Annotated in this window: 42 protein-coding genes (1 of these 42 cut by a window edge); 27 read left to right on the plus strand and 15 right to left on the minus strand. The window is 68.0% G+C overall.

Features of this window, described 5'->3' with window-relative positions; genetic code table 11:
• On the minus strand, positions 1 to 228 hold the 5' end (the start) of the coding sequence (locus ACHWVH_RS14260) for a LysR family transcriptional regulator (RefSeq protein WP_295928829.1). Its footprint begins 660 nt before the window's first position; the window shows 228 of its 888 coding nt (coding positions 1-228); its start codon is at positions 226 to 228; its stop codon lies off the left edge, out of view.
• Between the two features lie 91 nt (positions 229 to 319).
• Here ACHWVH_RS14260 and ACHWVH_RS14265 point away from each other — a divergent pair, with 91 nt between their 5' ends.
• Positions 320 to 1,309, plus strand: coding sequence for an NAD-dependent epimerase/dehydratase family protein (locus ACHWVH_RS14265; RefSeq protein ID WP_394687429.1), 990 nt, complete (start codon positions 320 to 322; stop codon positions 1,307 to 1,309).
• A gap of 273 nt (positions 1,310 to 1,582) precedes the next feature.
• Here ACHWVH_RS14265 and hemB read toward each other — a convergent pair whose 3' ends face one another.
• Together hemB and ACHWVH_RS14275 are read right to left on the minus strand one after the other, a co-directional pair.
• Positions 1,583 to 2,575 carry a porphobilinogen synthase gene (gene hemB, locus ACHWVH_RS14270; RefSeq protein ID WP_152181559.1) on the minus strand — a complete coding sequence of 331 codons (993 nt, stop codon included), beginning with the start codon at positions 2,573 to 2,575 and terminating at the stop codon, positions 1,583 to 1,585.
• A gap of 207 nt (positions 2,576 to 2,782) precedes the next feature.
• Positions 2,783 to 3,031 (minus strand): hypothetical protein, encoded by a 249-nt coding sequence (locus tag ACHWVH_RS14275; protein ID WP_010340624.1) that lies wholly within the window; start codon positions 3,029 to 3,031, stop codon positions 2,783 to 2,785.
• A gap of 172 nt (positions 3,032 to 3,203) precedes the next feature.
• On the opposite strand from ACHWVH_RS14275, the gene ACHWVH_RS14280 reads away from it, so the two are divergent.
• Together ACHWVH_RS14280 and ACHWVH_RS14285 are read left to right on the plus strand one after the other, a co-directional pair.
• Positions 3,204 to 3,668, plus strand: a complete 465-nt coding sequence (locus tag ACHWVH_RS14280; RefSeq protein ID WP_017908506.1) for a hypothetical protein — start codon at positions 3,204 to 3,206, stop codon at positions 3,666 to 3,668.
• Positions 3,669 to 3,943: 275 nt separating this feature from the next.
• A complete protein-coding gene (locus ACHWVH_RS14285) occupies positions 3,944 to 4,297 on the plus strand; it encodes a hypothetical protein (protein WP_295928823.1) in 354 nt (117 codons plus the stop codon).
• 39 nt (positions 4,298 to 4,336) lie between these two features.
• Here ACHWVH_RS14285 and ACHWVH_RS14290 read toward each other — a convergent pair whose 3' ends face one another.
• From ACHWVH_RS14290 to ACHWVH_RS14305, 4 genes are all read right to left on the minus strand, one after another.
• A complete protein-coding gene (locus tag ACHWVH_RS14290; protein ID WP_394687430.1) occupies positions 4,337 to 6,142 on the minus strand; it encodes a DUF885 domain-containing protein in 1,806 nt (601 codons plus the stop codon).
• Between the two features lie 244 nt (positions 6,143 to 6,386).
• Positions 6,387 to 6,971 (minus strand): cytochrome c oxidase assembly factor Coa1 family protein, encoded by a 585-nt coding sequence (locus ACHWVH_RS14295; protein ID WP_152181555.1) that lies wholly within the window; start codon positions 6,969 to 6,971, stop codon positions 6,387 to 6,389.
• A gap of 52 nt (positions 6,972 to 7,023) precedes the next feature.
• Positions 7,024 to 9,255, minus strand: a complete 2,232-nt coding sequence (locus ACHWVH_RS14300) for a DPP IV N-terminal domain-containing protein (protein WP_394687431.1) — start codon at positions 9,253 to 9,255, stop codon at positions 7,024 to 7,026.
• Between the two features lie 70 nt (positions 9,256 to 9,325).
• Positions 9,326 to 10,015, minus strand: a complete 690-nt coding sequence (locus tag ACHWVH_RS14305) for a glutathione binding-like protein (RefSeq protein ID WP_043094212.1) — start codon at positions 10,013 to 10,015, stop codon at positions 9,326 to 9,328.
• A 113-nt stretch (positions 10,016 to 10,128) separates the two neighbouring features.
• Here ACHWVH_RS14305 and ACHWVH_RS14310 point away from each other — a divergent pair, with 113 nt between their 5' ends.
• Positions 10,129 to 10,737 (plus strand): TIGR00645 family protein, encoded by a 609-nt coding sequence (locus ACHWVH_RS14310; RefSeq protein ID WP_017908501.1) that lies wholly within the window; start codon positions 10,129 to 10,131, stop codon positions 10,735 to 10,737.
• A gap of 171 nt (positions 10,738 to 10,908) precedes the next feature.
• Positions 10,909 to 11,919, plus strand: a complete 1,011-nt coding sequence (locus ACHWVH_RS14315) for an energy transducer TonB (protein WP_295928817.1) — start codon at positions 10,909 to 10,911, stop codon at positions 11,917 to 11,919.
• 95 nt (positions 11,920 to 12,014) lie between these two features.
• On the opposite strand, the gene ACHWVH_RS14320 is transcribed toward ACHWVH_RS14315, so the two are convergent.
• The 7 genes from ACHWVH_RS14320 to ACHWVH_RS14350 all read right to left on the minus strand — a co-directional run bounded on the left by ACHWVH_RS14320 (position 12,015) and on the right by ACHWVH_RS14350 (position 18,893).
• Positions 12,015 to 12,923, minus strand: a complete 909-nt coding sequence (locus ACHWVH_RS14320; RefSeq protein ID WP_295928815.1) for a CPBP family intramembrane glutamic endopeptidase — start codon at positions 12,921 to 12,923, stop codon at positions 12,015 to 12,017.
• 173 nt (positions 12,924 to 13,096) lie between these two features.
• Complete coding sequence (locus ACHWVH_RS14325; RefSeq protein WP_048491277.1) at positions 13,097 to 14,278, minus strand: ABC transporter permease; 1,182 nt, start codon at positions 14,276 to 14,278, stop codon at positions 13,097 to 13,099.
• Complete coding sequence (locus tag ACHWVH_RS14330) at positions 14,275 to 15,021, minus strand: ATP-binding cassette domain-containing protein (RefSeq protein WP_295928810.1); 747 nt, start codon at positions 15,019 to 15,021, stop codon at positions 14,275 to 14,277. Before ACHWVH_RS14330 ends, ACHWVH_RS14325 begins: the two co-directional genes overlap by 4 nt.
• Before the next feature lie 31 nt (positions 15,022 to 15,052).
• Positions 15,053 to 16,567: an alpha/beta hydrolase gene (locus ACHWVH_RS14335; protein ID WP_152240045.1), complete on the minus strand. Its 1,515-nt coding sequence runs from the start codon at positions 16,565 to 16,567 to the stop codon at positions 15,053 to 15,055.
• 90 nt (positions 16,568 to 16,657) lie between these two features.
• The gene (locus ACHWVH_RS14340; RefSeq protein ID WP_010340539.1) at positions 16,658 to 16,858 is read right to left on the minus strand and encodes a helix-turn-helix transcriptional regulator; all 201 of its coding nucleotides are present in this window, start codon (positions 16,856 to 16,858) and stop codon (positions 16,658 to 16,660) included.
• The gene (locus ACHWVH_RS14345) at positions 16,855 to 17,433 is read right to left on the minus strand and encodes a hypothetical protein (RefSeq protein ID WP_043095454.1); all 579 of its coding nucleotides are present in this window, start codon (positions 17,431 to 17,433) and stop codon (positions 16,855 to 16,857) included. Before ACHWVH_RS14345 ends, ACHWVH_RS14340 begins: the two co-directional genes overlap by 4 nt.
• Before the next feature lie 749 nt (positions 17,434 to 18,182).
• Positions 18,183 to 18,893, minus strand: coding sequence for an FAD-binding oxidoreductase (locus ACHWVH_RS14350; RefSeq protein ID WP_394687438.1), 711 nt, complete (start codon positions 18,891 to 18,893; stop codon positions 18,183 to 18,185).
• A 137-nt stretch (positions 18,894 to 19,030) separates the two neighbouring features.
• On the opposite strand from ACHWVH_RS14350, the gene ACHWVH_RS14355 reads away from it, so the two are divergent.
• The 19 genes from ACHWVH_RS14355 (at position 19,031) to ACHWVH_RS14445 (ending at position 36,606) form a co-directional block, all read left to right on the plus strand.
• Entirely contained in the window at positions 19,031 to 20,032 is a 1,002-nt protein-coding gene (locus tag ACHWVH_RS14355) for an ABC transporter ATP-binding protein (protein ID WP_267116592.1), read from the plus strand.
• Between the two features lie 19 nt (positions 20,033 to 20,051).
• Positions 20,052 to 20,867, plus strand: a complete 816-nt coding sequence (locus tag ACHWVH_RS14360; RefSeq protein ID WP_010340543.1) for an ABC transporter permease — start codon at positions 20,052 to 20,054, stop codon at positions 20,865 to 20,867.
• Positions 20,868 to 21,549: 682 nt separating this feature from the next.
• On the plus strand, positions 21,550 to 21,828 hold the full coding sequence (locus ACHWVH_RS14365; protein ID WP_017907702.1) for a hypothetical protein: 279 nt from the start codon (positions 21,550 to 21,552) through the stop codon (positions 21,826 to 21,828).
• 163 nt (positions 21,829 to 21,991) lie between these two features.
• A complete protein-coding gene (locus ACHWVH_RS14370) occupies positions 21,992 to 23,500 on the plus strand; it encodes a pilus assembly protein TadG-related protein (RefSeq protein ID WP_394687432.1) in 1,509 nt (502 codons plus the stop codon).
• Entirely contained in the window at positions 23,497 to 24,294 is a 798-nt protein-coding gene (locus ACHWVH_RS14375; RefSeq protein WP_295928805.1) for a hypothetical protein, read from the plus strand. The genes ACHWVH_RS14370 and ACHWVH_RS14375 overlap by 4 nt, the downstream gene beginning before the upstream one ends.
• A gap of 11 nt (positions 24,295 to 24,305) precedes the next feature.
• The gene (locus ACHWVH_RS14380) at positions 24,306 to 25,136 is read left to right on the plus strand and encodes a TadE family protein (protein ID WP_394687433.1); all 831 of its coding nucleotides are present in this window, start codon (positions 24,306 to 24,308) and stop codon (positions 25,134 to 25,136) included.
• Positions 25,133 to 25,825: a hypothetical protein gene (locus tag ACHWVH_RS14385; RefSeq protein ID WP_295928803.1), complete on the plus strand. Its 693-nt coding sequence runs from the start codon at positions 25,133 to 25,135 to the stop codon at positions 25,823 to 25,825. Before ACHWVH_RS14380 ends, ACHWVH_RS14385 begins: the two co-directional genes overlap by 4 nt.
• The gene (locus ACHWVH_RS14390) at positions 25,822 to 26,016 is read left to right on the plus strand and encodes a hypothetical protein (protein WP_017907707.1); all 195 of its coding nucleotides are present in this window, start codon (positions 25,822 to 25,824) and stop codon (positions 26,014 to 26,016) included. The genes ACHWVH_RS14385 and ACHWVH_RS14390 overlap by 4 nt, the downstream gene beginning before the upstream one ends.
• Positions 26,017 to 26,058: 42 nt before the next feature.
• On the plus strand, positions 26,059 to 26,901 hold the full coding sequence (cpaB, locus tag ACHWVH_RS14395; protein ID WP_160961176.1) for a Flp pilus assembly protein CpaB: 843 nt from the start codon (positions 26,059 to 26,061) through the stop codon (positions 26,899 to 26,901).
• A gap of 221 nt (positions 26,902 to 27,122) precedes the next feature.
• The gene (locus ACHWVH_RS14400; RefSeq protein ID WP_295843388.1) at positions 27,123 to 28,502 is read left to right on the plus strand and encodes a type II and III secretion system protein family protein; all 1,380 of its coding nucleotides are present in this window, start codon (positions 27,123 to 27,125) and stop codon (positions 28,500 to 28,502) included.
• Between the two features lie 30 nt (positions 28,503 to 28,532).
• On the plus strand, positions 28,533 to 30,257 hold the full coding sequence (locus ACHWVH_RS14405; protein ID WP_295928791.1) for an ATPase, T2SS/T4P/T4SS family: 1,725 nt from the start codon (positions 28,533 to 28,535) through the stop codon (positions 30,255 to 30,257).
• A complete protein-coding gene (locus ACHWVH_RS14410; RefSeq protein ID WP_017907711.1) occupies positions 30,257 to 31,105 on the plus strand; it encodes a type II secretion system F family protein in 849 nt (282 codons plus the stop codon). Before ACHWVH_RS14405 ends, ACHWVH_RS14410 begins: the two co-directional genes overlap by 1 nt.
• A complete protein-coding gene (locus ACHWVH_RS14415) occupies positions 31,102 to 31,992 on the plus strand; it encodes a type II secretion system F family protein (RefSeq protein ID WP_019795943.1) in 891 nt (296 codons plus the stop codon). The genes ACHWVH_RS14410 and ACHWVH_RS14415 overlap by 4 nt, the downstream gene beginning before the upstream one ends.
• The gene (locus ACHWVH_RS14420; RefSeq protein ID WP_295928787.1) at positions 31,989 to 32,375 is read left to right on the plus strand and encodes a DUF192 domain-containing protein; all 387 of its coding nucleotides are present in this window, start codon (positions 31,989 to 31,991) and stop codon (positions 32,373 to 32,375) included. Before ACHWVH_RS14415 ends, ACHWVH_RS14420 begins: the two co-directional genes overlap by 4 nt.
• The gene (locus tag ACHWVH_RS14425) at positions 32,372 to 33,040 is read left to right on the plus strand and encodes a TadE family protein (protein ID WP_153751789.1); all 669 of its coding nucleotides are present in this window, start codon (positions 32,372 to 32,374) and stop codon (positions 33,038 to 33,040) included. The genes ACHWVH_RS14420 and ACHWVH_RS14425 overlap by 4 nt, the downstream gene beginning before the upstream one ends.
• Positions 33,040 to 33,648 carry a hypothetical protein gene (locus tag ACHWVH_RS14430; RefSeq protein ID WP_295928784.1) on the plus strand — a complete coding sequence of 203 codons (609 nt, stop codon included), beginning with the start codon at positions 33,040 to 33,042 and terminating at the stop codon, positions 33,646 to 33,648. The genes ACHWVH_RS14425 and ACHWVH_RS14430 overlap by 1 nt, the downstream gene beginning before the upstream one ends.
• A 153-nt stretch (positions 33,649 to 33,801) precedes the next feature.
• Positions 33,802 to 34,809, plus strand: coding sequence for an OmpA family protein (locus ACHWVH_RS14435; protein WP_394687439.1), 1,008 nt, complete (start codon positions 33,802 to 33,804; stop codon positions 34,807 to 34,809).
• A gap of 167 nt (positions 34,810 to 34,976) precedes the next feature.
• A complete protein-coding gene (gene panE / locus ACHWVH_RS14440) occupies positions 34,977 to 35,921 on the plus strand; it encodes a 2-dehydropantoate 2-reductase (protein WP_267121765.1) in 945 nt (314 codons plus the stop codon).
• 181 nt (positions 35,922 to 36,102) lie between these two features.
• Positions 36,103 to 36,606 carry a hypothetical protein gene (locus tag ACHWVH_RS14445; RefSeq protein WP_017914907.1) on the plus strand — a complete coding sequence of 168 codons (504 nt, stop codon included), beginning with the start codon at positions 36,103 to 36,105 and terminating at the stop codon, positions 36,604 to 36,606.
• Between the two features lie 332 nt (positions 36,607 to 36,938).
• Here the strand turns inward: ACHWVH_RS14445 and ACHWVH_RS14450 are convergent, their stop codons facing one another.
• Positions 36,939 to 37,736: a TatD family hydrolase gene (locus ACHWVH_RS14450; RefSeq protein WP_394687434.1), complete on the minus strand. Its 798-nt coding sequence runs from the start codon at positions 37,734 to 37,736 to the stop codon at positions 36,939 to 36,941.
• Positions 37,737 to 37,833: 97 nt separating this feature from the next.
• Between ACHWVH_RS14450 and hrpB the strand changes: the two genes are divergently transcribed.
• The 3 genes from hrpB (at position 37,834) to ACHWVH_RS14465 (ending at position 42,137) form a co-directional block, all read left to right on the plus strand.
• Positions 37,834 to 40,482 (plus strand): ATP-dependent helicase HrpB, encoded by a 2,649-nt coding sequence (gene hrpB / locus ACHWVH_RS14455; RefSeq protein WP_394687435.1) that lies wholly within the window; start codon positions 37,834 to 37,836, stop codon positions 40,480 to 40,482.
• Between the two features lie 225 nt (positions 40,483 to 40,707).
• A complete protein-coding gene (locus ACHWVH_RS14460) occupies positions 40,708 to 41,604 on the plus strand; it encodes a hypothetical protein (RefSeq protein ID WP_394687436.1) in 897 nt (298 codons plus the stop codon).
• Positions 41,605 to 41,726: 122 nt separating this feature from the next.
• Positions 41,727 to 42,137 carry a hypothetical protein gene (locus ACHWVH_RS14465; RefSeq protein WP_295942712.1) on the plus strand — a complete coding sequence of 137 codons (411 nt, stop codon included), beginning with the start codon at positions 41,727 to 41,729 and terminating at the stop codon, positions 42,135 to 42,137.
• Positions 42,138 to 42,319: the final 182 nt, after the last annotated feature.

A 42,319-nucleotide genomic window follows, 5' to 3' on the forward strand; every position in this document is an offset into this window, starting at 1 on the left:
GCCCATCGCCTGCGCATGCCCGCGCAAGGCCAGGGCGGCATCGGTGGGCAGCAGGCCGGTCTGCGAGCGCACGAACAGCGGCACCGCCAGCGCCTGTTCCAGCGCCGCCACGTGACGGCCGACCGTGGGCTGGGTCAGCCCCAGCGCGCGTGCCGCCGCCGACAACGAGCCCTCCTCCAGCACCGCCAGGAAGGAGCGGTAGAGTTCCCAGCCGATCGTATTGTCCATACAGAAATGTATAGCTGGTCGGCGTTCTTCGCCAATTTTCTTCTGCGGCACCCGCACCGAGACTGAGCGCCGACCCCGACGGAGCGCTGCCATGTCCTCTTCTTCTTCCACGGCCCTGGTGCTGGGCGCCAGCGGCGGCATCGGCGGCGAACTGGCGCGGCAGTTGCGCGACGCCGGCTGGCAGGTGCGCGCCCTGCAGCGCGGCCTCGCCCACCCCAGCGCGGAGCGCGACGGCATCCACTGGCTCCGCGGCGATGCGCTGCAACGGGCGGACGTGCTACAGGCGGCCCGGGGCTGCGCGGTGATCGTGCATGCGGTGAACCCGCCTGGCTACCGGCGCTGGTCGGAGCTGGTGCTGCCGATGATCGACAACACCGTGGCCGCAGCGATCGCCGAGCGTGCCACCGTGGTCCTGCCGGGCACGGTCTACAACTACGGCCCGGACGCCTATCCGGCGCCGGACGAAGACGCGCCGCAGGCCCCGGTCACGCGCAAGGGCGCGATCCGGGTGGAACTGGAGCGGCGCCTGCAGGCCGCGACCGCACGAGGCGCGCGCGCCATCGTGGTGCGCGCTGGCGACTTCTTCGGCCCGCGCGTGGGCAACAGCTGGTTCGCGCAGGGGCTGGTGCGCCCAGGACGGCCGGTCACGACGGTGACCCTGCCGGGCGACCCGGGCGTGGGCCACCAGTGGGCCTATGTGCCGGACGTGGCGCGGACCATGCTGGCGCTGCTGCAGCGGCGCGAGCGTCTGCCGGCGTTCGCCCGCCTGCACATGGACGGGCACTGGGACGCCGACGGCACACAGATGGCCGCCGCGATCGCGCGGGTGGCGCAGCGCCTTGGCCTGGCGCCGCCGCGCACGCGCCGCTTTCCGTGGCCGCTGCTGACCCTGGCCCAGCCGTTCTGGCCGCTGGCGCGCGAACTGCACGAGATGCGCCCGCTGTGGCGGCACCCGCTGCGCATGCGCAATGCGCGGCTGCTGGAAGTGCTCGGCGAAGAACCGCATACGCCGCTGGACGTGGCGGTGGAGGCGACGCTGCAGGGGCTGGGCTGTCTGCCGGCGGCGACACCATCGACATGACGCCGATGTATACGTAGGCGCGGCTGACGCCGCGCCTACGAAGATCCACGCAAATGGATCGCAAGATCGCCGCCTGTACAGGAGCGACTTCAGGGCACCTCGAATGACGCATCATTGCCGCGGCTCGGCATGATGTGCTGTCTCGATGGCAGGAGTGGCTTGAACCGCTCCTCCCAATGGCCTTCGCCGTTGCTGGAGGTGCCCTTCAGTCGCGACAGGGCCTTCCCGAGAACGGCGTCGCAACGGAGGCGCCTCCAACAAGCGGACGCCGGCTCAGCGCGCCTCGCGCAGCCAGCGCGCCACCTGCGGCGCGAAGTAGGTCAGCACGCCGTCGGCGCCGGCGCGCTTGAACGCCATCAGCGACTCCAGCACGCAGGCGCGCTCGTCCAGCCAGCCGTTGCCGATCGCCGCCTTGAGCATCGCGTACTCGCCGCTGACCTGGTAGGCGAAGGTGGGCACGCGGAATTCGTCCTTCACCCGCCGCACCACGTCCAGGTAGGGCATGCCGGGCTTGACCATCACCATGTCCGCACCTTCTTCCAGGTCCAGCGCGATCTCGCGCAGGGCCTCGTCGCCGTTGGCCGGGTCCATCTGGTAGGTGGTCTTGTCGGCCTTGCCGAGGTTGCCGGCGCTGCCCACCGCCTCGCGGAATGGGCCGTAGAACGCCGAGGCGTACTTGGCCGAGTAGGCCATGATGCGCACGTGCAGATGTTCGTCGGCATCCAGCGCGCGGCGGATCGCGCCGATGCGTCCGTCCATCATGTCCGAGGGCGAGACGATGTCCACGCCGGCCTGCGCATGCGACAGCGATTGCCGCACCAGCGCCTCGACGGTGATGTCGTTGAGCACGTAGCCGCGGTCGTCGATGATGCCGTCCTGGCCGTGGCTGGTGTACGGATCCAGCGCCACGTCGGTCATCACGCCCAGCTCCGGGAAGCGCATCTTCAGCGCGCGCACCGCGCGTTGCGCCAGGCCGTCCGGGTTCCAGGCCTCGGCCGCGTCCAGCGACTTGCCGGCCGGGTCGATCACCGGGAACAGGTCGATCACCGGGATGCCCAGTTCCAGCGCGGCCTCGGCCTCTTTCAGCAGTTCTTCGATCGACAGCCGCTCCACGCCCGGCATGGACGCGATCGGGGTGCGCCCGGGCACGTCGTGCACGAACACCGGCCAGATCAGGTCGTCGACGGTGAGGGTGTGTTCGCGCATCAGGCGGCGCGAAAAGGCATCGCGGCGCATGCGCCGGGGGCGATAGTGGGGATGGGCCACGTGCAGGCTCCTGGGTGGGCGGATGTTGGGAGGCCGCGCCAGTCGCGCGGCCGATGCCGCCAGGCACCGCAGGCCGCGCCGCCGGCACCGGCGTGAACGCAGGGCGGCCCGTGCGCAGGCCGCCGTCGGCTGGGCATGTTACTCCCGCCGGCGCGGTGCGCAGCGCGACATGCTGCAACACAGCATGCCGGTCGCCCGGCACGCAGGTCAGATCACCCCGCCGCCCAGGCTCAACCGGATCACCCCGACCACGATCACCAGCGCATTGAGCATCAGGCCGGTCTTGGCGCGGCCGCGGTTGGGCGCCGCGGTGAACAGCAGCCCGATCGCGGCGATCAGCGCGCCGACCGCGGCGAACGGGATCAGGAACCAGTTGCCCCAGCCGAGCAGCGGGATGAAGGCCAGGATCATCCACAGCAACGCCACGATGCCCCACAGCAGACTGATCAGGCCCATGCCGGCCTCCGTGCGAATGCGAGCCTGCACCATAGCGCGCGGCGAACGCCAGGCAACCCAACTCTTGGCACGGGGATCACGGCGGCCCTGCGAGGGTGCGACAGCGGCGGGTTCGGCACGATTCACCCGGCCCGCCTATGATCGCGTGAGATCCGAACACGGGGGTAAGGCCATGAACATCCGACCGCTGTTGCCGCTGGCGCTGCTGCTGGCCCTGGCCGGCTGCGCCAGTTCCTCGAAGGTCATGGTCGGCGCGGCGCGCCCGCCGATCGACCCGGCACTGGTGCAGATCTACTCCGCGCCGCCGCCGGGGGCGGTGGATATCGCCCAGCTCGAAGCCTCCAGCGCGGCCGGCTTCGGCACCCAGGGCCAGACCGACGCGGCGGTGGACCGGCTCAAGCGCGACGCGGCCAAGCTCGGCGCCAACGGCGTGGTGCTGATGGGCGTGGGCTCGCAGCGCTCCGGCGGCGGCCTGTCGGTCGGCGCGGGCAGCTACGGCGGCCACGTCGGCGGCGGCCTGGGCATCGGCATCCCCACCACGCAGAAGCGTGCCGCCGGCATGGCGATCTGGGTGCCGCCGGGGGCGCAGGCGCCAGCGGCAGCTGGACCGCAGCCTGCGCCGCCCCCCGCTCGCTGAATCGAGTCAGGTCGGTCGGCAACCGCTGACCTGCCCTGTCGATGCGCCGGCTCTGGCACATGCACCGCTCCCCCGAAACGAATCGTCCGGGTCCCCCGGGCCAGCAGATTGGCCCGGCAGCGAGCACCCTCCGCCGCTGAAACCCTTGCTAAGCTATTTGCAGGCAGAATCGACTGGACCCCTTCAAGGGTGCGGGTTCGGGATGCCGCTCGCCACGTAGCGACACGTTTGGTCCGAACGTCTGGGATGGACCGCTTTCGACAGAGGGAAGTGCGATGAAACAGTGGATATGGATTCTGGTTGCGTTCCTGGGATTTCAGGGCGTCGCGGGCGCACAGCAGGTCTATGAGGATCTGTCTTGCCGTTCCAACGATCCGTTCGTGTTCTGTACGCAGGGCTGCAAATCGCCCAACAGACATTGGAGACCCGTAGGTGCCGGCAGCGGATGGGCACCGGTTCCACCCTACTGCCCCTACCCCACGGTCGTCGGCACCAAATACTGCAAAGGGTGGTCCGTCATTGCGTACAACGCATGGTGGGAGCGCCAGCGCATCTGCCAGGTAGGCGGCGGCAAGGCCAGCGATTGGACGGGACGGCAGCGGCCGGAAAACGACCCAATCACTCACTGATGGCGGCGTGCAGCCGCCAACGGTGCATCCCGGCAGCGCTCATTTGCGCTGCGACGGCACGAACTCCTCGTCCACCGCCGCGGCCAGTTGGTCCGGGGGCAACAGCCCCTGGTCCAGCAGGAAGTTGTTGAACTTCAGGCGGTCGAACCTGGCGCCCAGCGCCAGTTCGGTGCGCATGCGCAGTTCCAGGATGCGGCTGTAGCCGTAGAAGTAGCTGCCGGCCTGGCCGGGCGCGCGCACCATGTAGCGGTCCAGTTCCTGCCGCGCCATCGCCGGCGACAGGCCGACGTCGTTCTCCAGCACCAGCCGCGCCCGCTCGCGGTCGATCAGGCCGAGATTGAGCATCGGGTCGAGCATGGCACGCGCTGCGCGCAGCAGGCGGAACTGCAAGGCGATCAACTGTCCGTCCAGCGGCTCGTACGGCACCATCTCGGCCTCGGCGTACAGCGCCCAGCCTTCGACGTTGACCGAGTTGAACGCGAACAGGCTGCGCGCCAGCGACACGCCGCGCTCGACCATGGCGGTGAACTGCAGTTCGTGGCCGGGCCGGCCCTCGTGCGCGCTCAGCGTCCATGCCGCGGCACCGAAGTTGAAGTCGTCGTAGTGCTCGCCCTTGCCGGCGCTGTCCGGATTGCCCAGCGGCAGCACGAAGGTGCCCTGCTCGCCGGTGTTGCCGACCAGCGGCGCCGGGCGGAAATGCGGCGCCGGTTGCGCGGCGCTTTCCGCCGGCGAGCCCAGGCGCATCTGCATCGGCCGCTGCGGCACGTCGACGATGCGCTGCTGGCGGATGATCGGATCGATGCGGTCGATGACGCTGCGGTAGTGGGCTTCGAGCTTGTCGTCGGCAATGGTGTCGCGCTTGAGCGCGCGCAGCACCGTGCGGTAGTCGCGGGCATCGTCGCCGCGCAGGCCCTTGGCCGCGGCCACCTGCGGCGCCAGCTGCTGCATCGCCGCGCGGGTTTCCATGAATTCCAGCTGCGCGCGCTGCATCAGCACCTGCGGTGCGATGTCGATGCCGACCTGCTTGAGCTGGAACGCATACAGCTCGGGCGGCAGGCGCGCATCCTCGCGCGCCTGCGGCAGCACCACCGTGCGGGTCCAGGTGGCGTAGTCCTGGAACTGCTTGTCCAGCGCCGCCAGCGCCGCATCCGCGCCGGTGATCTTGTACTCGGCGAACAGCGCGCGAATGCCCTTGGCGTAGGTGTCGACGTTGCTCAAGGCCTGCTCGACCTCGCGCCTGGTCGGCTGCAGGAGGTTGCCGTCGGCGCGCTTTTCTTCGTAGCGTTGCCGCGCCAGCATCAGGATCGAGGTGCTGCCCGGCGCCAGGCCGACGTAGCGCTGCAGCCGTAGCAGCGCCTTGGCGCGGCGCGCCGCCGGCACCTGCTCGGACAACAGGTTGTTGATGCCGCCGAACACGTGCTGCGGCGCGTCGGTCCATGGCAGCAAGAAACGCTCATTGAGCGTGCTGCCCTCGATGGACTGGTCGGCGGCGTGGATCAGGATCGCCAGATCCTGGCGCACGTTCGGATCGCGCTCCACCTGCAGTTTTTCCTGCAGCGTGCGGCGCGCGGCAGCGGTCGCCTCGCGGAAACGCCGCGCGTTGTCGGGCCCGAAATCGGAGACCTGGTCGTCGAATCCCGGCACGCCGAAGAAGCTCACTTCCTCGGCCTGGAACGGCGCCTGCGCCTGCAGCAGGATCTGCGCGAACGCATTGCTGCGCTCCACCCAGGCCGGCGCGCGCGTGGCGGATGCGGCCGCCGGTGCGGCCGCCGCGTCCATCGCCGAAAACGGCAAGGGCGTCGCCAGTGCCAGGGTCAGGGCGATGGCGAGGACACGTGGCTTCATGGCACAGCTCCGACAGAATGATGTCAGGACCGTACGCGGCGCGTGCCGGCTCGGCCATCTGCCGGAGGTCATGGCCGCCGCCACGCCGCGGTGCAGCATGTGGGTTAAGAGACCACGCCGCCGCGGTCGCGCACATGCTGTGCCGGCAGCAGAGCGCATGATTGCAGGACATGGGCGGTGCGATCGCGCCCTACCCAAGGCGGCCCCACCGCACCACGCGGCGCGGCAGATCGTTCGCCGCTGCTTACTTCGTCGCGTCGGCCTCGGCCGGCGTGGCACTGTCGTCGACGTCTGTGGCGGGCACCGGCGGCGCCTCGACCGCCATCCCGTCCGCCTCTTCGTCCTCGTCCTCGGCGTCCTGCCCGAGCGCATCGAGCAGCGGGATCGCTTCACCCGCATCCGGCAACACCTGCAAGGTGGTGTAGTGCCACTCGCCCGCATGGCGCTCGGCTTCGATGTACAGGGTGCCGTTGGCGCGGCTGCCGTGCAGCGACACGCTGAGCTCGGCATTGCCACTGCCGCCGCCGCTGCTGTTGAAGCTGCCGCTGGGCATGATGCCGTCCTTGATCGGCGCGCCCAGCGCAGCCGCCACGCGCGGGTCGTGTTGCGCGGCCATCACACCGACCCGGTACGGCTCGGACGACTTGGTGACGCGCGCGATGCCGAGCACGAACACCGCGATCGACGCCAGCAGCAGGGCGCCGAGCACCAGCACGATCAGCGGCACCGCCCACTTCCAGTGCCGTGCCCACCAGCCGCGCTTGGCCGGTGGCAGCGCCGTGGTGGAGGTGGGACCGGGCGTGCCGGGCAGCGGTGGCGGACTCGACATGACGTCACTCCTTGTCGTGCGGAAGCGGGAAGGTGGAAGCGGAACGGCGCACTCAGGGCTTGAGGCAGCGCGCCAGGAAGGCTTCGGTGGTGCGATAGCGGTGCAGCGCGTTGCTGCCGGACAGGCCGTGCTTGGCGCCCGGATAGGTCATCAGCTCGAACAGCTTGCCGCGCTTCTGCAGTTCGCTCATCAGCGAGGTGGAATTGGTGAACAGCACGTTGTCGTCGGCCATGCCGTGCAGCAGCAGCAGTTGCGAGGTCAGCCCGTCCAGGTGCGCGGCCACGCGGCTGTCGCGGTAGCCATCGGGATTGGCCTTGGGCAGGTTCATGTAGCGCTCGGTGTAGTGGCTGTCATACAGACCCCAGTCGGTCACCGGCGCGCCGGCGGCGCCGCAGGCATAGGCCTCGCTGTGCTTGGCCAGCAGCATCAGGGTCATGTAGCCGCCGTTGGACCAGCCGTACACGCCGATACGCGCCGCATCCACCCACGGCTGCGCCTTCAGCCAGGCCACGCCGCGCAACTGGTCGTCCACTTCCACGGTGCCCTGGTGCTGGTACAGCGCACCACCGAAATCGCGGCCGCGGCGCGGCGTGCCGCGGTTGTCCAGCGAGAACACCACATAGCCGTGCTGCGCCAGGTACTGGTCGAACAGCGCATCGCCGCGGCCGGGCCAGCCGTCGACCACGGTCTGCGCGGCCGGACCGCCGTACACATAGACCACCACCGGGTAGCGCTTGCCCGGGTCGAACCCGTCCGGCTTCATCAGCCGGTAGTGCAACTGGGTCTTGCCATCGGCGGCGGTCAGGGTGCCGAACTCGACCGGACGCTGCGCGGCGCGGTAGGCCGCATACGGGTGTTGCGGATCGGCCAGGTCGTTGACCAGCAGGGTGGCGATCTTTTCGCCAGTGGCGCGGAACAGCTCGATCTGCGGCGGCGTGGTGGTGTTGGACCAGCTGTCGACATACACGCTGGCGTTCTTGGCGAAGCTGGCGGCATGCGTGCCATTGGGCTTGGACAGCTGCGCGATGGCACCGCCGGCCAGCGGCACCGCGTAAATCTGCGTCTGCGTCGGCGACGCCTTGGTCGCGGAGAAATAGACCTTGCCGGCCGCCTCGTCCACCGCGAGCAGTTCGTCCACCACCCACTCGCCCTGGGTCAGCGGGCGCAGCGTGCGGCCGTCTTCCGAAGCCAGGTACAGGTGTTCGTAGCCGCTGCGCTCCGAGCCCCAGACGAAGCGCCCATCCTTGAGGAAGTGCAGGTCGTAGGTGAGCGGCACCCAGGTCGGGCTGGTCTCGGTGATCAGCAGGCGCTGCTTGCCGGTGGCCAGGGTCGCCTCGATCAGCTCCAGGCGCTTCTGGTCGCGCGACTGGCGCTGGAAGGTCAGCCGTTGCGGATCGCGCCAGTCCACCCGCGCCAGGTAGATGTCCGGGTTCTTGCCCAGGTCGATCCACTGCGGCTGCGCGCCGGCACGCGGCGCGATGGTGCCGAGCTGGATCTTGACGTTGGGCTGGCCGGCCTGCGGATAGCGCTGCTCCACCACCTCGGTGTGGTCGGCGTAGACCTCCGGGCGCTTCTGCACCGGCACCTCGGTTTCGTCGATGCGCGCGAAGGCGATCGCCGAGTCGTCCGGCGCCCACCAGTAGCCGGTGTGGCGATCCATCTCCTCGTCGGCGACGAACTCGGCCACACCGTTGCCGATGGTCTCGCTGCCGTCGCGGGTGAGCTGGTGCTGCTGGCCGCTGGCCAGGTCGATCACCCACAGGTTGCGCCCGCGCACGAAGCTGACGTAGCCGCCCTTGGGCGAGATCTTGGGATCGGTGACGAAGCCTTCGCCGTGGGTGAGCTTGCGCACCGCGGCGCTGCCGCTCTTGCGCAGGTCGTACAGGTACAGCTCGCCGCCGAGCGGGAACAGCAGCGCATGCGCGTCCGGCGCCCACTGGTACTCGACGATGCCGGTGTAGGCGGCGATGCGCTGGCGCTCGCGACGCGCCTTCTCCTCGTCGCTCAGGGTCTCGGTGCCGGGCAGCACCAGCTTGGAATCCACCAGCATGCGGGTCTGGCCGCTGGCGATGTCGTATTCCCACAGGTCCAGCTGGTTGCGGTCGCTGTCCTTGCCGCGCAGGAAGGTCACCCGCGAGCCGTCCGGCGCCACCTTGGGCTTCATCAGGGTCGGCCCGGACAGCGGCTTGCTGCCGGTGATGGCCTCCAGGGTCAGTTTCTCGGCGTGGGCGGGAACGATGGGGGTGGCGAGCATGAGGGCGAGAGCGGCGAACAGAGAGCGCATGAAGGTTCCTGATGGAGCACCGAGCGCACGGATGATGCGCGTGCGCCCGGGATTTGAGAAGCGCGCCGGCTCAGCGCTGCCCGAACAGGTGCTTGCGCTCGGCGTCGCTGAGCGGCTTGCCCGCGTTCGGGTTCACCTGCTCCTTCAAGGCGTAGGCGCGCTGGGTGGCCGGGCGCGCGGCGATGGCCTCGTGCCAGCGCTTGAGGTGCGGGAAGGCGGCGTAGTCGGGAGTCAGCCCGTTGTACACCTCGATCCACGGGTAGCTGGCCATGTCGGCGATGCCGTAGTCGTCGCCGGCCAGGTAGGCGCTGTGCGCCAGACGCTTGTCCAGCACCCCGTGCAGGCGCCGCACCTCGTTGCCGTAGCGTTCGATCGCATAGCCGATCTTCTCCGGCGCGTAGACGTTGAAATGCCCCATCTGCCCGGTCATCGGGCCGAGCCCGGCCATCTGCCAGAACAGCCATTCCAGCGCGACCACGCGCCCGCGCGGATCGGCCGGCAGGAAGCGGCCGGTCTTCTCGGCCAGATACAGCAGGATCGCGCCGGATTCGAACACGCTCTGCGGCGCGCCGCCGTCGGCCGGGGCGTGGTCGACGATGGCCGGCATCTTGTTGTTGGGCGAGATCGCCAGGAATTCGGGCGCGAACTGCTCGCCGGCACCGATGTTGACCGGCTTGAGCGTGTAGTCCAGCCCGGCTTCCTCGAGGAACAGGGTGACCTTGTGCCCATTGGGGGTGGGCCAGTAGTACAGATCGATCATGGCGGCGTTCCTGGACAGGGGATCCCGAGTGTAGCGGCGGCCCCCGGCTTGGCAGCGTCATCGCCGGCCGGGTACCCTGGCCGCTCCCGCAACGCAGCATTCCAGACCACGCCATGACTCCAGAGCGGCCCCGCCTGCATCCCCTGTCCAACCTGATCTTCGCCTCGCGCTGGCTGCAGTTGCCGCTGTACCTGGGACTGATCGTGGCCCAGGGCGTCTACGTGTTCCTGTTCGGCAAGGAACTGTGGCACCTGATCCACGAGGCGCCGAGCCTGGGCGAGCAGCAGATCATGCTGATCGTGCTCGGCCTGATCGACGTGGTGATGATCTCCAACCTGCTGGTGATGGTGATCGTCGGCGGCTACGAGACCTTCGTGTCGCGGCTGGGCCTGGAGGGCCATCCGGACCAGCCGGAGTGGCTGAGCCACGTCAACGCCAGCGTGCTCAAGGTCAAGCTGGCGCTGTCGATCATCGGCATCTCCTCGATCCACCTGCTCAAGACCTTCATCGCGGTCGGCGCGCTCGGCGGCATGCCGATGTGCTCGCCGGAACAGCTGGCCAGCGCCGTGGGGACGGTGGACCTGAAGAGCTGCGCGACGCTGACCGCCACCGGCGTGCTGTGGCAGACCATCATCCATGGCATCTTCATCCTGTCGGCGATCGGCATCGCCTGGACCGACCGGATCATGTCCGCGTCCGCGCCGGCGCGGCCGGCGCATTGACCGGCGCGCGCCGCGTCACGCTTTTTGCCGCATGGCAGCGGCTGCCACGCACGCGGCGGCCGCGGATGCTAGATTGACCGATGGGGTGCGCTGGCGGCATGGGGGCCGCAGCACCGCGAACGCACCGCCGTCGCATCGTTGATTGCCAACACCGGGGATTCAGGGGGACGCATGTCGCAACTCACCACACTCGCCAAGGCGCGCCGGGTCGCGCCGATCCTGTTGCTGGCCGCGCTGGCGGCCTGCTCCAAGCAGGAAGAGGCCGCACCACCCAGCGCTGCACCCGCCACCGCCGCGGCCAACGCACCGGCGCAGCCGGCGGTCTCGGCCAAGGTGCAGTCGATGGGCACCGAACAGTTGCACGACTCGGCCAGCCAGGCGCTGCGCGAGAACCGCATGTATGCACCGGCCGGCAACAACGCGGTCGAGTACTACCTGGCGTTGCGCGACAAGCAGCCGGACGACGCCGGGGTCAAGAGCGCGCTGACCGACCTGATGCCGTACACGCTGATCGCCGCCGAACAGAGCATCAACCGCGAGGACTTCCCGGAGGCCCAGCGCCTGATCGGCCTGATCGAGAAGATGGATCCGCAGGCGCCGGCGCTGCCGCGGCTCAAGCAGGGCGTGAGCAAGGGCATGGAGGCCGTGGCCCAGCGCAGCCAGGACGAGACCGACAAGGCCAAGAAGGACGCCGAGCAGAAGGCCAAGCTGGCGGCCGAGCAGCAGAAGCAGGCGCAACAGCAGGCCAGCGAGGCGCAGGCGGCGCAGCAGATCGCCGCACAGCAGGAGGCCGCGCGCCGCGAGAGCGCACGCCAGGAGGCCGAACGCCAGGCCGCCGCGCGTCCCGCCACGCCCGCCGCCACCGCGCAACCGGCGCCGGCACCGGCGGCGGCCCCCGCGACCGCGCCGGCCGCTGCCGCCACCGCACAGACGCTGCGCCCGATCAGCACCCCGGCGCCGCGCTATCCGCCCGAAGCGCTGCGCTCGGGTACCGCGGGCGAAGTGCTGGTGGAGATCACCGTCGGCACCGACGGCGCGGTCACCAATGCGCGCGTGCTGCGCTCCACGCCGCCGCGGGTGTTCGACCGCGAGGCGTTGAACGCCACCAAGCGCTGGCGCTTCGAACCGGTCGGCGCGCCGGTGACCACCCGCCGCACGCTGGCGTTCAATCCCGGCGGCTGAGCCCATCAATGACACCTGCGTGCCCGGCAGCGGCCGGGCGCGCAGCGAAGCGCAGGCGCAACACCGCGCCGACCGCAACACGTCGACCAGCGCGATCAGGACGTCGGTGTCATGCCAGCACTGCGCGCGGAGACGCCGAAGCGCCCCTTGCGCCAGGCCATCCAGGTCGCGATCGCGCCCACCACCGTGCACACCAGCAAGCCGGGCAGCGAGGCCTCCGGACCGAACGCGCCACCGCTCAACCATTCCGGCACCCCGGCCTGCGCCGTGCTGCGCGCGATCGCCGGCCCCATGTCGGTCCCCGATACCGCCGCGCCGAACAGATAACCCTGGGTGAAGTTCCAGGCCGCATGCACGCCGATGGAGACCCAGAGCCGGCCGCTGAGCACATAGAACGCGCCCAGCATGACGCCCGCCTCCACCGCGATGCACAACGCGGCGAACACGCTCGCGTTCGGATTGCCGAGGTGGGCCAGGCCGAACAGCAGCGCCGACAGTGCGAACGCCAACCATGGCCCGAACGCGCGCCACAGCAGCCGCAACAGGATCGCGCGCAACATCAGCTCTTCCACCACGCCGGCCTGCAACGCCTTCCCGAGCGGCGCCCACAGCGGCGCCGCCCCGGTCCAGCGGATCGTGTAGACGCCGAACGCCGCCATGATCGCCATCACCGCCGCGAACATGGCCGCCCCCAACAGCAGCCCCACGCCCAACTGCAAGGGCGCGGCGCGCCAGGCGAGTTCCGCCGGCCAGCGCCGCTCGCCCAGGCGCACCGCGATTGCGTAGAGCACGGCGGCCGTCAGCGCCGTCGCATACGGCGCGAACCGATCCGCGCCCGGCGGAAGCAGCCTGGCGCACAGCAGCGGTACTGCCGTCGCCACGACGATCATCAGCGCCAGCAACGCGATCGCCCAGAGCAGCGCCCGCAGCCAGCGTACCCTTCCCGGCTGCGGGATGCGCGCCTCGCCCAGCACCAGCAGGCGCCCGGCGCCGGCCGCCATCATTGCTGGGGCATCGTGTGGATCTGGAGACATGCAAAGGCTCGCTGCGGAGGAAGCATCGGCAGGACGGACAACGCCGCTGCGCGCAGCGAGTGTGCATCACGATCGCGTTTCCTGCGCGTCTCCGCGACGACGGGCGTGCAGCGCGCGGACCCGGCCCGCGCGCTGCCTCCTGCTCAGCTGGAGATCGCCAGCTGTTCCTGCCGGTAGCGGCGCACCGCCGCCAGCCACAGCACCGCGGCCAGGCCGAAACCGGTGAGCAGGTACACCGCCCAGATCTGCGGATCGATCGTCTCGCGGCGGATGATCTTCATCAGCATCTGGTTCTGCGCCAGGAACGGCACCGCGAACTGCCACAGCGTGGTCTTCAGCGGATACACCATCAACGCATAGCCCGGCAGCATCGGCAGCAGCATCAGCCAGGTCATGTGGCTCTGCGCCTCCTTCATGCTCTTGGCCGAGGCCGCCAGATAGGTCAGCAGCGAGGTGCCGATGAACAGCATCGGCAGCAGCACGAACAGCATCTGCAGCATCGCCACGAAGCTGACGTTGAGCTGGCGGCCGATGCCGCTGGCCACCTGCGCGCTGAGCTTGAACGCGAGCAGCGTCAGCAGCAGCGACACCAGGCCGACCACGCAGGCGGCGGCGATCTTGCCGCTGACGATGGCGCTGCGCGAGGCCGGCGTGGCCAGCAGAGGCTCCAGCGATTGCCGCTCGCGTTCGCCGGCGGTGGCGTCGAGGATCAGGTAGGCACCGCCGATGAACGATGTGATGGTCAGCAGCACCGGCAGCAGCATCGCCAGCAACGCGCCACGCTTGGCCTCGGGCGTAGCCAGGTCCTGCAGTGCCACATCCAGCGGCCGCGACACCTGCGAATCGATGCCGCGCGCCAGCAGGCGCAAGGCCCCGACCTGCTGGCCGTACATGCTCAGCGCGGCCTGCACCCGCTGGGTCGGGATGTCGGCGTCGCGGCGGGTGCTGTCCTTGATGATCTCCACCAGCGCCGGGCGTCCTTCGTGCCAGGCGTTGGCGTAGTCCTCGTCGATCTTCAGCGCCAGGTCCACGTCCTGGCTGCGGATCGCGCCGGTCAGGTCCTTCGGCGGCGCGACCGCGTTCAAGCCCTGCGCGGCGAGGAAGGCGACCAGGTTCGGCGCGCGTTCGCGGCCGATCACCGGAATGTCCAGCGGCTTGTCGATCTGCGTGCGCACGCGGCTCTCGGCCAGCGCGCCCATGCCCAGGATCAGCGCCGGATACAGCAGCGGGCCCAGCAGCAGCGCCAGCGCCAGGGTGCGGCGATCGCGAGAGAGGTCGCGCAATTCCTTGCGCATCACGGTGAATACGGTACGGAGCAGGCTCATGCGTGCAGTCCCTCGTCGCTGCCGATCGCCTTGACGAAGGCGTCTTCCAGATTGGGTTCGCCGGTGAGGGCGCGCAGTTCATCGGCGGTACCGGCGGCCACCACCGTGCCCTTGGCGATGATGACGATGCGATCGCACAGCGCCGCCACCTCCTGCATGATGTGACTGGAGAAGATCACGCAACGCCCTTCCTCGCGCAGCTCGCGCAGGAAGCCACGCAATGCGCGCGTGGTCATCACGTCCAGGCCGTTGGTGGGTTCGTCCAGGATCACGTTGCGCGGATCGTGGACCAGCGCGCGGGCGATCGCGGTCTTGGTGCGCTGGCCCTGGCTGAAGCCTTCGGTCTGGCGGTCGAGGATGTCGTCCATGTCCAGCGCCTTCGACAGCAACCGGGTGCGCTCGGCGATGCGTGCCGCCGACAGCCCGTGCAGCTCGCCGAAGTAGGCGATGTTCTCGCGCGCGGTCAACCGCTTGTACACGCCACGCGCATCCGGCAGCACGCCCAGCGCGCGCCGCACCGCCATCGGATCCTGGCCCACGTCCATGCCGTCCACGCGCACCTGGCCCTGGTCCGGCGCCATCAGCGTGTACAGCATGCGCAAGGTGGTGGTCTTGCCGGCGCCATTGGGACCGAGCAGGCCGGTGATCTGGCCGTCGGCGGCCTGGAAGCTGACCCCTTGCACCGCCTGCACGGCGCCGGCGCGGGTCTTGAATGCCTTGTGCAGATTGTCGGCGACGATCATGCGTGCCCCTCCCTGTCGAACGCTGCGCAGCTCATGGTTCCCATCCGTTGAATGAAGTGAAGGCCGGCACGCCGCTCATCGCGTCCAGGCAGGTGGCATCGAGGTGCTTGGCATCGGCGGTCTCGAAGAACTGGCCGAGCAGCTTGGGCATGCAGCCCAGGGTCATGGTGCCGTGGCCCTGGCCACGCACCACCAGGTGACGGCCGTTGGGCAGGCCCTTGAGTACGCGCTCGGCGTAGCGCGGCGGCGTCACCGGATCCAGCTGGCCGGAGGTCAGCAGCACCGGCAAGGTCGAGGTGAACGACGCGGTGAAGTCGGCCGGCCGGGTGCCGGTGGGCCACACCGGGCAGGGCGCGAAGAACATCTGCGCCACTTCCGGACCGAGCAGCGTGTCGTGCGTCTGCGGCGCGCGGTAGCGGTCGGCGTCCTCGGCGCAGATCACCGACCACTGCATGCCGCGATTCATCTGCCCGTCCAGTTGCCCGCCCATCATCTTTGCCAGCGACATCAGCGGCCCGTAGCGGCCGTTGGCCGCTTCGTCCAGCACCAGCGGCAGCAGCGACGCGGTCTGCGGCGCGTAGGAGAACGAGAACGCCAGGCTGGTAACGGTGTCGGCGGTGACCCGGTCGTGGCGGCTCTGGCCGCTGGCCGGATCGCGGTAGTCCACCTCCACCGGCGCCTGCCGCAGCCGCTCCACCACTGCGCGCAACTGCGTGCGGGTATCGGTGGGAAAGCGCTTGGCGCAAGCCGGATCGGCCTTGCACTGCTCGGCCTGCAGGGCGATCGCATCCTCGAAGGTAGTGGCGAACTCGCCACCGACCACCAGGTCGTTCGGCGCCACGCCATCGATAACCACGCTGCGCACGTGCGGCGCGTAGCGGCGCGCGTACTGCTGGGCGACGCGGGTGCCGTAGGAGCCGCCGATCAGGTTGATCTTGTCCACGCCCAGCGCGGCGCGCACCGCATCCAGATCGCCGATCGCCTGGGTGGTGGTGTAGTAGCGCGGATCGGCGCGGCCCTGCAGCGACTGTGCGCAGCGCCGCGCGTAGTCGACCAGTTCGTTCGCGGTGGGCGCGCGCGCCGGATCGGCCAGCGGCATCTCCTTGCCGTCCGGTCCCAGGCAGCTCAGCGGATTGGACTGGCCGGTGCCGCGCTGGTCGATCAGGAACACGTCGCGGCGCTTGCGGGTCTCGCGCAGCGCCATGTCGACGATGCTGGCGACCTGGGTAGCGGCCTGGCCAGGACCGCCGGCGAGGAAGAACACCGGATCCGGGTCGCTGCCGCCCTCGCCGGTGACCGGCAGCCAGGCGATGTTGAGTTCGATCTTGCGGCCGTTCGGCGCCGCCGGATTCTCCGCCACCGCCATGCGCGCGCACTGCGCCGGCACGTTGTTGGAGGCCACCGGATTGGTCAGCGTGCACGGGTGGAAGCGCAGCGCGCCGTAGCTGCGTTCGGATGTCTGCGGCGTCGGTGCCTGGGCCGCCTGGCAGGCGGCGAGCAAGAGGGTGGCCGCCGCGATGGCGAACGGCCGGGAAGGGTGTCGCATGGTTCGCATCCTTGAGTTCATGGCTTGCAGAATGCCATGCCGGAACATGGCGTCGTCGGTGCCCGGTGGGGCATGGAACGGAGTGCGCGCTTACTCGGCCTCATCGAACAGGAACACCTGCTCGATGCTGTGCGCGAACAGCCGCGCGATACGGAACGCCAGCGGCAGGCTCGGATCGTACTTGCCGGTCTCCAGCGCATTGATGGTCTGTCGCGACACGCCCAACCGCTCGCCCAGTTCGCCCTGCGACCAGCCGTGCGCCTCGCGCAGTTCGCGGATGCGGCTGTTCATTGGTAGCGGCGCGCGTTCGCGACCTTGACCACCCCATAGGTCATGCACAGCGCAGGAAACACCCACAGCATCGCGCTCGAGGCCGGCACCGTGATCACCTGCGCCGCCTGCAGGAAGCCGGCGGCCATGTAGACGCCACAGGTCAGGCCGGCGGCGATGGCGATGGATTCCAGCTCGATGCGCCGCTGCAGTTCGTCGGAGTCGCGCACGAAACGCGCCACCGCGCGGATCACCAGCGCCAACGTCAATGCCGGCAGCAGCGCGACCACCACGCGCAGCCAGTGCGCGTCGACGCTGTCGAGCAGGCGCTTCCAGAACAGCATCACCACCACGTAGGCGCCCATCGGCGGAAAGAACTCGCGGTAATAGCGCCTTGCCAGCGCCCGCGGTGCGCTGTCGGCCAGGCTGCCCCGCGACCACCACATCAATAGCGCCATGAACAGGCCGCCGATGCCGACGCCCATGCATACCCCACGCAGATAATCGCTGCCGCCGAGCGGCAGCCAGGCCCCCGCCGCCAGCAGCGCCAGACTCACGCACAGCACCACGATCGCGTTGCGCCTGCAGTTGCCCATCATCTGTCCCCGATACTCAGCCGATCCCCGATCCGGCACCCTCGCGGCTGCCGCGTATGCCGTGCCGCCCCCCTGTCAAGCACGCTTGACAGGAGAATGCGCGCACCAAGGTCGGCTGTCAAGCGTCCTTTACAGACAAAACGAAATCACCGGCAAGCCAGCGTAGCGAGCCCCTCTCCCGCCGGGAGAGGGGTTGGGGTGAGGATACGGGCGCGAAGCGCGCTCGACGCTTCGAAAACACGCAGCTTCGCCCTAGATGAACATGAAGGTGAAGCGGTCGCGGCTGAAGCCGCGCCTACGCGGGATGTCCTGCGCCAACGCACCCCCTATTGCTGACGCCTTGCCCGAACGACACGAAAACACCGGCAAGCCCGCAACGAGCCACTCTCCCCCCGGGAGAGGGGTTGGGGTGAGGGTACGGGCGCGAAGCGCGCTCGACGCTTCGGAAACACGCAGCTTCGCCCTGGACGGACCGCAGGTGTGGCGGTCGCGGCCGAAGCCGCGCCTACGCGGGATGTCCTGCGCCAACGCACCCCCTATTGCTGACGCCTTGCCCGAACGACGCGAAAACACCGGCAAGCCAGCGCAACGAGCCCCTCTCCCCCCGGGAGAGGGGTTGGGGTGAGGGTACGGGCGCGAAGCGCGCTCGACGCTTCGGAAACATGCGGCTTCGCCCTGGACGGACCGCAGGTGTGGCGGTCGCGGCTGAAGCCGCGCCTACGCGGGATGTCCGGCGCCGACAGCGGCCGTTACTTGCTGCTGACGTACTTCTCGCGGCGGATATGCGGCACCGGCAGGCCAGCCTCCTTCAGCGCATCGAAGCAGGCGTCGACCATGTTCGGATTGCCGCACAGGTAGGCGATGTCGCCGTCGGCCTGCGGCGCGAACTCGGCGAGGAACTGCTGCACGTAGCCATGCCGCACATCCGCATGCGGCGCCTCCGGCAGCTCGCGCGAGAAGCACGGCACGAAGCGGAAACCGGGATGCGCATCGGCGAAGGCGCGGAACTCGTCGCCGTACAGCAGTTCGGCCGGGGTGCGCGCGCCCAGCAGCAGCACCACTTCCACGCCGCGCTCGGCCATCGCCGCTTCCAGCAGCGGCAGCATCGAGCGGTACGGCGTGACGCCGGTGCCGGTGGCGATCAGCAGATAGCGACGGTTGGCGTCGCCCGGCTGCAGGCAGAAACGTCCATACGGTCCGCTGGCGCAGACCTGCCCGCCGATCTCCAGGCCTTCGAACAGCGCGGTGGCCGCGCCGCCGGCGACGAAGCTGACCGCGATCTCCACGGTGGCATCGGCCGGTTGTGCCGGATCGTGACGCGTGGCCAGCGAGTAGCTGCGCTTGGTCGCGGTGCCATCGGCATAGTGGAAGTGCACCTGCACGAACTGGCCGGGCACGAACGGCAGGGGTTGGCCGTCATCGCGGACGAAGCGGTAGTGGCCGACGGCCGGGGCCAGCATGTGGCGGTCGACCAGTTTCAGCGGGAATTGGGCAGGCACGGGGATGCAACAGTCTGTGGCCGGGGGCGACCCCACGAGGTCTTCTATAATAACGGCTGCACTTCTCCTGCGCCGTCGATGCGGCGCGAAGGCCCGCCTTGACTCCCGCACCTGCCCTTTCTCCCCAGACGCCGGCGCCCGCCCTGCGCGTGCGCGACCTGCGCAAGACCTACGACAACGGCGTGCAGGCCCTGCACGGCGTGTCGCTGGACGTCCTGCCCGGCGACTTCTTCGCCCTGCTCGGCCCCAACGGCGCCGGCAAGTCGACCCTGATCGGCATCATCAGTTCGCTGGTCAACCTCAGCGCCGGCCAGGTCGAGGTGTTCGGCACCGACCTGAGCAGCCAGCGCAGCGCAGCGATGCGCCTGATCGGCCTGGTGCCGCAGGAAATCAACTTCAACCTGTTCGAGCAGCCCTTCGATATCCTGGTCAACTACGCCGGCTTCTACGGCATGCCGCGCGCCGAGGCCGAGCGCCTGGCCGAAGTGGAACTCAAGCGCGCGCACCTGTGGGAAAAGGCCCAGGTGATGAGCCGCACCCTGTCCGGCGGCATGAAGCGGCGGCTGATGATCGCCCGCGCGATGATGACCCGGCCGCGCCTGCTGATCCTGGACGAACCCACCGCCGGCGTGGACATCGAGATCCGCCGCGACATGTGGCGCGTGCTGCGCGAGATCAACGGCGCCGGCACCACCATCATCCTCACCACCCACTACCTGGAGGAAGCGGAGAGCCTGTGCCGCAACCTGGCGATCATCGACCGCGGCCGCATCGTCGAGCAGGGGCCGATGCGCGCCCTGCTGGCCAAGCTGGACGTGGAAGGCTTCCTGCTGGACATCGATGGCGAGCTGCCGGCGCAGCTGCCGGCGATCGAGGGCACCACCCTGCTCGCCCAGGACGCGCACACCCTGGACCTGGACATGCCGCGGGCGATGGACCTCAACCGGGTGTTCGCCGCACTGGGCGACGCCGGCATCCGCGTGCGCTCCATGCGCACCAAGAGCAATCGCCTGGAGGAACTGTTCGTGCGCCTCACCGGCGAACACCGCGATGCCGCTGCGGCCACGACCGGCACGGCCACGCCGTCCGCCACTCCCTGATGCCCCCACGGCGACGACCATGACTTCCCAGACCGATTCCACCCTCCCCGTTTCCGACGCCACGCCCGCCCAGCGCAACTGGGTCGCGCTGGGCACCATCGTGCGCCGCGAGGTCAAGCGCATCCTGCGCATCTGGGGCCAGACCCTGGTGCCGCCGGCGATCACCATGACCCTGTACTTCCTGATCTTCGGCGGGCTCATCGGCTCGCGCGTGGGCGACATGGGCGGCTACAGCTACATGCAGTTCATCGTTCCCGGCCTGGTGATGATGAGTGTGATCCAGAACAGCTACGGCAACATCAGCTCCAGCTTCTTCGGCGCCAAGTTCGGCCGCCACGTCGAAGAACTGCTGGTCAGCCCCATGCCCAACTGGGTGATCCTGTGGGGCTACGTCGCCGGCGCGGTGCTGCGCGGGCTGATGGTCGGCGTGATCGTGCTGATCATCGCCATGTTCTTCACCCCGGTGCGCATCCCGCACCCGCTGGTGACCCTGACCACGGTATTGCTGGGCGCCACCATTTTCTCCCTGGCCGGCTTCATCAACGCGGTCTACGCGAAGAAGTTCGACGACGTGGCGATCGTGCCGACCTTCATCCTGACCCCGCTGACCTACCTGGGCGGCGTGTTCTACTCGGTCAAGCTGCTGCCCGGCTGGGCCGAGGCCGCCACCCACGCCAACCCGATCTTCTACATGGTCAACGCCTTCCGCTACGGCCTGCTCGGCAGCAGCGACGTGCCGGTGTGGGTGGCCTACAGCCTGATGCTGGGCTTCGTCGCGGTGCTGGCGGCGCTGGCGCTGTGGCTGCTGCGGCGCGGGGTGGGGTTGCGGAGCTGACGCCCCAGCGTCCTTAGCGCCCCACCTTCCAGGCGGCTGACGCCACCCAAGGCACGACGCCAGGCGTCGTCGCCACAGAGAACATCTTGCGTCGCCCAAGGGCTGCGCCAATACGGCACGGCGAGGACGGCGCACAGCCTCTCGCCATCGGTGCCAATGCCCGGTAGGCGAATCGACGCGGGGCGCATCCGGCCCTTGCACCACGTCAGCAAGCACTGAGGAGCGTCGCATCCGGCGTGCCGGGCCCTGAGTGCACCGTGCCCCCAATCGCCGCGTCGCGGTGGATACACGCCGCGTCCCGGATTGCAGCCTGTTTCATGCACCGGAATATCCGCTACGCATCACATGCGAATCCGACGGCGCGCACGGCGCGAGTGCACCGGATTCACAATTGCATATTCCATACGGGATCGCACGCGTCTGAAGTTTGACTCTATAATGTGATGTGTATCTTGTTAAGCGCCAATTTATTAACGCTAGTTTTCTTGTAACGGCAATAAGCCGACGCTACAGTGCACACGTCCGCTACACACCATCTCTTTACTGGACGTAAAGCGCGGGCCGGAGACCAGCTTCGTCTCCGTGAACGACTTCACTTAATGAACCCATGTCGCCACACGTTGCCGCTGGCATGTATGTGTGTTGCCGGTGATTGGGCGATCGAGCCAAGGAGAGGAATCAGATGAAGATCCAACGCAAGCCCATCCGCTTCGGCCGCAAGCAGCAAGGCCAAGGCATGACCGAGTACATCATCATCGTGGCCCTGATCGCGATCGCGGCGATCGGCGTGTTCACGTTCTTCGGCGGCACCGTCCGCAGCCAGGTCGCCGGTATGGCGCAGGAACTGTCGGGCAAGCAGGACGCCAGCCAGATGATCAACCGCGCTGGCACCAACGCTGGCAAGGCGCAGGCGCAGGCCGACAAAGACAAGGGCATGGCCGCTTACAACGGCAACAAGTAACGCTCTTGCCACCATCTGCCCGGAGGCGGGCAGATGGTGGCCTGCCCCGTCGGCAGGAGCCTCATGCAGGCTTCTGCACATCCGCTAGCCCCCAATCCATGGAACCAGCCGGGTCCGACGCTCGCGTCGTGCCCTCGGCGTGGTGTTGCCCGAAGGAAGCCGCATGGTGATCATCGCCGCCGCCGATCCCTCGACCACGACGGTCGCGCCAGGACCGACCTGTGTCCGTTCCAGGATGCAAGGTCAGGCCATGCCGATGGTGCTGGTGTTCCTGATGGTGCTGTGCGTTGGCTTGCTGGTGACCTTCAATACCGGACAGGTGGTCGGCAAGAAGGTCGAACTCACCAACGCCGCCGATGCCGCGGCCTACAGCATCGCCGTCGAGCAGGCGCGCGCGCGCAATTTCGCTGCCTATCTGAATCGCGGACGCGTCGCCAACGAGGTGGCGGTCGCGCAGGTCGTCAGCCTGAACTCTTGGCTGACCATGGTCCACTCCACCACGGTCCACTTCGAAAAATTCAACAAGTTCGCCGAAGTCCTGCTGTTCTGGGTGCCGGGCCTCGGTGAAGCCTTGATCGCCATCGATCGCGCGATGACAGCGCTCAATGCCGCCCTCAAGGTATTCCGGCAAGGCTTTCTGCGAATGGCCGATATCACCGTCCGCGGGTTGGACCAATTCCTCGACCATCCCTACGCGCTGGCTGCCGACGCGGCAGTCGGCGATCTCGCCTCGGAAGCCAACGTGTTCGCCATGGCCAGCAAGGTGGTCAAGGACAACGTGCCAGATGCCGATCTGACCGTGGTCGGCAAGGGCGTACTGGCGAAGAACGTATTGTCGGCCGGCAATCAGCTCGAGAGCTATACGCCGGGTCAGCGTCGCGGCCTGACCAGCACCAACAAGGGCGGCGAACGCTACCGCAATGTGGTGATGGCCTCGCGCGATACCTTCACGCGCGCACGCGACGGCACCGCCTTCGGCGTGTTCAACAACAACGGCGGCACCGACATGGTCGAGTACGACCGTTGGTCGGGCGTGGATGCCTTCCAGTTCCGCCTGCCCCTGTTCCTGAAGACCTTCAAGTTTCCGATCGGCTGGGGCGGCACGCAGGCGGTGGATGGTCGCAAGCCAAACTTCTTCGCTGGCATGAACAACGGGCGAGGCTGGACATCGCCCTACGACGGCCGCCGCTACCAGGCCTACAACGGCACCCGGAGTAGCGACATCGCCGGCAGATTCATCGAAGGCGACCCGGCCGTCGTCCCGGACTTCAAGCGCAACGACGCCTTCATCAACAGCTACCGCTATGGCATCAGTCCGCGCTACCACGACGTCAAGGATGCCTACTCGCAGCAGCCCGAAGGTGCCAATGCGGGGCCGATCTACACGGTCGAAGTCGGCACCAAGGTCGACAAGGCCCGCACCAGTTCCGCACTGAAGATGGGAAGCGGACGCATGCAGCTCAAGGACCAGGCGCGGGGCGAGCAATTGCGCGCGATGGCCAGCGCACAGGTCTACTTCAACAGGCCCTACGAACTCACCGCCTTCCGGCGTTCGGTCTGGGGCAGAGGCGACGGCAAGTTCGAAAAGGGCAGTCTGTTCAGTCCTTACTGGCAGGCACGCCTGGTGCAAACCCCCATCTCCGACCGCACACTTCTGGTGGCCGCTCCATGATGTTATCGACCAACCGATCCCGCGCCCTGGCCCTGGCCTGCGCGGCCTCGCTCGCGTTCACCGCAGGCTGCCAGTCGCACGAAGCGCCGGAAGGCGATGCCGGCGAGGCATCCTCTTCTTCCGAGAGCGGCGTCAAGTCGCTGCCTGCGCTCCACGTGGTGCTGACCTGGGAGTCGCGCATCGGCGGCGAGAATCTGGAGCGCAAGAATTACCAGGCGAAGCTGGAGGCCTGCCGCGGCTCGGGCATGCCGACCCGCGCCCTCTCGCCGCAGGAAGAAGCCAAGCTGGGAACCGGCGAGGTCGAGATCATGATCGATGCGCATCGGCAGTTCGCCCATCAGGTCAGTTGGACCCTCGGCGCCGATGGCGACAGCGCGCAGGCCGCCTGCATGGTCAAACTGGAAGAGCACACGGACAAGGACGCCATCGAAGACGCCAACGGCATGTACATGCCGATCGACAGCAGCGCGCGCACGCAGGAGCGCCAGAGCGTCCAGGCTATCGGCTGGAAGCTGTCGGGCGAAGGCCAGATCAAGGGCCAGCCCTGCACGCGCTGGGAGAACGGCAAGCAGGACGTGTGCATGTGGTCGGGCGGTACCAAGTGGGGCTTTTCCGAATCCCCCGGCGATGCGGCCGGCTGCACCGTGGACGGCGCAGGCGCATACCTGCAGGCCATTCCGCTGGAAGCCAAGCCGCTGCAAGGCGGCAACGGCTGCGTGCTGCAGGTCAAGTCGTTCAGCCTCGGCAGCGGTCTGATTCCTTCCAACGTGGCGGGTGAGAAGGAAGAAAACTAGGAGGACGCAGGATGAAGACGACGTTCTTTTCACCAGCGCGCAGGATGCGCGGACAGGGGATGGTGGAGCTGGCGGTGTGTGCTGCCGTGCTGGTGCCGCTGTTCCTGTTGATTCCGGTCGTTGCCAAGCTGGGGCACGGCAAGCAGATGGCGATGCAGGCGGCGCGCAACGCCGCCTGGGAAGCCAGCGTGGCCAGCAATTATCAACCGCCAAGCCGCGCCTTCCTGCAGCGCAGGGCGCTCGACCGCAACTTCGCCGATGCCGACGCGCCGATCACCAGCCGCGCCTCCGGCAACGCCAACGGTGCGTTCGCCGACCAGATGCTCAACACCTTCTCGAACCGGAAGCTGCTGGAGAAAGGCGACCTGTCGATCACGCGGACTGCCAACGGCGGCTCGCCCGGCTACATGGACAACGCCGCCGCTCTGGTACCGCGGAACTTTGCCGACGGCGCATTCCCGCCCAACCGCAACGGCTATGTCACCGCGGAAGTGGCGCTGAACTATCGCGACCTGAAGACGGCGGACGGGCGGCCTGCGCACTTCCTGGAACCGTTGGACAATCTCAACCTGGTCGACAAGCGACACCAGACCCTGCTGACCGACGCCTGGAATGCCTCCGGTCCGCGTAGCGGCCCGCGTAGCGTGGTCAGCGCCGTGCGTCCGCTGGCGCCTGCCTCCTACTTCGCCGGCCTCGATCGCATCTTCGACATGGTCAAGCCGTTGAAGCCGATCCTGCCGATGGTCGGCTCCCTCGGCGACCTGGAGCTGGGCACCATCGAGCCGGATGTCGTTCCTTCGGACAAGCTGGCCAACTATCCGGTCAAACCGGGCAAGCCATGAACGCCCGTAGCTGCCATCGCATGCTCGCCAGCGGGCTGGGCGTGCTCCTGTCCGCGCTGGCGGCGCAGCCGGCACGTGCGGTGGACTGGCCGGATGTACCGGTCCCGGACGAGGCGTCCGGCGAGGTCGTATCCGACCATATGCTCTACAACGGCATCGCGATGCGCGCCAGCCGTTTCAGCGTCGCGCAGTCGCCACGGCAGGTCGAGCAGTTCTATCGCAAGGAATGGGGCGATCTTGTCGTGACGACGCCGGCCGGCAGCAAGACCGTGCTCGGCCACATGACCAAAAGCGGCTACTACATCACCGTGGAACTGAGCGGCGATGCCAACCGCACGCAGGGCCAGATCGGCGTGATGGAGATTCCGAAGAAGAACCTCCCCGCCGACGGGGTCGGCAAGGGCTTCGGCCGTCTGCCGGACACGCAGGTCGCCGAGGACATCGTCTACATGGACACGCCGCGTCATGTCAGGACACTGAGCATGCTCAACCGCTACACGCCGCTGCAGAACCAGCAGTACTACGCGCGGTATTTCGCCGGGCAGGGCTATGCGCGCGACGGCTCCTCTTCGACCTGCACCGCGAGCAGCCCGCACTGCGTCTCCCGGTTCACCCGGCGGGACGATCGCGTCACCGTAACATCGAGCCGCGGGCAGACCGGCACCGTGATCGTGGCGGTGGTCGAATGAACGCGCACGCCCTGCGCTGCCGGCGCCTGCAGCGCGGCCAGTCCACGATCGAATACACCGTGGTGGTCATGGCGCTGGTGATCGTGCTGATCGCCAAGCCCGACCTGATCACCGAGGTGGTGACAGCCCTGAAAGATCTCTATGCCGCCTTCGTCTACGCCATCTCGGCGTCCGACGTACTGGTGGGGTGATCCCTCTTCCCTCGCGATGACCTGCCCGACGGCGCCTCCTCAATGCAGAAACCCAAACTCAGCAAGAACGTCCTTTTCATCCTGATCGCGGTGGTCATGGCCGGCTTGGCCGCCTTCATTGCGGTCAGCTATATCCGCACTACGGTCGCCGAACGCACTCAGGACAACCGACCGATGGTCGACGTCGCGGTCCCGGTGAACGATCTGCCGCAAGGGGCGATCCTGCAGGGCAGCGATCTGGCGCTGCGCACGGTCCCGGCCGAATTCGCGCCCGCCGACGCCGTCACGCCCGACAACCACACCCAGTTCGAAGGCCGGATACTGCGTGCGCCGGCACGGGGCGGCGCACCGCTGAGCGCCAGCGCCCTGGTCCCGCTGTACGACCAGTTCTCGCGGCTGATTCCCAAGGGCAAGGTCGCCTACACGATGAGCGTCGACGAGAACAATTCGATCTCGGGCATGATCGCGCCAGGCGACCTCATCGACATCTTCTTCGTCAAGGACGCTTCCACCGGCAGCAATGGCGGTGCTGGCGGTCAGGCATCGGGCGCGCAGGTGTTCCCGCTGCTGCAGAAGATCAAGGTGCTGGCGGCCGGCAGCCGTATCGGCGAGACGCCGACGCCGAAGGAAGGCGAGGAATCCAACACGTCCACCGGCTTTTCCAGCGTCACCCTGGAGCTGGATCAATACCAGGCCAAGCAGCTGGCCGTCGCCTCCAAGGTGGGCGCGGTGCGCGTGCTGCTGCGCGAAGTTCAGGACACCTCGCCCGGCGCGGCAACGGGCATGAGCGAGAGTCAGTTGTTGCGATCGCTCGGATCGGGAGATCCGGCAAGCACGGGCAGCGGAAGCAGCCGCGTTGAGTTCATCATTGGCGGAAAGGGTTAAGCATGACGCAAGCAACACGCCGTCGCAGGAGCAAGGCCGGGACATCGGCGCCATGGTTGGCCGGCTTGTTGCTGGCGGGCATCGGGGGATGGAACGCATCGGCACAACAGGCCGCAACCACCGGCACGGCATCACGGCCGGCCGCGCATGCTGTGGTGCCATCGCCGGCACCGGCGGCGGGACAGGCAGCGGATGCCACGTCAGCGGAGCAGGCGCGACTGATGGCGCAGGGACGCCAGGTCGACCAGCTCAAGCAGACGATGGAATCGCAGATCCAGGAACTGGGCAGCAGCGGTTCCTCGTCGGGCGGTGGCGGCGTCGCCCTGGCCGGCGACAGGAAGCCGTCGGTCGCTCCGCTGATCCAGCCATCGCAAAGCATCTATGCCGGCGAGGCCGTGGTGCGGCGGGTACCCGGTGCGCTGCGCCGTATCGCGGTCGGCGACGGCGAGGTCCTGAGCGTCTTCTCGGTCGGCAAGTCCGAACTGGTCATGATCGGCACCAAGCCCGGCGAGACCAACGTCCACCTGTGGATGGCCGATGGCAGCCAGCGCGACGTCAACGTGACGGTCGGTGGCAGCAAGTCCGAAGGCGCGGCCGACACCGTGCGCGAACTGCTGGGCAACACGCCGGGCGTCACCGTGCGGGCCATCGGCTCCAATGTGGTGATCTCGGGCAACGACATCGACGCCGCCACCACGGCAAAGATCCAGGCGTTGCAGAAGATCTATCCGCAGGTGCTGAACTTCGCCGGCGCCGACCCGGTGGGCATGCGGCCGATGGTGCAGATGGACGTGTCGATCATGGAGTTCAACAAGAACTCGGTCGAAGATCTGGGCATCCGATGGGACAGCACCATCGATGGTCCGATTGGCGGTCTGATCCGCGACGTGACCACGAACAATTACTTCCGCGTGCTGCCGCAGAACAACCAGACGTTCCAGGACATCAAGGATCAGCTGCCTACCAAGCTGCCCGGGCCGCAGGGCTACTTCGGCATTGCCACCACCATCGCTTCGAAGATCAACCTGCTGATGAGCCGCGGCAAGGCGTGGGTGCTGGCGCAGCCCAAGCTGAGCGCCAAGAGCGGCAGCAACGCGACCTTCCTGGTCGGTGGCGAAGTGCCGATCGTGGTGCCGTCGATTCTCGGCCAGACCCAGATCGAGTACAAGGAATACGGCATCCGCCTCAATATCAACCCGACGGTCAACTCGTCCAATCAGGTGAATACCTCGATCATGGCCGAGGTCAGCCGGATCGATCCGTCGGTGTCGGTACAGGGCGTTCCCGGCTTCCTGACACGACGCGTGGAGACCGAGCTGAACGTCAATGCCGGCCAGACCATCGTCATCTCCGGCCTGCTCGATCGGGAAGCCTCCAAGGCCGTGGACAAGCTGCCGCTGCTGGGCGACATCCCGATCCTCGGCAAACTGTTCCGCTCCGATGGCTTCCGCGGCAACAAGACCGAACTGGTGATCTTCGTGACCCCGCGCATCGTCAGCCCGACCTCGCCGGAGAACCTGCAGGACCTGCAGCGTGCCGAAGGGATCGAGAAGGAGCTGCAGAACGAAATCAGTCCGCGACAAGACAAGTTGATCAAGTAATCCACCCCACGGAGCGCAAGGTTCACCGCCATGTTCACAGTGCTGATCAATACGCCAGGAGGCGACACGCGTCAGGTCAAATGCATGCACCGCGAGTGCGGCATCGGCCGCGCCGATGCCAATCTGGTGATGCTGCAGGGCTGGAACATCGCCGGCAAGCACGCCACTCTGCTGCGCGAGGACGAAGGCGTGTTCATCCTGCCGCTGGGTGGACGCGAGCCGATCACGCTCAATGGCAAGGTAGTGCTGGCCAAACAGGGGCCGATCGACGGCAAGGACGAGATCCGCATCGGCCAGTACATGCTGAAGGTCAGCGGCGACGATGCACGCATCGTCCGACAGACGCCCGCCGCCAACGACGGCGCGGCGGGCCGGGCCACGGACGCGCCCACGGCAGCCACCGATGCCGCGCCCGATCGCCAGACGGCGGCGCCCGCCGCGACCGACATGGTGGTAGCCGGACCGCCGCCATCGGATATCGCCACCTGGCGTACCAAGTTGCACATGGCGCTGGTACGGCAGATGGACCTGCGACGCATGGACGTGCGCAGCATGGACGACAGCGCGCTGCGCGACAGCACCATCAACCTGATCGACGACATCCTCAAGCGCGAGTTCAGCGATCTGCCCGCGGACATCAGCCCGCGCAGACTGGCCAAGCAGGTGTTGGACGAGGCGATCGGATTGGGGCCGCTGGAAGACCTGATCGACGATCCGACCGTCACCGAAATCATGGTCAATTCGCACGACGACATTTTCATCGAGCGTGCCGGGCGCATCCAGAAGTCTGACGTGGTGTTCTCCAACGAGCGCGCCTGCCTGGCCGCGATCGAGCGCATCGTCACGCCCCTGGGGCGGCGTATCGACGAAAGCTCGCCGCTGGTCGACGCACGCTTGAAAGATGGCTCGCGCGTCAATGCGGTGATCCCGCCGGTCGCCCTGCGCGGACCGAGCATCAGCATCCGTAAGTTCGCCACGCGCCGGCTGATGGGCGAGGACCTGCTGAAGTTCGGTTCGCTGAACGAGGCGATGCTGGAGTTTCTGATCATGGCGGTGCGCGAGCGCCGCAACATCGTGGTGTCCGGCGGCACCGGCTCCGGCAAGACCACCCTGCTGAACATCCTGTCGAACTTCATCCCGGACGGCGACCGCGTGGTCACCATCGAGGATGCGGCCGAACTCAAACTGGTGCAGCCCAACCTGGTGGCGCTGGAGGCCCGCCCGCCCAACATGGAGGGCAAGGGCCAGATCACCATCCGCGACCTGGTCAAGAATGCGCTGCGCATGCGCCCGGACCGCATCGTGGTCGGCGAGTGCCGCGGCGGCGAGTGTCTGGACATGTTGCAGGCGATGAACACCGGCCACGAAGGCTCGCTGACCACCGCGCACGCCAATAATCCGCGCGAGACGCTGTCGCGTCTGGAGGTGATGGTGATGATGGCCGGCATGGAGTTGCCGATGGTTGTGGTGCGCGAGCAGATCGCGTCGGCGGTCAACCTGATCGTGCACCAGCGCCGCTATCCCTGCGGCTCCCGCAAGGTCAGCCACATCACCGAAATCACCGGCATCGAAAGCGGCACCATCCAGATGCAGGACCTGTTCCTGTTCAAGCCCACCACCTACCATGGCCCTGACGGCAAGGTCGCCGGCAACTTCGTCGCGACTGGCGCCGTGCCCGAGTTCTACGAGGAACTCGCCGAACGCGGCGTGTCGGTGGATCTGGGCATCTTCCGCAACCAGGGAAGCGCGCGCTGATGGCACTGTGGCTGATCGCCTTGCTGGTGTTCGCCGGGACCGTGACGGCATTCCTGCTGATCGCGCGCTCCAGCGAGCAGTTCCTGAAGCGCTACCGCGAAAGCTTCATGGATCAGGCGCGCATGAACCTGGCGGACATGTTCCTGTTCCTGGATCCGGCCCAAGTCTACATGATCAGCGCCGTGGTAATGGTGATCATCCCGCTGCTGGTGTGGATGCTGACCGGGAGCCTGGTCATCGCAGTGCTGATCGGCATCTTCCTGATCTTCGCGCCGCGCAAGGTCTACGCGTTCCTGCGCAAGCGCCGGCTGGAGCGGATCCAGGAGCAGCTTCCCGACGCGCTGCAGATGCTGTCCAGCAGCCTGCGCGCCGGCGTCGGCTTCGCGCCGGCGATGGAAGTGCTGGTCCACGATGGTCAACCGCCGCTGGCGCAGGAGCTGGCGCTGGTGCTGCGCGAACAACACATGGGCCTTCGCGCCGAAGAGGCGATGGAGAACTTCAGCAAGCGGGTGCCCATTACCGATGCCGAACTGTTCGTTTCGGCGGTCAATATTTCGCGCGAGGTCGGCGGCAACCTGGCGGAAACCCTGGCGACCCTGGCCGAGACGCTGCGCCGGCGCCTGACCATGGAGAAGAAGGTGAAGTCGCTGACGGCGCAGGGCCGCCTGCAGGGCATCGTCATGGCGATGCTGCCGGTGTTCCTGATCGGCTATCTCAGCCTGATGTATAGCGAAACCATGCAGCCGATGTTCCATAGCTGGCACGGCTGGGTGGTGATCACCATCTGCCTGGTCATGGAATACCTGGGCTATCGTCTCTGCAAGAAGATCATGACGATCGACGTATGACCTGGATGCTCGTCCTCATCGCGCTTCTTGCCGCCGGCGCCGTCGCACTGGTGGTCATCGGCACGCGCGGGGTGATCCGCGAAGTCGAACTGGAAGACCGTACTTACTACGACCCGCTGCCGCGACTGATGCAGTTGATGTGGCCGCTGGTGACGGTGCTGACCAGGCGCATCGCCCCGCGCCTGAGTGTGGCGCAACTGGAACAGACCCACCGCCAGTTGCAGGCGGCCGGCCAGGACTACACGCTGACGCCGGAAGAGTTCTATGGTTTGCGCATGGCCAGTGCGCTGGTGGTGATCGCCTTCTTCCTGCTGTGCACCGGCATGCTCGGCCATCTCGGGATCGGCTCAGGGCTGATGTGCCTGCTGTTCGGCGGCGTACTCGGCTGGCTGTACCCCGCGCTGTGGCTGGGCGAGCGACGCAAGGCGCGGCAGAAGACCGTCGTGCGCGACCTTCCGGTCTATCTGGATTTCATCACCATGTCGGTCGAGGCCGGCCTGAACGTCACTGGCGGCATCGAGCAGGCGGTGGCCAAGGGACCGGCCGGTGCGCTGTCGCAGGAGTTCTCGCGCATGCTGCGCGACCTGCGCGCCGGCCTGCCCCGTGCCGAGGCGCTGCGGCGCATGGCCGAGCGCATGGACATCGCGCAGATCACCAGCTTCACCAGCGCACTGATCCAGGCCGACAAGGTCGGCGCCAACCTGAGCGACACCTTGCGCGCACAGGCCAACCAGCGCCGCGAGGAACGTTTCCTGCGCGCCGAGAAGCTGGCGCTGGAAGCACCGGTGAAGATGATGCTGCCGCTGGTGATGTTCTTCTTCCCGCTCATCTTCCTGTTCCTCGGCTACTTCATCTACTTGAAGATGCTGCAGGAGGGCATCCTGTGAAGCGTGGATGTATCGAGCGCAGCGCCGGCATCCCAATCCCGCAGGTATGGGCGGCGGACACCTGGTGGTCGCGCGCGCGCGGGCTGCTGGCGCGCCCGGCGCTGGCCACCGATGGATCGGAGGCCTTGCTGATCCGTCCCTGCGCCAGCGTGCATACCATCGGCATGGGCTATCCGTTGGATCTGGTGTTCCTGGGCCACGACGATGTCGTCCTGGAGTGGCGCGAGAATGTCAGACCGTATCGCACCGCGATGTGCCGGCGGGCCGCGGCCACCATCGAGTTCCACGGCGGCGCGCTGGACCGCCTGCAACCGCAACGCGGCGAACACTGGCACTGGCGCGCCACCGCGCCGGCGCCTTCCTCTACTGGAGCCATGTCATGAAAGCACGCGTCCGCGCCCTGCGCAGCCGCTCGTCGATGCGCGGCCAATCCATGGTGGAACTGGTGATCATCACGCCGGTACTGCTGTTCCTGTTGCTCGCCGTCATCCAGGCGGTGCTGCTGTACCGCATGAAGTCCACGCTCGATTACGCCGCGCTGATGGCCGCGCGCGCGGGTGCGGTCAGCGGTGTGGATCGCATGGAGATGCGCAAGGGCTTCGCCAAGGGCATGATGCCGCTATATGCCCACGACACCGGCCAGGCCGCGGTCGAGATGGCGTACGCCAAGGCCTTCGCCGACCTCACCCTGCACGGCCGCATCACCGTCATCAATCCCACGCGCGCCGCATGGAGCAACTTCCGCGAACGCCAGTACAACGGCCAGTACGCGTTGCCCAACGACACGCTCGCCTACCGCAGCGACGCGGTCGGCAGCAGTGGTGTCAATGTGCAGGACGCCAACATCCTCAAGATCAAGGTGGTCTACGACGCACCCTTGGTGGTTCCCTTCGTCGGCTGGGTACTTGGCGGGAAGTCGCAGTACCTGAAGGCCGGCACGTTCGAATCCTCTCCGCTGCAGCCATTCACCAATCGCCTGCCCATCGAGAGCTACGCCATCGTGCGCATGCAGTCGCCGATCTATACGCAGGGCAACCTGGACAAGTGATGCGTCGGTGCGCACTGCTGGCTTGCGTTGCGGTACTGTGCCAGGCCGCTTTCGGCGAGGTACATGCCGAAGACGGTGCGTTCTCGGGCGTCGCCCAGGTGACGACCAACGAGCTCGGCGGCCTGAGCCGGATCCAGCCGCGCGGCGCGGCGCAGCCGGCGATGGTGTTCTTTCGCGACGACGCGTTGCGGATCCAGTTCCAGGATGCCAGCGGTCGGTCGTATGCGCTGATCCTGGCGAAAGATGCACCCACCGGTTGGATCGTCGGCCAGCAGGGCGGCGCGATGCCCGTTCCCGGGATGCGCTGGCCGCTACGCTTCGATCCGGAGCACCCCTGCGCGGGTCTTGGCATGTTCGCCGATTGCCAGCGTGGCGACAGCGGCCTGCGCGCGGGCCGTGACGCGGTGCAATGGCGGTACCGCCTGGCCAACCCGGCTGGGCCCGGCAGGACCCGGCAAGGCACGATGTGGCTGGACCGCGAGACCGGCCTGGTGCTCGCCTATCGCGGCAAGACCGGGCTGGAACAGCAACAGCAATGGGACATCCAACGCGTCGACTACGGCCCGCAGCCGGATGCGCTGTTCCAGCCACCCGACCTGACGCACTGATCGCGCCTCTGCTGCGACTCAAACCTGTGTCGCCCATTGTTGGTCGACGCGGGTTCATGGTTCTGCAGCAAGATCGGCCGATCGCGCCGTTACACTAGTTTGGTTCGTCCCCCGACAAGGAGTATCACTGTGAAAAGAGCAGTAGCGGCGACGTTGGCCCTGGCCGTCATCGCAAGTCTGAGCGCCTGCAAGAAGCACGAGCAAGCCGCACATCCCGACGATCAGGCGACGGCCCCCGCGGCGACCGCCGGCGGCGCGCAGGAAGCTCCCGCGGCCCAGTCCTCCGCCAGTACGGCATTCGATCCTGCCAGCCTGCCGGTGTCCGACGTCCCACTGGGAGATTTCCCCTACATCGCGCTGCCCACCGGCTATGTCACCGGCAGCACGCCGGACGTCGCGGACTTCGACCAGGTGCCGTTCTGGACCGGCGATCGCCTGCAACCGGTCGAGGGCAAGGTCTGGTCGGCGCACATCGATGCGGCGCAGGGCAAGACCTTCTCCGACCTGGAGTTGTCGCGCAACATCGAGGCGGTGGTCACCGCACTCGGCGGCAAGAAGATCTTCGACGGCCGGATCCCCGAAGCGGCCACGCAGAAGATCAAGGAGTGGCCGCGCGACGTCGCCACCAAGTACAACAGCGGCCTGGGCGATGTCTGGAACAACCCCGTACAGGTCTTCGTGGTGCATCGCGCCGATCGCGATATCTGGATCCACCTGTGCAGCTACCAGTTCGGCGGCGGCCTGCTGATCGCCGAGACCAAGCCGCTGCAGGTCACCGCCAGCCTGCTGCCGGCCAGCGAACTGAAGACGCAGATCGACAAGACCGGCAAGGTGGCCCTGCACGTCAACTTCGCCACCGACAAGACCGACATCCTGCCCGATTCGCAGCCGCAGATCGCGCAGGTCGTGCAATTGCTCAAACAGGACCCCGCGTTGAAGCTGGCCGTCAACGGCTATACCGATGGCACCGGCGATGCCGCGCACAACAAGACGCTGTCGGAAGGACGCGCCAAGGCGGTGGTCGCCGGGCTCGTCGCGCAGGGTATCGACGCGTCGCGTCTGACTGCGGCCGGCTTCGGCGATGCCGACCCGGTGGCGGACAATGCGACCGAGCAGGGCAAGTCGCAGAACCGCCGCGTCGAGCTGGTGAAGAAGAGCTGAGCCGCACCGGGTACCGCTGCATGGGTCACCCTGATGCGTGCAGGTCTTGGTGCGGCGCAACGGCATGGCCGATTGCGCCGCATCGTCGACAGGACCGCACGCGCGCTCGCTTGCCGGCATGCGTTCCCGCAGTCGGACGCCTCCCACCCCATGGCGATCCACGTCTCATGCGTATCCTGATTCTCGGAGCCGGCGCGACCGGCGGTTATTTCGGCGGACGCCTGGCCCAGGCCGGCGTCGATGTCAGCTTTCTGGTGCGACCACCACGGGCCGCACGCCTGCAACGCGATGGGTTGCGCATCCGCAGCCCGCGCGGCGACGCGGCGATCGCGGTGAGCACGCTCACCGCCGAGACGCTGCACAGCGCGGCACAGGCGCGGCCGTTCGATCTGGTACTGCTGAGCTGCAAGGCCTACGACCTGGGAAGTTCGCTGGACGCGGTGGCGCCGGCGGTCCACGACGGCACCAGCGTGCTGCCGATCCTCAATGGCCTGCGCCACTATGGGGCGCTGGATGCGCGCTTCGGTGCGGAGCGGGTGATCGGTGGGCTTTGTTTCATCAGCGCGGTGCTCGACGCCGACGGCGCGATTCAGCACCTGGCCAAGCCGGCCTCGCTGACCTTCGGCGAACGCGACGGCCGCGGCGCCGACAGCGCGCGCGTGCGCGCCCTGGCCGCGGCGTGCGCGCAGGCCGACGTGGATCATCTGGCTGCGCCGCGGATCGCGCAGGAGCAGTGGATCAAGTACACCTTCCTCACCGCGCTGGCCGCGGCCACCTGCCTGATGCGTGCGCCGATCGGGCGCATCGTCGCCAGCGACGATGGCGTGGCGCTGGTGCGTGGCCTGTATGTCGAATGCACGGCAGTGGCCGCGGCGGCCGGCGAACCGGTGCCGGAGGCGGCGCAGGCCAGCGCGCTGCAATTGCTGACCCAGCCGGGTTCGCCGATGAAGGCCTCGATGCTGCGCGACCTGGAAGCCGCGCAACAGGTGGAAGCGCAGCAGATCGTCGGCGACATGCTGGTCCGCGCCCGCGCCGCCGGGCAGGACGCGCCGCTGCTGATGGCGGCGTACTGCCACCTGCAGGCGTACCAGGCCGGTCTGCCCGCGCGCTGAGGTTTGCCGCGGAAAGCCGGTGCCGCGCGCAACGCGCTCCTGCCCTGCGCACGCCCGCCACGGTGCTCCGGGCAATGCCGTATCCGCGCCGTCCCAAGGGCAGCGCTGCATCTTCGCGCGCCGCTGACGCGCCTGGCGCCTATGCTCGCCCACCACACAGGGGGCAGCGACGGACACGCACATGGAAAAACTGTTCCGCGGCGGGCATTTCCTCATCATCCTGCTGTTCCTGCTGTGCGCGGCCGGGCTGATCTGCATGGCCGTGCTGGAGCTGTGGCACGGCCTGACCCCGGGCGGCGAACTGGTGGTGCGCGACCGCTTCAACGTGGTGCTGGAAGCGATCGGGCTGCTCACCGTGGCGCTGGTGACCCTGGAACTGGGCCAGACCATCTACGAGGAGGAGGTGCAGCGCGACGTCAAGGTCAGCGGACCGACGCGGGTGCGTCGCTATCTGTCGCGGTTCTTCGTGGTCATCGTCATCGCCCTGGCGATCGAGACCCTGGTGTCGATCTTCGAACTGATGCACGACGATCCGTCCAAGCTGCCTTACGCGTCTGCCGTGGGCCTGTGCGCGGCGCTGCTACTGATCGCCTGGGGCGTGTTCGTCAAGCTCAACCGCAGCGCCGAAGAACTGGAGCCGGAAGCCATGGCGGAAGCAAAACGCGAGGACGCGCAGGTCGATTGAGAGGCGGTAGTGCCGCCAATGGCGTTACCTGCGCAGCAGCGGCTTCACCCGCGACGAATGCAGACTAAAGCCAACTGACACCGTCGTGCGTCGGGACTGAAGTCCCTTCCACAAGAAGACGCCAACCCACGCCGTCCAGGATCTCCACCGGCGCATCGGCCGGCACGGTCGCGCAGAGGATCGGCATGGCCACCGGACCATCCGCCGCGACGCGTTGCCCGGTCGCGGCTGAAGCCGCTCCAATAAAAGACGCGTACAGCCAAGCGCGCTTTTACGGATCCCCAATCCCCAATCACGAATCCCCAAACACGAAACCCGCCGCGTCGACGTACTCAGCCCGGCATCGGCAAACGGAAGAATGTCCGCGCGGCAGAAGTGCTGGCCGCGGCGACCGTGGCCACGTCCTCACCACGGTCGCGCGCCAGCTCCTCGACGATGTGCGCCAGGAACGCCGGTTCGTTGCGGCGGTCCTTCGGCGTCGGCTTGAGCGTGCGCGGCAGCAGGTACGGTGCATCGGTCTCGATCATCAGCCGCTCGGCGGGAATGTGCTTCACCAGCTCGCGCAGATGCGCGCCGCGGCGCTCGTCGCACAGCCAGCCGGTGATGCCGATGTACCAGTCGCGGTCGAGGTAGTCGAACAGTTCCTCGCGGCTGCCGGTGAAGCAGTGCACCACCGCCGGGCCGAGCTTGCCATCGAACTGGCGCATCAGCGCCATGAAGTCGGCATGGGCGTCGCGCTGGTGCAGGAACAGCGGCTTGCCGGTGTCCACCGCCATCTGCAGCTGCCGCTCGAACGCGCGGTGCTGCGCCGGCCGCGGCGAGAAATCGCGGAAGTAGTCCAGGCCGCACTCGCCCACCGCCACCACTTCGGCATGCGCATGCAGCGCGCGCAGTTCGGCATCGCACTCGGCGGTGTACTCCACCGCGTGGTGCGGATGCACGCCGGCGGTGGCGTACAGCACGCCCGGATGCTGCTGCGCCAGTTGCAGTGCCAATGGCGAGTGCTCGCGGCTGGCGCCGGTGACCACCAGTTGCGCGACACCGGCGGCGCGGGCGCGCTCCAATACCGCGTCGCGGTCGCGATCGAAGGACTCGTGGGTGAGGTTGGCGCCGATGTCGATCAGGGTCATGCGGTTGCGCGGGAATCAGCCGGGACAGCGGCCAATTGTACGGGCCATGCGCCCACCGCCGCTCCACGGCGGCGCGGCGGCCACGTATCCTTTGCCGATGACGTCCGCCGTGTTTCCGATCGATCCGCTGCTGCCGCAACTGCGCGACAGCCTCGCCGCCCATCCGCGCCTGGTGCTGGAAGCCCCGCCCGGCGCCGGCAAGACCACTCAGGTGCCGCCGGCGCTGCTCGACGCGCCCTGGCTGCAGGGCCGGCGCATCGTGATGCTGGAGCCGCGCCGGGTCGCCGCGCGCAGCGCCGCGACCTTCATGGCCCGGCAGCGCGGCGAGACGCCGGGCGAAACCGTGGGCTACCGCATCCGCTTCGAGAACAAGGTGTCCGCGCGTACCCGCATCGAGGTGGTCACCGAGGGCATCCTGACCCGCATGCTGCAGGACGACCCGATGCTTGAGGGCGTCGGCGCGCTGCTGTTCGACGAGTTCCACGAGCGCCACCTGGCCGCGGACCTGGGCCTGGCGCTGGCGCTGGACGTGCAGGCGCAGGTGCGCGAAGACCTGCGCATCGTGGTGATGTCGGCCACGCTGGACGGCGAGCGCCTGGCGCAGTTCCTCGACGCGCCGCGACTGTCCAGCGCCGGGCGCAGCTTCCCGGTGGAGATCGCGCACTTTCCCGCGCGGCGCGAGGAATCGCTGGAGGCGCAGACCCGGCGCGCGGTCGAGCACGCGCTGCAGCAGCACCCGGGCGACGTGCTGGTGTTCCTGCCCGGGCAGCGCGAGATCGGGCGGGTACAGGCGGCGCTGGAAGCGGCGGGGGTTGGCGGTGGTGCGGCGGGTGTTGCTCCAGCAGGTGCCGCGGCTGGCTTTACCCCAGCAGGTGCCGCGTCCGGCTCTACTCCAGCCGGCACCGCCTCCGGCGTACCCTCATCCGGCGCTGCGCGCCACCTTCTCCCGGGGGGAGAAGGGAGCGGAGTGGAGGTCCTGCCGCTGCATGGCGAGTTGCCGGTGGAACAGCAGAGCAAGGTGCTGCAGCCGGATCCGCAGGGGCGGCGGCGCGTGGTGCTGGCGACCAACGTCGCCGAGTCCTCGGTGACACTGCCCGGGGTGCGCGTGGTGATCGACGCCGGGCTGGCGCGCGAGCCGCACTACGATCCCAACAGCGGCTTCTCGCGACTGGACGTGACCGCCATCGCCCAGGCCTCGGCCGACCAGCGCGCCGGCCGCGCCGGCCGTGTCGCCAGCGGCTGGACCTACCGGCTGTGGCCGCAATCGCAACGCCTGGAGGCGCAACGCCGCGCCGAGATCCTGCAGGTGGAACTGGCCGGGCTGGCGCTGGAACTGGCCGCCTGGGGCAGCGATGGCCTGCGCTTCGTCGATCCGCCGCCGGCCGGCGCACTCGCCGCCGCCCGCGAGCTGCTGCAGCGGCTCGGCGCACTCGCAGAGAGTGGTGCCATCACCGCCAGCGGCCGGCGCATGCTCGCGCTGGGCACGCATCCGCGGCTGGCGGCGATGCTGCTGGCCGCTGGCGATGCGCGCGCACAGGCACTGGCCTGCGACCTCGCCGCGCTGATCGAAGCGCGCGATCCGCTACGCCAGGGCGGCGACGCACTGGCCGCGCGCTGGCGCGCCCTGGCCGCGTTCCGCCGCGGCCGCGTGCCGCACGACGCCAACCGCGGCGCGCTGGCGGCGATCGACGCGGCGGCCAAGCAGTGGCGGCGGCGTCTGCGCAGCGACGCCGCCGCGCCGGACAGCGTGGAGGCGCACGAACTCGGCGATCTGCTGGCGCACGCCTTTCCCGACCGCATCGGCACGCTTCACCCCAGCGATCCGCTGCGCTACCAGCTGGCCAATGGCCGCAGCGTGCGCTTGTTCGACAACAGCGACCTGCGCGGCGAGCCCTGGCTGGTCGCCACCGAGCTGCGCCACGAGGCCAAGGACGCGTTGCTGCTGCGCGCCGCACCGGTGGACGAGCGCTACCTGCGAGCGCAGTTTCCGCAGCGCTTCGCACAGGAAGACGTGGTGCGCTGGGACCCGGAACGGCGCGCGCTCACGGCGCTGCGCGAAACTCGTTTCGATCGCATCGTGCTCGACAGCCGCCCCGCCGGCCGCGTCGCACCGGCACAGGCGGCCGCGGCGCTGACCCAGGCAGTGCGCGAGCTGGGACTGCAGGCGCTGCCCTGGAGCGAGAACCTGTCGCAATGGCGCGCACGGGTGGCGGGACTGCGCCAGTGGATGCCGGAACTGGAGCTGCCGGACCTGGGCGATGCCGCGCTGCTGGCCAGCCTCGACGACTGGCTGCGCCCGGCCTTCGCCGGCAAGACCCGGCTCGATGCGCTGAGCGAGGACGAGCTGGGCGAGGCGCTGAAGGCGCGGCTGCCGTGGGACCGCCGCCAGGCCATCGACCGCCATGCCCCGGTGCGCATCGCGGTGCCCTCGGGCATGGAACGGCGCATCGACTACAGCCTGGACCATGCCGGGCAGCCGCAGCCGCCGGTGCTGGCGGTCAAGCTGCAGGAACTGTTCGGCCTGGCCGACACCCCGCGCATCGCCGACGGCCGCGTGCCGCTGCTGCTGCACCTGCTCTCGCCCGGCGGGCGGCCGCTGCAGGTCACCCAGGACCTGCGCAACTTCTGGTCCAGCACCTACCCGGAAGTGAAGAAGGAAATGAAAGGCCGCTATCCGCGCCACCCGTGGCCGGACGACCCCTGGACCGCCACCGCCAGCCACCGCGCCAAGCCGCGCGGCACCTGAGCGCGCATCGAGGCCCGGACGCACCCTCTCGCGGCGCAGCGCATTGTGCCTTCCACCCGCGTTGCGTATGTTGCGCTGGCAGAGATGTCCAAGGCGCCGCGGCGTTCTGTCATCACGCCGCGACAGCCCAGTCCGTTGGCCCCGGCAGCATCGTATTGGTTCTTACTGTCCGGGAAATCGCCGGTTTCACGACAACGCCGGCACATCACACAAGGCGACGTGCGCATGGCTCTGGACGGCGTGAAAATCCTCGATGGCGACTTGGCGCACGATGCCTATGCGGCCGTGCTCGCGGCCGTTCAAGCCGGGCAACCGGCCACTGCCATCAGGAAGGCCTTCCCGCTGTTGCCTCGCAAGACATTCGACGACCTCGACAACGAAATCTATCTCACCAGCACCGCGCTCGCCTATTGGGAGTCGGGCCTGCTGTCCGCGTCCGACGTAGCGGACCTGGAAGCGAAAGTCTGGAGCCTCTTTAACGAAAAGAACTGGACAAGTCTTTTCGGCGCCAGTGAGGGGAAGAAGCGCAAGACGCAGCTCCAGGCACTTTTCAAGAAACTCGGCGAGCCGCACGCCGTCGCCGAACCGAAACCGATTGAAGGCATCTTTCGGGAAGACCAAGCCTATGCCTTCGCGCTCGGCGGGGGGCTGTTCGGCGCCTTTCTCTGCGTGGGAATCGGGTACGTCGGAGGCGAGATCTCCCGTTACTCGATCGTCTTCTTCGATTACCAAGGTCCCCTGCCCCGTCTGGACGATCTGAAAAACTCCAGGCTGCAGGGTGGGTTCGTTGCCAGTGCCGGGGATCGCTCCTTCGTGGCCCGGCATCAGCCGGGAGTAGAGAGGCTCTGGCAATTCGCCGGCAACGAGACGGTCGGCGAATTCGGGCTACACCAGAACACGATTCGGCGCACACATCTCCTGGACATCGGAACGGAGGCCTTCGTGGAGCTGGGACGCATCCAACTCCAGGCGTCGCTGAAAGCGATGAAATCCTCCAGCGTGCTCGAAGCACTGGAGCATTTCCAGGAAGATCTGGAGATCGCGCTATCGGCCGCCGCCTCACGGAAGGAATTGACTTTCTTCCCGGTCAGCCTGCTCGTCGATGCAGGAGCCTCAGGGTAGACGCCTCGCCACCGCGCCCCATTCATTCAGCCGGCAGACGAATCCACGGCGCCGCGCTAACGCCCCGTATACGGTAGGCGGGCGACACTGCAGCCCTTCATTCCTGCCAGTAGGGGACGCCCATGAGCAAGCTGACCATCATCACCGATCGCGCCCTGGATCTCGCCAGCCACGCCGGCGACAGCCTCAAGCACTTCGGCCCGCAGGCGAACAAGTGGTTGCAGTCGGGCAAGGCGATGGGCGCGCTCAAGGCGGGCGCCGCGATGGGTGCGGTGAAGACCGGCTCCAAGGTCGCGCGCACCGCCGTGCGCCGCAACCCGGCCGTCGCGATCGCCGCTGCCGCCGTGGGTGTGGGTCTGCTCGGCTACGCCATCTACCGCAAGCGCCAGCGCGACAAGGGCGCACCGATCGAAGGCAATGCGCAGCGTATCGAAGCCGCCAACAAGCGCGGCAACGTCGGTGCGCGCCGCAGCGCTGCCAGCACCCGCGGCACGCGCCGCAATGCCGCAGCGCAGGACGCCACCGAAGAGTGAGGTCCGCGTACTGCCACTGACGGCAGCCGCAGCATGAAACGCAGCGACCGGGAGACATCCCGGTCGCTTTTTTATGTTTCGACGCGCCTCTGCTTTTCCAACGCAGGAGCGGCGTCAGCCGCGACCGGCGTTACCGGTCATGCCCCTGTCGCGGCGGAAGCCGCTACTACGGGTGCGATGTC

It is taken from the genome of uncultured Xanthomonas sp. (assembly GCF_964278005.1).
GTDB lineage: Bacteria > Pseudomonadota > Gammaproteobacteria > Xanthomonadales > Xanthomonadaceae > Xanthomonas_A > Xanthomonas_A sontii.

Coding starts and splice junctions, on each gene's coding strand:
- ACHWVH_RS14265 (WP_394687429.1), top strand. CDS start 320: ATGTCCTCTTCTTCTTCCACGGCCCTGGTGCTGGGCGCCAGCGGCGGC.
- ACHWVH_RS14275 (WP_010340624.1), bottom strand. CDS start 3,031: ATGGGCCTGATCAGTCTGCTGTGGGGCATCGTGGCGTTGCTGTGGATG.
- ACHWVH_RS14280 (WP_017908506.1), top strand. CDS start 3,204: ATGAACATCCGACCGCTGTTGCCGCTGGCGCTGCTGCTGGCCCTGGCC.
- ACHWVH_RS14285 (WP_295928823.1), top strand. CDS start 3,944: ATGAAACAGTGGATATGGATTCTGGTTGCGTTCCTGGGATTTCAGGGC.
- ACHWVH_RS14290 (WP_394687430.1), bottom strand. CDS start 6,142: ATGAAGCCACGTGTCCTCGCCATCGCCCTGACCCTGGCACTGGCGACG.
- ACHWVH_RS14295 (WP_152181555.1), bottom strand. CDS start 6,971: ATGTCGAGTCCGCCACCGCTGCCCGGCACGCCCGGTCCCACCTCCACC.
- ACHWVH_RS14300 (WP_394687431.1), bottom strand. CDS start 9,255: ATGCGCTCTCTGTTCGCCGCTCTCGCCCTCATGCTCGCCACCCCCATC.
- ACHWVH_RS14305 (WP_043094212.1), bottom strand. CDS start 10,015: ATGATCGATCTGTACTACTGGCCCACCCCCAATGGGCACAAGGTCACC.
- ACHWVH_RS14310 (WP_017908501.1), top strand. CDS start 10,129: ATGACTCCAGAGCGGCCCCGCCTGCATCCCCTGTCCAACCTGATCTTC.
- ACHWVH_RS14315 (WP_295928817.1), top strand. CDS start 10,909: ATGTCGCAACTCACCACACTCGCCAAGGCGCGCCGGGTCGCGCCGATC.
- ACHWVH_RS14320 (WP_295928815.1), bottom strand. CDS start 12,923: ATGATGGCGGCCGGCGCCGGGCGCCTGCTGGTGCTGGGCGAGGCGCGC.
- ACHWVH_RS14325 (WP_048491277.1), bottom strand. CDS start 14,278: ATGAGCCTGCTCCGTACCGTATTCACCGTGATGCGCAAGGAATTGCGC.
- ACHWVH_RS14330 (WP_295928810.1), bottom strand. CDS start 15,021: ATGATCGTCGCCGACAATCTGCACAAGGCATTCAAGACCCGCGCCGGC.
- ACHWVH_RS14335 (WP_152240045.1), bottom strand. CDS start 16,567: ATGCGACACCCTTCCCGGCCGTTCGCCATCGCGGCGGCCACCCTCTTG.
- ACHWVH_RS14340 (WP_010340539.1), bottom strand. CDS start 16,858: ATGAACAGCCGCATCCGCGAACTGCGCGAGGCGCACGGCTGGTCGCAG.
- ACHWVH_RS14345 (WP_043095454.1), bottom strand. CDS start 17,433: ATGGGCAACTGCAGGCGCAACGCGATCGTGGTGCTGTGCGTGAGTCTG.
- ACHWVH_RS14350 (WP_394687438.1), bottom strand. CDS start 18,893: ATGCTGGCCCCGGCCGTCGGCCACTACCGCTTCGTCCGCGATGACGGC.
- ACHWVH_RS14360 (WP_010340543.1), top strand. CDS start 20,052: ATGACTTCCCAGACCGATTCCACCCTCCCCGTTTCCGACGCCACGCCC.
- ACHWVH_RS14365 (WP_017907702.1), top strand. CDS start 21,550: ATGAAGATCCAACGCAAGCCCATCCGCTTCGGCCGCAAGCAGCAAGGC.
- ACHWVH_RS14370 (WP_394687432.1), top strand. CDS start 21,992: ATGGTGATCATCGCCGCCGCCGATCCCTCGACCACGACGGTCGCGCCA.
- ACHWVH_RS14375 (WP_295928805.1), top strand. CDS start 23,497: ATGATGTTATCGACCAACCGATCCCGCGCCCTGGCCCTGGCCTGCGCG.
- ACHWVH_RS14380 (WP_394687433.1), top strand. CDS start 24,306: ATGAAGACGACGTTCTTTTCACCAGCGCGCAGGATGCGCGGACAGGGG.
- ACHWVH_RS14385 (WP_295928803.1), top strand. CDS start 25,133: ATGAACGCCCGTAGCTGCCATCGCATGCTCGCCAGCGGGCTGGGCGTG.
- ACHWVH_RS14390 (WP_017907707.1), top strand. CDS start 25,822: ATGAACGCGCACGCCCTGCGCTGCCGGCGCCTGCAGCGCGGCCAGTCC.
- cpaB (WP_160961176.1), top strand. CDS start 26,059: ATGCAGAAACCCAAACTCAGCAAGAACGTCCTTTTCATCCTGATCGCG.
- ACHWVH_RS14400 (WP_295843388.1), top strand. CDS start 27,123: ATGGCGCAGGGACGCCAGGTCGACCAGCTCAAGCAGACGATGGAATCG.
- ACHWVH_RS14405 (WP_295928791.1), top strand. CDS start 28,533: ATGTTCACAGTGCTGATCAATACGCCAGGAGGCGACACGCGTCAGGTC.
- ACHWVH_RS14410 (WP_017907711.1), top strand. CDS start 30,257: ATGGCACTGTGGCTGATCGCCTTGCTGGTGTTCGCCGGGACCGTGACG.
- ACHWVH_RS14415 (WP_019795943.1), top strand. CDS start 31,102: ATGACCTGGATGCTCGTCCTCATCGCGCTTCTTGCCGCCGGCGCCGTC.
- ACHWVH_RS14425 (WP_153751789.1), top strand. CDS start 32,372: ATGAAAGCACGCGTCCGCGCCCTGCGCAGCCGCTCGTCGATGCGCGGC.
- ACHWVH_RS14430 (WP_295928784.1), top strand. CDS start 33,040: ATGCGTCGGTGCGCACTGCTGGCTTGCGTTGCGGTACTGTGCCAGGCC.
- panE (WP_267121765.1), top strand. CDS start 34,977: ATGCGTATCCTGATTCTCGGAGCCGGCGCGACCGGCGGTTATTTCGGC.
- ACHWVH_RS14445 (WP_017914907.1), top strand. CDS start 36,103: ATGGAAAAACTGTTCCGCGGCGGGCATTTCCTCATCATCCTGCTGTTC.
- ACHWVH_RS14450 (WP_394687434.1), bottom strand. CDS start 37,736: ATGACCCTGATCGACATCGGCGCCAACCTCACCCACGAGTCCTTCGAT.
- hrpB (WP_394687435.1), top strand. CDS start 37,834: ATGACGTCCGCCGTGTTTCCGATCGATCCGCTGCTGCCGCAACTGCGC.
- ACHWVH_RS14460 (WP_394687436.1), top strand. CDS start 40,708: ATGGCTCTGGACGGCGTGAAAATCCTCGATGGCGACTTGGCGCACGAT.
- ACHWVH_RS14465 (WP_295942712.1), top strand. CDS start 41,727: ATGAGCAAGCTGACCATCATCACCGATCGCGCCCTGGATCTCGCCAGC.